This is a genomic window from Agrobacterium tumefaciens, from assembly GCF_005221325.1.
Lineage (GTDB): Bacteria > Pseudomonadota > Alphaproteobacteria > Rhizobiales > Rhizobiaceae > Agrobacterium.
Map to the genome: position 1 here is coordinate 2,307,501 of NZ_CP039888.1, position 57,671 is coordinate 2,365,171.

48 protein-coding genes and 1 riboswitch (1 of these 49 only partly in view) are annotated in these 57,671 nt (G+C 59.3%); of the genes, 29 read left to right on the forward strand and 19 right to left on the reverse strand.

Going from position 1 to position 57,671, the window contains the following annotated elements:
• Window positions 1-121: 121 nt before the first annotated feature.
• The 3 genes from CFBP5499_RS11950 to CFBP5499_RS11960 all read left to right on the forward strand — a co-directional run bounded on the left by CFBP5499_RS11950 (window position 122) and on the right by CFBP5499_RS11960 (window position 6,062).
• Window positions 122-1,324 carry an efflux RND transporter periplasmic adaptor subunit gene (locus CFBP5499_RS11950; protein WP_080827206.1) on the forward strand — a complete coding sequence of 401 codons (1,203 nt, stop codon included), beginning with the start codon at window positions 122-124 and terminating at the stop codon, window positions 1,322-1,324.
• Between the two features lie 53 nt (window positions 1,325-1,377).
• On the forward strand, window positions 1,378-4,467 hold the full coding sequence (locus tag CFBP5499_RS11955) for an efflux RND transporter permease subunit (RefSeq protein WP_080827205.1): 3,090 nt from the start codon (window positions 1,378-1,380) through the stop codon (window positions 4,465-4,467).
• Window positions 4,468-4,616: 149 nt separating this feature from the next.
• Window positions 4,617-6,062: an efflux transporter outer membrane subunit gene (locus CFBP5499_RS11960; RefSeq protein ID WP_080827204.1), complete on the forward strand. Its 1,446-nt coding sequence runs from the start codon at window positions 4,617-4,619 to the stop codon at window positions 6,060-6,062.
• A 121-nt stretch (window positions 6,063-6,183) separates the two neighbouring features.
• Here CFBP5499_RS11960 and efp read toward each other — a convergent pair whose 3' ends face one another.
• Window positions 6,184-6,753 carry an elongation factor P gene (gene efp, locus CFBP5499_RS11965; protein WP_080827203.1) on the reverse strand — a complete coding sequence of 190 codons (570 nt, stop codon included), beginning with the start codon at window positions 6,751-6,753 and terminating at the stop codon, window positions 6,184-6,186.
• Window positions 6,754-7,003: 250 nt separating this feature from the next.
• Here efp and epmA point away from each other — a divergent pair, with 250 nt between their 5' ends.
• The 3 genes from epmA (at window position 7,004) to CFBP5499_RS11980 (ending at window position 9,696) form a co-directional block, all read left to right on the forward strand.
• Window positions 7,004-8,068, forward strand: coding sequence for an EF-P lysine aminoacylase EpmA (gene epmA / locus CFBP5499_RS11970; protein ID WP_080827202.1), 1,065 nt, complete (start codon window positions 7,004-7,006; stop codon window positions 8,066-8,068).
• Window positions 8,065-9,129, forward strand: a complete 1,065-nt coding sequence (locus CFBP5499_RS11975; protein ID WP_080827201.1) for a lysine-2,3-aminomutase-like protein — start codon at window positions 8,065-8,067, stop codon at window positions 9,127-9,129. Before epmA ends, CFBP5499_RS11975 begins: the two co-directional genes overlap by 4 nt.
• Before the next feature lie 378 nt (window positions 9,130-9,507).
• Window positions 9,508-9,696 (forward strand): hypothetical protein, encoded by a 189-nt coding sequence (locus tag CFBP5499_RS11980; protein WP_080827200.1) that lies wholly within the window; start codon window positions 9,508-9,510, stop codon window positions 9,694-9,696.
• Window positions 9,697-10,051: 355 nt separating this feature from the next.
• On the opposite strand, the gene CFBP5499_RS11985 is transcribed toward CFBP5499_RS11980, so the two are convergent.
• A complete protein-coding gene (locus CFBP5499_RS11985) occupies window positions 10,052-10,288 on the reverse strand; it encodes an Lrp/AsnC ligand binding domain-containing protein (protein ID WP_080827578.1) in 237 nt (78 codons plus the stop codon).
• A gap of 103 nt (window positions 10,289-10,391) precedes the next feature.
• Window positions 10,392-11,318 carry a LysR family transcriptional regulator gene (locus CFBP5499_RS11990; protein WP_080827199.1) on the reverse strand — a complete coding sequence of 309 codons (927 nt, stop codon included), beginning with the start codon at window positions 11,316-11,318 and terminating at the stop codon, window positions 10,392-10,394.
• A gap of 130 nt (window positions 11,319-11,448) precedes the next feature.
• On the opposite strand from CFBP5499_RS11990, the gene CFBP5499_RS11995 reads away from it, so the two are divergent.
• From CFBP5499_RS11995 to modC, 4 genes are all read left to right on the forward strand, one after another.
• Entirely contained in the window at window positions 11,449-12,732 is a 1,284-nt protein-coding gene (locus tag CFBP5499_RS11995; protein WP_080827198.1) for an NAD(P)/FAD-dependent oxidoreductase, read from the forward strand.
• Window positions 12,733-12,985: 253 nt separating this feature from the next.
• The gene (gene modA, locus CFBP5499_RS12000; protein ID WP_080827197.1) at window positions 12,986-13,777 is read left to right on the forward strand and encodes a molybdate ABC transporter substrate-binding protein; all 792 of its coding nucleotides are present in this window, start codon (window positions 12,986-12,988) and stop codon (window positions 13,775-13,777) included.
• A 53-nt stretch (window positions 13,778-13,830) separates the two neighbouring features.
• Window positions 13,831-14,538 (forward strand): molybdate ABC transporter permease subunit, encoded by a 708-nt coding sequence (gene modB, locus CFBP5499_RS12005; RefSeq protein WP_080827196.1) that lies wholly within the window; start codon window positions 13,831-13,833, stop codon window positions 14,536-14,538.
• Entirely contained in the window at window positions 14,535-15,611 is a 1,077-nt protein-coding gene (modC, locus tag CFBP5499_RS12010) for a molybdenum ABC transporter ATP-binding protein (RefSeq protein WP_080827195.1), read from the forward strand. Before modB ends, modC begins: the two co-directional genes overlap by 4 nt.
• Here the strand turns inward: modC and CFBP5499_RS12015 are convergent.
• From CFBP5499_RS12015 to thiC, 6 genes are all read right to left on the reverse strand, one after another.
• Window positions 15,580-15,975: a winged helix-turn-helix domain-containing protein gene (locus CFBP5499_RS12015; RefSeq protein ID WP_080827577.1), complete on the reverse strand. Its 396-nt coding sequence runs from the start codon at window positions 15,973-15,975 to the stop codon at window positions 15,580-15,582. The two genes, modC and CFBP5499_RS12015, sit on opposite strands and share 32 nt — an antisense overlap.
• 4 nt (window positions 15,976-15,979) lie before the next feature.
• A complete protein-coding gene (locus CFBP5499_RS12020) occupies window positions 15,980-16,984 on the reverse strand; it encodes a P1 family peptidase (RefSeq protein WP_080827194.1) in 1,005 nt (334 codons plus the stop codon).
• 88 nt (window positions 16,985-17,072) lie between these two features.
• A complete protein-coding gene (locus CFBP5499_RS12025; RefSeq protein WP_080827193.1) occupies window positions 17,073-17,846 on the reverse strand; it encodes a thiazole synthase in 774 nt (257 codons plus the stop codon).
• 4 nt (window positions 17,847-17,850) lie between these two features.
• Window positions 17,851-18,048 (reverse strand): sulfur carrier protein ThiS, encoded by a 198-nt coding sequence (gene thiS, locus CFBP5499_RS12030; RefSeq protein WP_080827192.1) that lies wholly within the window; start codon window positions 18,046-18,048, stop codon window positions 17,851-17,853.
• Window positions 18,026-19,021, reverse strand: a complete 996-nt coding sequence (thiO, locus tag CFBP5499_RS12035; RefSeq protein WP_130932501.1) for a glycine oxidase ThiO — start codon at window positions 19,019-19,021, stop codon at window positions 18,026-18,028. Before thiO ends, thiS begins: the two co-directional genes overlap by 23 nt.
• 1 nt (window position 19,022) lies before the next feature.
• The gene (gene thiC, locus CFBP5499_RS12040; RefSeq protein ID WP_080827191.1) at window positions 19,023-20,846 is read right to left on the reverse strand and encodes a phosphomethylpyrimidine synthase ThiC; all 1,824 of its coding nucleotides are present in this window, start codon (window positions 20,844-20,846) and stop codon (window positions 19,023-19,025) included.
• Window positions 20,847-20,941: 95 nt separating this feature from the next.
• Window positions 20,942-21,053: riboswitch (TPP riboswitch) on the reverse strand.
• 182 nt (window positions 21,054-21,235) lie between these two features.
• Here thiC and CFBP5499_RS12045 point away from each other — a divergent pair.
• From CFBP5499_RS12045 to CFBP5499_RS12065, 5 genes are read left to right on the forward strand one after another with little or no spacing between them, the layout of a single operon-like run.
• A complete protein-coding gene (locus CFBP5499_RS12045; RefSeq protein WP_080827190.1) occupies window positions 21,236-21,487 on the forward strand; it encodes an acyl carrier protein in 252 nt (83 codons plus the stop codon).
• On the forward strand, window positions 21,487-22,668 hold the full coding sequence (locus CFBP5499_RS12050) for an acyl-CoA dehydrogenase family protein (protein WP_080827189.1): 1,182 nt from the start codon (window positions 21,487-21,489) through the stop codon (window positions 22,666-22,668). Before CFBP5499_RS12045 ends, CFBP5499_RS12050 begins: the two co-directional genes overlap by 1 nt.
• A 4-nt stretch (window positions 22,669-22,672) precedes the next feature.
• Complete coding sequence (locus tag CFBP5499_RS12055) at window positions 22,673-23,581, forward strand: amino acid--[acyl-carrier-protein] ligase (RefSeq protein ID WP_080827188.1); 909 nt, start codon at window positions 22,673-22,675, stop codon at window positions 23,579-23,581.
• A gap of 6 nt (window positions 23,582-23,587) precedes the next feature.
• Entirely contained in the window at window positions 23,588-24,571 is a 984-nt protein-coding gene (locus tag CFBP5499_RS12060; protein WP_080827187.1) for a DUF1839 family protein, read from the forward strand.
• A complete protein-coding gene (locus tag CFBP5499_RS12065; RefSeq protein WP_137081339.1) occupies window positions 24,568-27,024 on the forward strand; it encodes a glycoside hydrolase family 2 protein in 2,457 nt (818 codons plus the stop codon). Before CFBP5499_RS12060 ends, CFBP5499_RS12065 begins: the two co-directional genes overlap by 4 nt.
• Here CFBP5499_RS12065 and CFBP5499_RS12070 read toward each other — a convergent pair.
• Window positions 26,992-28,812: an alpha/beta hydrolase family protein gene (locus CFBP5499_RS12070; RefSeq protein WP_175416702.1), complete on the reverse strand. Its 1,821-nt coding sequence runs from the start codon at window positions 28,810-28,812 to the stop codon at window positions 26,992-26,994. The two genes, CFBP5499_RS12065 and CFBP5499_RS12070, sit on opposite strands and share 33 nt — an antisense overlap.
• Before the next feature lie 344 nt (window positions 28,813-29,156).
• On the opposite strand from CFBP5499_RS12070, the gene CFBP5499_RS12075 reads away from it, so the two are divergent.
• The 4 genes from CFBP5499_RS12075 (at window position 29,157) to CFBP5499_RS12090 (ending at window position 35,393) form a co-directional block, all read left to right on the forward strand.
• Window positions 29,157-31,874: an ABC transporter ATP-binding protein gene (locus CFBP5499_RS12075; protein WP_080827184.1), complete on the forward strand. Its 2,718-nt coding sequence runs from the start codon at window positions 29,157-29,159 to the stop codon at window positions 31,872-31,874.
• Window positions 31,875-31,917: 43 nt separating this feature from the next.
• Window positions 31,918-32,373 carry a cyclic nucleotide-binding domain-containing protein gene (locus tag CFBP5499_RS12080; RefSeq protein ID WP_080827183.1) on the forward strand — a complete coding sequence of 152 codons (456 nt, stop codon included), beginning with the start codon at window positions 31,918-31,920 and terminating at the stop codon, window positions 32,371-32,373.
• A 350-nt stretch (window positions 32,374-32,723) separates the two neighbouring features.
• Complete coding sequence (locus CFBP5499_RS12085; protein ID WP_175416703.1) at window positions 32,724-33,425, forward strand: MBL fold metallo-hydrolase; 702 nt, start codon at window positions 32,724-32,726, stop codon at window positions 33,423-33,425.
• 273 nt (window positions 33,426-33,698) lie between these two features.
• On the forward strand, window positions 33,699-35,393 hold the full coding sequence (locus CFBP5499_RS12090) for an adenylate/guanylate cyclase domain-containing protein (protein ID WP_080827181.1): 1,695 nt from the start codon (window positions 33,699-33,701) through the stop codon (window positions 35,391-35,393).
• Between the two features lie 37 nt (window positions 35,394-35,430).
• Here CFBP5499_RS12090 and CFBP5499_RS12095 read toward each other — a convergent pair whose 3' ends face one another.
• Entirely contained in the window at window positions 35,431-35,913 is a 483-nt protein-coding gene (locus tag CFBP5499_RS12095) for a class I SAM-dependent methyltransferase (RefSeq protein ID WP_080827180.1), read from the reverse strand.
• Between the two features lie 4 nt (window positions 35,914-35,917).
• Window positions 35,918-37,258, reverse strand: coding sequence for a nucleotide sugar dehydrogenase (locus CFBP5499_RS12100; protein ID WP_175416704.1), 1,341 nt, complete (start codon window positions 37,256-37,258; stop codon window positions 35,918-35,920).
• Between the two features lie 127 nt (window positions 37,259-37,385).
• Here CFBP5499_RS12100 and CFBP5499_RS12105 point away from each other — a divergent pair, with 127 nt between their 5' ends.
• Together CFBP5499_RS12105 and CFBP5499_RS12110 are read left to right on the forward strand one after the other, a co-directional pair.
• Window positions 37,386-38,483: a glycosyltransferase family 4 protein gene (locus CFBP5499_RS12105; RefSeq protein WP_080827179.1), complete on the forward strand. Its 1,098-nt coding sequence runs from the start codon at window positions 37,386-37,388 to the stop codon at window positions 38,481-38,483.
• The gene (locus CFBP5499_RS12110) at window positions 38,480-39,223 is read left to right on the forward strand and encodes a polysaccharide deacetylase family protein (protein ID WP_080827178.1); all 744 of its coding nucleotides are present in this window, start codon (window positions 38,480-38,482) and stop codon (window positions 39,221-39,223) included. The genes CFBP5499_RS12105 and CFBP5499_RS12110 overlap by 4 nt, the downstream gene beginning before the upstream one ends.
• On the opposite strand, the gene CFBP5499_RS12115 is transcribed toward CFBP5499_RS12110, so the two are convergent.
• Window positions 39,215-40,177, reverse strand: a complete 963-nt coding sequence (locus CFBP5499_RS12115) for a glycosyltransferase family 32 protein (RefSeq protein ID WP_175416705.1) — start codon at window positions 40,175-40,177, stop codon at window positions 39,215-39,217. The genes CFBP5499_RS12110 and CFBP5499_RS12115 overlap by 9 nt on opposite strands.
• A gap of 210 nt (window positions 40,178-40,387) precedes the next feature.
• On the opposite strand from CFBP5499_RS12115, the gene CFBP5499_RS12120 reads away from it, so the two are divergent.
• The 7 genes from CFBP5499_RS12120 to CFBP5499_RS12150 all read left to right on the forward strand — a co-directional run bounded on the left by CFBP5499_RS12120 (window position 40,388) and on the right by CFBP5499_RS12150 (window position 50,070).
• Window positions 40,388-42,280 (forward strand): ABC transporter ATP-binding protein, encoded by a 1,893-nt coding sequence (locus tag CFBP5499_RS12120; protein WP_080827177.1) that lies wholly within the window; start codon window positions 40,388-40,390, stop codon window positions 42,278-42,280.
• The gene (locus CFBP5499_RS12125; protein WP_080827176.1) at window positions 42,277-44,178 is read left to right on the forward strand and encodes an ABC transporter substrate-binding protein; all 1,902 of its coding nucleotides are present in this window, start codon (window positions 42,277-42,279) and stop codon (window positions 44,176-44,178) included. The genes CFBP5499_RS12120 and CFBP5499_RS12125 overlap by 4 nt, the downstream gene beginning before the upstream one ends.
• A 1-nt stretch (window position 44,179) precedes the next feature.
• Window positions 44,180-45,178 carry an ABC transporter permease gene (locus CFBP5499_RS12130; RefSeq protein WP_010972421.1) on the forward strand — a complete coding sequence of 333 codons (999 nt, stop codon included), beginning with the start codon at window positions 44,180-44,182 and terminating at the stop codon, window positions 45,176-45,178.
• Entirely contained in the window at window positions 45,175-46,350 is a 1,176-nt protein-coding gene (locus CFBP5499_RS12135) for an ABC transporter permease (RefSeq protein ID WP_080827175.1), read from the forward strand. The genes CFBP5499_RS12130 and CFBP5499_RS12135 overlap by 4 nt, the downstream gene beginning before the upstream one ends.
• Window positions 46,351-46,422: 72 nt before the next feature.
• Window positions 46,423-47,631 (forward strand): glycosyltransferase family protein, encoded by a 1,209-nt coding sequence (locus tag CFBP5499_RS12140; RefSeq protein WP_137066287.1) that lies wholly within the window; start codon window positions 46,423-46,425, stop codon window positions 47,629-47,631.
• Window positions 47,632-47,674: 43 nt separating this feature from the next.
• Entirely contained in the window at window positions 47,675-48,922 is a 1,248-nt protein-coding gene (locus tag CFBP5499_RS12145) for a glycosyltransferase family 4 protein (protein ID WP_175416706.1), read from the forward strand.
• Entirely contained in the window at window positions 48,919-50,070 is a 1,152-nt protein-coding gene (locus CFBP5499_RS12150; protein WP_080827174.1) for a glycosyltransferase family protein, read from the forward strand. The genes CFBP5499_RS12145 and CFBP5499_RS12150 overlap by 4 nt, the downstream gene beginning before the upstream one ends.
• On the opposite strand, the gene CFBP5499_RS12155 is transcribed toward CFBP5499_RS12150, so the two are convergent.
• From CFBP5499_RS12155 to CFBP5499_RS12180, 6 genes are all read right to left on the reverse strand, one after another.
• On the reverse strand, window positions 50,036-50,776 hold the full coding sequence (locus tag CFBP5499_RS12155) for a copper homeostasis protein CutC (RefSeq protein WP_080827173.1): 741 nt from the start codon (window positions 50,774-50,776) through the stop codon (window positions 50,036-50,038). The two genes, CFBP5499_RS12150 and CFBP5499_RS12155, sit on opposite strands and share 35 nt — an antisense overlap.
• A 76-nt stretch (window positions 50,777-50,852) precedes the next feature.
• Window positions 50,853-52,058 (reverse strand): MFS transporter, encoded by a 1,206-nt coding sequence (locus CFBP5499_RS12160; RefSeq protein WP_080827172.1) that lies wholly within the window; start codon window positions 52,056-52,058, stop codon window positions 50,853-50,855.
• Window positions 52,059-52,121: 63 nt separating this feature from the next.
• Window positions 52,122-53,555, reverse strand: a complete 1,434-nt coding sequence (locus CFBP5499_RS12165) for a M81 family metallopeptidase (RefSeq protein ID WP_080827171.1) — start codon at window positions 53,553-53,555, stop codon at window positions 52,122-52,124.
• Between the two features lie 12 nt (window positions 53,556-53,567).
• A complete protein-coding gene (locus tag CFBP5499_RS12170; RefSeq protein ID WP_080827170.1) occupies window positions 53,568-55,487 on the reverse strand; it encodes a beta-N-acetylhexosaminidase in 1,920 nt (639 codons plus the stop codon).
• A gap of 43 nt (window positions 55,488-55,530) precedes the next feature.
• The gene (locus tag CFBP5499_RS12175) at window positions 55,531-56,313 is read right to left on the reverse strand and encodes an SDR family oxidoreductase (protein WP_080827169.1); all 783 of its coding nucleotides are present in this window, start codon (window positions 56,311-56,313) and stop codon (window positions 55,531-55,533) included.
• A gap of 78 nt (window positions 56,314-56,391) precedes the next feature.
• Window positions 56,392-57,255: a MurR/RpiR family transcriptional regulator gene (locus tag CFBP5499_RS12180; protein WP_080827168.1), complete on the reverse strand. Its 864-nt coding sequence runs from the start codon at window positions 57,253-57,255 to the stop codon at window positions 56,392-56,394.
• A gap of 243 nt (window positions 57,256-57,498) precedes the next feature.
• On the opposite strand from CFBP5499_RS12180, the gene CFBP5499_RS12185 reads away from it, so the two are divergent.
• Window positions 57,499-57,671 carry the beginning of a hypothetical protein gene (locus CFBP5499_RS12185; protein ID WP_080827167.1) on the forward strand. 313 nt of this gene lie beyond the right edge of the window, so 173 of the gene's 486 nt are visible here — the first part of the coding sequence; it begins with the start codon at window positions 57,499-57,501; its stop codon lies off the right edge, out of view.

A 57,671-nucleotide genomic window follows, 5' to 3' on the forward strand; every position in this document is an offset into this window, starting at 1 on the left:
ACAGAATGAGCGAATCGGGTCCCTTCCAACGGCCTTCGCCTGTCGTGTCTGTTTCCGGACGCGCATCCGCCGAGCGACATTGCGCTTATAGTTGAATGCGATCAATACGCAGGGAAGAACGATGAGCCGACGTATTTTAACCCTATTTGCTTCTCTGTGTGTGACCGCAGCTCTGGCGGGATGCAGCGATGGCGGCGAAAGCAGCAAGACCGCCGGCCAGGGTGCCGAGCGTCCGCCGTCTCCGGTCAGCATCATCGTTATGAAGAACAGCGAATATCCCCTGACCACGCTTCTTCCTGGCCGCGCCAGCGCGTTCCAGACGGCGGAAATCCGCCCGCGGGTGACCGGCATCATCCGCGAAATTCCCTTCAAGGAAGGCAGCGAAGTCAAGCAGGGCGACGTTCTCTACCAGATCGAGGACAACACCTATCTGGCGGAAGTGGCACAGGCCAAGGCAAGCGTCGCGAAGGCGGAAGCCAGCGTTCCGAGCGCCCAGGCGAACCTTGCCCGCTACGAGCGGCTGGTCAACAGCGGCGCGACGCAGATCGAATATGAAAACGCCAAGGTGACGCTGCTTCAGGCCGAAGCTGATGTGGCCCAGACCAAGGCGGCGCTGGAAACGGCGGAAATCAACCTCGATCTCACCAAGGTCCGCGCGCCTTTCGACGGCATTACCAGCGCAACCGCTTTCAGCATCGGCAACGTGGTGACGGCGAACCAGACCACGGCCTTGACGACGCTGCGCCGCATCGATCCGATCTATATCGACCTGATGGAATCCAGCATCAATCTTCTGCGTCTGAAGAAGGCGATCTCCTCCGGTCAGCTCGGTGGCGACACGAAGGAAACCGGCATTCACCTGACGCTGGAAGACGGAACCGAATACAAGCACGACGGCAAGATCGACATGTCAGACATGGCGGTGAGCGAAACCACCGGCACCTTCTCCATCCGCGCCCTCTTCGACAATCCGGACGATCTTCTGCTTCCCGGCACCTATGTCCGCGCCACGCTGACCATCGGCAAGGAAAAGGGCTTCCGCATTCCGCAGCGCGCGGCAAGCCGGAACGCCAATGGCGAGCTGACCGCAAAGTTCGTCTCGGCGGAAAACAAGGTGGAAACCCGCACCTTCCCATCCAGCCAGCAGTCAGGAAACGCCTGGCTGGTGACGGAAAACGTCAAGGATGGCGACAAGCTCATCGTCGACGGCTTCCAGTGGATTGCCGAAGGTGCGACGGTCGCACCGGTTGAAGTGACCATCGATGATCGCGGTATCGTCGTTCTGCCGCAGCAAGCTCCGCCTGCCGCCGCCCCCACGAAATAAGCATGAGCACGAAACCCTCGGTCGAAGCTCGTAAAAGGTAAGGCAGGACTGCCATGGCCCATTTCTTCATCCGGCGCCCCGTTTTTGCATGGGTTATCGCCATCGTCATCATGCTAGGCGGCGCATTGGCAATCGCGACGCTCTCCATCTCGCAATATCCCGATATTGCGCCGACGACGGTGCGTGTCAGCGCAACCTATAACGGCGCGAGCGCGGAGACCGTCGAAAAATCGGTGACAACCATCATCGAGGACGGCATGACCGGTCTCGACGACCTCACCTATATGACCTCGTCATCCTCTACGGGCAGCGCCGAAGTGACGCTGACCTTCGGCAACAGCATTCTGCCTGACATCGCGCAGGTCCAGGTTCAGAACAAGCTGCAGCTCGTCCAGTCGCAATTGCCCGACACCGTGCAGCAGCGCGGTATCCAGGTCAGCCGCTCCACATCGAGCATTCTGATGGTGGGCGCGTTGATCTCCACCGACGGCAAACGCAATTCGGCCGACCTTGGCGACGTGTTCTCTTCGCGTGTCGAAGACCAGATCAAGCGCCTCGAAGGCGTGGGCAGCATCAATGTCTTCGGTTCCGAATATGCGATGCGCATCTGGCTGGATCCATTCAAGCTCAATAAATACCAGCTGACCACGGCCGACGTTACCGGCGCCATCGAAAGCCAGAATACCCAGGTTTCGGTCGGCTCGCTCGGCGCAGTACCGGCCGTCAAGGGCCAGCAGCTGAACGTGACGGTGACGGCGCAGAGCCAGCTCACCACCGTCGCCGATTTCGAATCGGTCATCCTGAAAGTCGAAAAGGACGGCGCAACCGTCCGTCTCAGCGACGTCGCCCGCATCGAGATCGGCCAGGAAACCTATGGCGGCGATTCGCGTTCCAACGGCCGCCCTTCGGCCGGTTTCGCGGTCAACCTCGCCACGGGTGCAAACGCGCTCGACACGGCGGCACGCGTGAAAGCCGCCCTGACCAATGTCGAGGGCTCGCTGCCTGAGGGCGTTTCGATCGAATATCCCTATGACACGACGCCCTTCGTAAAGCTGTCGATCGAGAAAGTGGTGCATACGCTGATCGAGGCGATCATCCTCGTCTTCGTCGTGCTTCTGGTGTTCCTGCAAAACCTCAGGGCCACATTCATTCCGATGATCGCCGTGCCGGTCGTGCTTCTCGGCACCTTCGGCATCCTGGCGCTTACGGGCTATTCCATCAATACACTCACCATGTTCGCCATGGTTCTGGCCATCGGCCTTCTCGTCGACGATGCCATTGTCGTTGTCGAAAACGTCGAGCGTATCATGTCGGAAGAAGGCCTTTCACCGGTTGAAGCCACCGAGAAGTCGATGGGCGAGATCACCGGTGCAATCATCGGTATCGCGCTTGTCCTGACCGCCGTGTTCATCCCGATGGCCTTCTTCGGTGGATCGACCGGCATCATCTATCGCCAGTTCTCGATCACCATCGTTTCGGCCATGCTGCTTTCAGCAGTGGTCGCCATCGTTCTGACGCCGGCGCTTTGCGCTACGATGCTGAAGCCGATCGACCATAACAAAAAGCAGCGTGGTCCGGGTGCGTGGTTCAACCGCGGTTTCGGCAAGACGACGAACGGCTATGTTTCCTCCATCGGTTACCTGTTGAAGCGGCCCATGCGTGTCACGATCCTGTTCCTGATCGTCGTCGGCGGCTGCGCCTGGTTCTTTTCAAAACTGCCAAGCTCGTTCCTGCCGCAGGAAGACCAGGGCGTGCTGCTGACGATCATTCAGACACCGACCGGTTCGAACATCGAGCGCACCAACGAGGTGGTCAAGCAGGTCGAAAGCTACTTCCGCGAAAAAGAAGCTGCCAATGTCGAATCGGTTTTCGGCGTGCTGGGCTTCAGCTTCAGCGGTTCGGGCCAGAACAACGCCATCGTCTTCACCAAGCTCAAGGATTTCGCCGAACGAACCGCACCCGATCAACACGCCGGCGCCATCGTGCAGCGTGCCATGGGCACCTTCTTCGGTTTCCGTGATGCGCAGGTGTTCCCGCTTTTGCCGCCGGCAATTCAGGGCATGGGCACATCGAGCGGTTTCTCGATGTATCTCGTGGATAGCGGCCGCAATGGCACCGATGCTTTGACCGCCTCATCGAAGGAACTGATAGCGCTTGCGACGGGCAATCCTAAGATCAGCTCGCTCAGAAGCGACAGTCAGGACAATGAAACCCAGATGAAGATCGTTCTCGATCAGGAAAAGATGGGAGCCATGGGGGTCGATCTGTCCTCCGTGAACCTCATGCTGTCGACGATCTTTGCTGGCCGTGATGTCAATGACTTCACCCTGAACGGTGAACTCAAGCCTGTCTATGTGCAGGGTGATGCGCCCTATCGCATGCAGCCGGACGACCTGAAATATTGGTATGCCCGCAATACCACTGGCGAGATGGTGCCATTCTCCTCCTTCAGCGAGGTGAAGTGGATCAACGCGCCGCCGTCTCTTGCCCGCTTCAACGGTACAGGCGCGATCTCGCTTGAAGGCACCGCCGGCGCAGGCGTGGCCTCCGGTGAAGCCATGGACGAGATGGAACGCCTGACGGCAAGCATGCCTGGCGGTTACACCGTGGCATGGCAGGGCATTTCCTATCAGGAACGCCTTTCCGGCTCACAGGCGCCGATGCTTTACGCGCTGTCGGTTCTGATCGTGTTCCTTTGCCTTGCTGCCCTTTATGAAAGCTGGTCGATCCCGTTCTCGGTCATCCTGGCCGTGCCGGTCGGGGTCCTCGGTGCCTTGACGGCGGCCCATTTCTTCGGCCAGACGAACGACGTCTACTTCAAGGTGGGCCTGTTGACGACCATTGGCCTTGCCGCGAAAAACGCGATCCTGATCGTTGAGTTCGCCAAGGAGAGGCAGGAGCACGGGTTAGGTCTGGTGGAAGCGGCGCTGGAGGCGGCGAAGCTGCGCCTGCGTCCGATTATCATGACATCGCTCGCCTTCATCCTCGGCGTCGTGCCTCTCGCAATCGCAACCGGAGCGGGTTCCGCCGCGCAAAACGCAATCGGAATCGGGGTGCTGGGTGGTATGCTTTCTGCAACACTGCTCGGAATTTTCTTCGTTCCGTCCTTTTTCGTCATCATTCGTCGCCTTTCAAGGCGTTAACAAAACAAAAATGGGCTGTGCCAACCGTTAATACGCTGCTAGAAATATTGCCGATTTGGCAAATGCACGTTTCTACGGCATATCGACCGCGCAGCCCATTTGTCAGCAAGCCGCGCTCGGTAAGCCAACCAGAGAATTGGGAAAATTACATGCTGTCTATTCGCGCTACCCTTCCCCTGACAATGCTGCTGCTTTCAGGCTGCGTTGTCGGACCCGACCACAAGACGCCGGAAATTCAATTGCCGGGAAAGTTTGCGGAAGCCGGAAAAACCAGTAATGGCGACATTAGCACCGTTGCTTGGTGGACAGCCTTCAACGACAGCCGCCTGAACGGTTATGTTTCCACCGGCCTCAGCCAGAACCTGACGGTGATGCAGGCCATCGAACGCATCAACCAGGCGGAAGCCCAGGTGATCTCGGCCGGTGCGGGCGGTCTGCCCAGCCTGACGGCGCAGGGACAGCATACGACCAGCCAGACCAAGGGCAGCTATCGTGACGTCCCCGTCACCAATGCATCTTCCGGCAGCCTCAGCGTTTCCTGGCTGCTCGACCTCTTCGGCCGTTACCGCCGCGCCACGGAAAGCGCCAATGCATCGCTTGATGCCGCTTACTCCACCGTTGACGTTCAGCGCCTGACGCTGATTTCCTCGGTCGCCGCCGCCTATATCGACGTGCGCTATTATCAGGAACGTCTGGCGATTGCCCGACAGAACCTTTCTTCCCGTCGCGAAACGCTTGACCTGACCAAGCTGCAGCTTGAAGCAGGTGCGGCCTCGCGTCTCGATGTTGTTCAGTCCGAAGGTCTGGTCAATTCGACGCTATCCGAACTACCGGGCCTTGAAACCAACTTCCGCAAGGCGGCGCATCGCATCGCCACGCTGCTTGGTATGCCGGCTTCGTCGCTCATTGACGAACTGCAGAAGGGCGCACGCCAGCCTGTTGCCCGTAGCATTCCGCGCACCGGCATTCCGGCCGACCTCATTCGCAACCGTCCGGACATCCGTGTTGCCGAGCGTGAACTTGCGGCAGCAGTGGCAAAGATCGGCGTTGCTGAATCCCAGCTTTATCCGAGCATCGAACTCGGTGGCGCCATCACGCCAAGCTACAACTTCGTCAGCGGCGGCAGCAGGGGCTCGGCAAACGGCTGGTCCTTCGGCCCCAGCCTTGTTCTTCCGATCCTGGATGGCGGCAGCATCCGCGCCAATATCGATCTGGCCAATTCGCAGGCGCGTGAAGAATACCTTGTCTGGAAGCAGACGGTTCTGACTGCCGTGGAAGAAGTCGAAAACGCTCTGGCCGCCGTTAACCGCGACCAGCGTACGGCCGATGCGCTGCGCAGGACGGTGGCTTCCTACCAGGAAGCGCTGCAGCTCTCGACCGCCAGCTACCGCGACGGCGCGTCTTCGCTGCTCGACGTTCTCGATGCGCAGCGTCAGGTTTCCACGGCACAGGCAAATCTTGCCCAGGCCGTGCAGCAGACGGCGCAGGACTATGTGTCGCTGAACGTGGCGCTCGGCGGCGGTTATGCCGTTGGCCAGACCGCCGCGCCGAAGAAGCCGGCAGGCCCTACCGTTGCCGCCGCCAAGGGCATGTAACAGCGGCCCAAAAAGACAAACAAAAAAGCCCGCGTCTCGACGCGGGCTTTTTTGTTATTCAGGGCATAAAATAAAAAAAGCACCGGTCGCCCGGTGCTTTTTGTTTAACCTGCCGTCAGGCTCAGTTCTTGGCGCGCTCGACGTAGGAATTGTCTTCCGTGGCGATGACCACGCGGATACCGGCATCGATATGCGGCGGCACCATGGTGCGGATGCCGTTGGAGAGAATTGCCGGCTTGTAGGAAGAAGACGCCGTCTGGCCTTTCACAACCGGTTCGGTCTCCACGATTTCCAGCGTGACGTGGCGCGGCAGTTCGACCGCCAGCGGGTTGCCTTCGTGGATGGAAAGAACGCAGGTCATGCCTTCCTGAAGATAGGCCTTCTGATCGCCCATCGTATCGACATCGACAACCACCTGGTCGTAATTTTCCGGGTTCATGAAGTGGAAGCCTTCGCCGTCTTCATAAAGAAACTGGAAGTTCAGGTCTTCAACGAATGCCCGCTCGACCTGCTCGGTGGTGCGCCAGCGCTCGGATACCTTCGTGCCGTCAACGATGCGGCGCATATCCACCTGCGTGACCGGCGTGCCCTTGCCGGGGTGGAAGTTCTGCGCGGTAAGAACGACGTAAAGCTTGCCGTCCACGTCGAGAACATTGCCCTTGCGGACGGATGAGGCGATAACCTTGACCATATGACTTCCTTGTAACTCGATGAAATGCGTCGTAAAGGACTGCGCGGCAGCACAGGCCCCGGCAGACGTTTTGTCTTTTTTCTGGGGCGCAACTACCTTAAATCCGCGCGAATTGCCAGCCTTCTACAGCAATTCGCGGAAGAGTGCCTAGCGGTTTTCCGCCCGGAATTGCTTTAAATGATGCGATCAGGCGTTTTGCGAGGCGTTTCCCGCAGTCGGGCGCCGCAGAGAAGACGGAAAAGAAGAGACGATGCGCGCAAGCAACGAGACAATGTCGCCATGGTGGACACCGGATGTCCACGCCGACCGCCGCGCTTTTCTCCTTGGCCGCAACGCGATCCAGTCAGCATTTCGCGGCTATTTCGCCCGTGCCGATTTTCTCGAAGTCGACACCGCCACCCTGCAGGTTTCCCCCGGCAATGAAGCGCATCTGCACGCCTTTGCCACCGAGGGCCTGACGCCGGGCGGCGAGGCCGTGCCGCTTTATCTCCACACCTCGCCGGAATTTGCCTGCAAGAAACTGCTCGCCGCTGGTGAAAAACGTATTTCCTGTTTCGCCCATGTCTATCGGAACCGGGAAAGGGGCCCGCTGCACCACCCTGAATTTACCATGCTGGAATGGTATAGGGTCGGCGAAACCTATGAGAGCCTGATGAAGGACAGCGCCCATCTTCTGGCGCTGGCGGCCGAAACCACCAGGACAAAACATTTCACCTATCGCGGCCGCAGCGTCGATCCCTTCCTCGAACCGGAACGTCTGAGCGTTGCCGAGGCCTTCGAGCGTTATGCCGGAATTGATCTGCTGGCAACCATCAGCCGCAATGGTGAAACGGATGAGCGCCACCTGGCCGCGAGCCTCACCAATGCCGGCATCCGCGTGGCCGATGACGATACCTGGGCAGATATGTTCAGCCGCGTCATCGTCGAGCGCGTGGAGCCCGAACTCGGTTTCGGCCGCGCCACCATTCTTGATGAATATCCCACCAGCGAAGCGGCCCTTGCCCGTAAGTCTCCTGGGGATGCGCGGGTGGCGGAACGGTTCGAGCTTTATGCCTGCGGCGTGGAACTTGCCAATGCCTTCGGCGAATTGACCGATGCTGCCGAGCAACGGCGGCGTTTCGAGATGGAGATGGCCGAGAAACAGAGGGTCTATGGCGAAACCTATCCGCTGGATGAGGATTTCCTGGCGGCACTTGCAATCATGCCGCCGGCAAGCGGCATAGCACTCGGTTTCGACCGGCTGGTAATGCTGGCAACCGGTGCGCCCCGTATCGATCTCGTCATGTGGGCGCCCGTCGCGGAATATGGACGATGACAAGGCTTGAAACCATCAAGACACCGGAAGCGCTTCTCGAAGCGGGGCTGATCGAAGCCGAAGCGCTCGAGGGCCTGCGCGCGGTGACGCAGCGTTATGCGCTCGCCATCACACCAACGGTTGCCGGGCTGATGGACAGTCGCGATCCGCAGGATCCGATCGCCCGGCAATTCGTGCCTGATCTGGCCGAACTCGTTCATCTTCCCGAAGAACGCGACGACCCGATCGGCGATGACGCCCATAGCCCTGTCCACGGCATCGTTCACCGTTATCCCGACCGCGTGCTTTTAAAGGCAGTGCATGTCTGCCCGGTCTATTGCCGTTTCTGTTTCCGCCGCGAAATGGTCGGCCCGCAGGGCAACGGCATGATGAGCCCGGAAGAGCTGGATGCCGCATTCGCCTACATAAAGGCCAACCCGGCCATCTGGGAGGTCATCCTCACCGGCGGCGATCCTCTGGTTCTCTCACCGCGACGATTGTCGGACCTGATGAAACGCCTGCGGGACATCCCGCACGTCAAGATCGTCCGTTTCCATACCCGCGTGCCGGTTGTCGATCCCGATCGCATCGACGCGCCACTGATCGAGGCACTGAAGGCAAGCGGCAAGACCACCTATGTCGCCCTGCACGCCAATCACGCTCGCGAACTCGGCGACGCGGCCAGAGGCGCCTGCGCACGGTTGATCGATGCCGGCATCGCCATGGTCAGCCAGACCGTGCTTTTGAAGGGCATCAACGATGATCCGGCGGTTCTCACCGAATTGATGCGCAGCTTCGTCGAAAACCGCATCAAGCCCTATTATCTGCACCACCCCGATCTTGCTCCAGGCACAAGCCATTTCCGGCTGACGATCGAAGAGGGTCAGCGAATCGTTTCCGCCTTGCGGGGGCATGTCTCCGGTCTTTGTCAGCCGACCTACGTCCTCGACATTCCCGGCGGTCACGGCAAGGCAACGATCGGCCGAAATGCGGCCGAAAAAACGCGCGACGGCTGTTACTCTGTCTCAGACTTCAACGGAAACGATCATATTTACCCGCCGGCGGCATCCGGCAGCGATTAAAAAAAGCATAAAAAGCCCGCCACGCCGGGCTTTTCGCGGCGGCTTCCCACAAAAACAAAAATTTCACATTTCCGCCCCTCTCCTGTCATCATAAAGAAAAATATTCTACCTATAACAATCAGCATTGATTTTAGTGCTGGTCTGGATTATCAGTGTGGAACTGGAGAGCGAGTCTCCTGATTCCGGGCCAACACCAATACAGGGAGTGTATCATGTCAAAACATATCAACATTAACGCAATCCTTGGTCTTGAGTCCTGGAATGCTGGATTTAAATCCACGTGTTCCCGCTGCTGTCGAATGTGACCTGACGGTCTCAATTTCCTGAAAATCAGTTCGACAACATGCTGTGTTAATGAGCCACAGCGGGAGTATATTTATGCAAAAGCAAGTTATTGAATTCGCTGGCGAACCCGTCGGCATCGTCATACCGGACAACGACCGGCTGAAGTTCATCGCGGTGAAGTTCCACGTTCACGACCTGGACGAACAGAATTTCGACAGCGCCGATGACGTGCGGATCGCCATCCGCGATCTCGTGCGCAACCGGAATCTGGCCGCGGCCTGATGCGGGAAACCCGTCACTCGATCGCTGCCTCGTCCCCGTCAAAACCAAAGCGCGCCCAATATCGTATCCCGAACACCGGGTCGATGGCGCGCTTTTAGTATATCAATTCGTCCGCCTAGCTGGCCGTAAGCCATTCAGGGCGTATTAAAAGTTCTGATGCAGTGAGCTTAAAAAAGCGCCTCCGAATCGCGATTGGCCTCTAATCAGGATTCGTATACGGCCTTCCTGGCGCTGCAAACTCTTCCCTCATTCCTTTTGCCCGCAGCAAGCCTTAAGGCTGCTGCTCGCCGCCAAGTCCTTGAACTGAAAAGACCTTCTCTCCGCACGGATGCACGGTCGAAGGCCGGACATACAGTCAGAACGCGGTGAAGGTCAGCGTCGTCAGCGAGCGGACGATACCTGGAATATTGACGATGTTCTCGTTGATGAATTTGCCGATATCCTCTTCCTGCGGAAGATAGATTTTCAGCATCAGATCATATTCGCCGCTGGTGGAATAAAGCTCCGAAACCAGTTCGGTTTTATAAATGGCGTCGGCGACATCATAGGTCTTGCCGGGCACGCATTGAAGCTGAACAAAAATGGGCTTCACGGACATCTCCCGTATTGGAACTTGCGGTGCGTGGCGCCGTCCGCCACACGTCATGGCGCACTATTGGCTTAGCCGCGCCGCTCTTGCAAGACCGAGCCCCGGTTTACGCCGAAAAGTCTTCGCCGCCGCCATCTCTGCCGATTGCAGCCTGAGAAACGATCCAGCGTCGGAAACTTTCGAGTGGCGGATAGCTGGCGCGATCCGGCATGCAGGCAAGATAATAGGCCTCGTCGCTTTCCACTTCCCCCGGAACGGCCGCGACCAGACGGCCGCTTCGCAATTCCTCCTCGATCATGAAGGAAGGCACAAGCGAAGCCCCGACGCCAGCGCTCGCCGCCTCGGCAATCGTCGTGAACTGATCGAACAGCATGCCATGCACATTGTCGAAACGCACATCATGGCTGCGAAACCATTGTTCCCAGGCGTCCGGCCGGGTTGTCATGTGCAGCAGCGGCACATGCAGCAGATCATCCGGCCGAGAAAGCCCGTGACGTTCCTTGAAAGCCGGGCTGCACACCGGAATGACTTTTTCATGCATCAGGAAAACCAGCTCGGTGCCCGGCCAATGCGGCAATCCGAAATGGATCGCCGCATCGACGGTATCGGTGCGGAAGTCGAACAGCGACGACCGCGTCAGAAGATTAACGGAAACGCCGGGATGCCGGGCGATGAAATCCGGAAGGCGCGGCACCAGCCAGCGCGTGCCGAAGCTGGGCAGGACACCGAGATTGAGCGTGCCGCCATCCGGATTGGCGCGCAGGTTGAGCGACGCCGTCGAAATACGCCGCAAAGCCTCGCGGATTTCCCGCGCATAACCTTCCCCCGCCCGGGTCAACCGGATGGTCTGCCGTTCACGCAGAAACAGCGCCACGCCAAGCTGCTCTTCAAGCGCCAGAATCTGCCGGCTGACCGCACCCTGTGTCAGGCCCAGCTCCCTTGCCGCAGCCGTAACGCTACCGGTGCGCGAGGCGGCCTCGAAGGCTGCCAGCAGCGAAAGCGACGGCAGAAAACGGCGCGGCGGCAGGACCATATTCCCTCACGGAATGAACTCTTGACGATATGTCGATATTCAACAGACGGAGTGGTTTGTAAAGTCTCATAAACAAGGGCTTGTCACTCATACGCAAATCAAATGAACTCGCCCGCAATATGGTGGAACGATGTACAACGACCCCCGCTCGCATGGCCTCTGGGAAAAGACCGCGCCGCAGCCGCCCGTGACGCCTGCACTGCAAGGGGATGCGGTTGCCGACGTCGTGGTTGTCGGCGGTGGTTTCACCGGACAATCCGCCGCGCTGCATCTTGCCGAACGCGGTCTGGACGTCGTTCTGCTGGAAGCGAAAGAGATCGGTTTCGGCGGCGCGGGGCGCAATGTCGGCCTCATCAATGGCGGCATGTGGGTCATGCCCAAAGAGCTTCCCGATGTGCTGGGTGAAACTTACGGCGAACGGCTTCTCGATCTTCTGGGCGATGCCCCGCTTCTGGTGCGTGAGCTGGTGGAAAAACACGGCATCCCCTGCGAGATCGAGAAAAACGGTACGCTGCATTGCGCCGTCGGCGAAAAAGGGCTCGCCGAAATCCGCGAGCGCTGCGCGCAATGGTCGGCAAGGGGCGCGCCCGTTCGTGTTCTCGACGCCGAGGAAACGGCGAGGCATATCGGCAGCAACGCCTATTCCGGTGCGCTTCTCGACAGCCGCGCCGGCACGATCCAGCCGCTGGCCTATGTTCGTGGCCTTGCTGGCGCGGCACAGAAGGCCGGCGTCCGGCTGCATACGGCAAGCCCGGTCATCGACACCGGCCGCAACGGCGCAAAATGGGTGGTGAAAACCGCTGAAGGATCGGTGACGGCAAAATGGATTGTCGTCGCAACCGAGGCCTACAGCACCGGCCCCTGGCGGATCATCCGCGAGGAACAGGTTTACCTGCCCTATTTCAATTTCGCGACAAGGCCGCTCAGCGACAATCTGCAGAAAAGCATCCTGCCCGGCCGGCAAGGCTGCTGGGATACGAAGGAAATCCTTTCATCCTTCCGCATGGACAAGGCCGGTCGGCTCGTCTTCGGCAGTGTCGGTGCGCTGCGTGGCACCGGCGCCGCCATCCATCGTGCCTGGGCGAAACGCTCGCTGAAGCGGCTTTTCCCGCAGCTGGGCGATGCGGAATTCGAATGTGAGTGGTACGGCCAGATCGGCATGACGGACAATGCCGTGCCGCGCTTCCACAAATTTGCGGATAATGTCGTCGGCTTCTCGGGTTACAACGGCCGCGGCATCGCGCCGGGCACGGCCTTCGGCAAAGTGATTGCGCAGCATATTCTCGGCGAAATCGCCGAAGCCGATCTGCCCTTGCCGGTAACGGAGCCGAAAGCACAGGCTTTTCGCGCGGTGAAGGAAGCCTATTACGAGGCGGGCGCGCAGATCGCCCATTTCGCCGGCGAGCGATTTTGACTCAAGCTGCCGACTCGACGACATCCTTGGGCTTGTCCCAAGGATCCAATCACGTCGCATTAAAATGACACGTCACAGATGCTCGGGACAAGCCCGAGCATGACGAAGCCAGAATTTTCAGCTTAACCATCTCCTCACAAAGACATCCGCAGCCGCGCTTTCCCCACCTCATCGATATATCCTTGAAAATATAATGATTGCCCTATAGGCCTATCGTTATATTCATCAGAATATATCTAACCGGGGACAAACCATGAGACTTATGCGCCGCAGCTTCTTCAAAACCATTGCCGCCGCCACATCCTTCTGGGTGGTGGCCTCCTTCATGGCTGCTCCGGCCCATGCCGCCGAAAAGGTTACAGTTTTTGCCGCCGCGAGCATGAAAAACGCGCTCGACGCCATCAATGCCGAATGGGCGAAGGAAAGCGGCAACGAGGCGACGGCTTCTTATGCCGCAAGCTCGGCGCTCGCCAAGCAGATCGAGCAGGGCGCACCGGCGGATATTTTCATCTCTGCCGACCTCGCATGGATGGACTATGTCGCCGACAAGAAGCTGATCAATGCCGACAGCCGCTCCAACCTTCTCGGCAACCGCATCGTTCTCGTGGCGCCTGCCGACAAGGCAAAGCCGGTCGAGATCAAGCAGGGCTTCGATCTTGCGGCTCTCGTGGGCGATGGCCGCCTCGCCATGGGCGCGGTCGATTCCGTTCCCGCAGGCAAATACGGCAAGGCCGCACTGGAAAAGCTCGGCGTCTGGTCTTCGGTCGAAAAGAAAGTCGCCGGCGCGGAAAGCGTTCGCGCCGCCCTGCTGCTCGTCTCGCGCGGCGAAGCGCCCTACGGCATAGTTTACCAGACCGACGCCGCCGCTGATCCCGGCGTGAAGATCGTCGGCGCCTTCCCGGAAGACAGCCACCCGCCGATCATCTATCCGGTCGCCATTCTCTCGGAAGCAAAATCGCCGGCAGCGAAGTCCTATCTGGATTTCCTGAAGTCCGCGAAAGCGACGCCTTTCTTCGAAAAGCAAGGCTTTACCGTTTTGAAATAAGCTTGCTCCAGGCCCGCTTCCCGGCGGGGCATGAAACATGATGATTGCAGGATATGGCATTGCATTGGTGGACACTCAGCGCTGAAGAATGGACGGCAATCAGGCTCAGCCTGTGGGTGTCCTCCATCGCCATGTTTGCCAGCCTGCCCTTCGGCATAGCGGTGGCCGTGGCGCTGGCGCGCGGCCGCTTCTGGGGCAAATCGCTGCTCAACGACATTGTCCACCTGCCCCTCATTCTGCCACCAGTCGTCACCGGCTTTCTGCTACTCGTTCTCTTCGGCCGCAGAGGTGCGATCGGTCAATTTCTCGATAGTTGGTTCGGCATCGTCTTTTCCTTTCGCTGGACAGGGGCGGCACTTGCCTGCGCCGTCATGGCCTTTCCGCTGATGGTCCGCTCCATTCGTCTCTCCATCGAAGCGGTGGACCGTAAGCTGGAAGAGGCGGCGGGGACATTGGGGGCAAGCCCGCTCTGGGTGTTCCTCACCGTCACCCTGCCCCTGACCCTGCCCGGCATCATCGCCGGCATGATCCTCGCTTTCGCCAAGGCCATGGGCGAATTCGGCGCGACCATCACCTTCGTTTCAAACATTCCGGGCGAGACCCAGACGCTGTCCGCCGCCATCTACACCTTCACACAGGTCCCGGGCGGTGATGCCGGCGCATTGCGCCTCACCATCGTTTCGGTCGTGATTTCCATGCTTGCCCTGCTCGTCTCGGAGTTTCTGGCCCGCATCATCGGGAAAAGGGTGAGCATGGAATGACACTTTCAGTCTCCACCCGTCACCGCCTCGGCACCTTCGAACTCGACGCATCCTTCACCTCCGAAGGCGGCGTCACTGCGCTGTTCGGACGTTCCGGCTCCGGCAAGACATCGATGATCCGCATCATTGCCGGCCTGCTGCGGCCGGATGAAGGACAGGTTTCACTCGATGGCGAATTGCTGGCCGATAGTGGGAAGCGCCTGTTTCTGCCGGCCCATAAGCGTCGCTTCGGTTATGTCTTTCAGGAGGCACGGCTCTTCCCGCATCTCAGCGTCGCGCAGAACCTGCGATACGGCAGATGGTTCGCCGCAGGCAAAGGCACAAATACGAATGACGACCGCATCATCGACATGCTCGGCATCGGCCATCTTCTGCAGCGCCACCCGAACAGGCTGTCGGGCGGGGAAAAACAGCGTGTCGCCATTGGCCGCGCGCTGCTTTCCTCCCCAAGACTGCTGCTGATGGACGAACCGCTCGCCTCGCTGGATGAGCAGCGGAAGGCCGAGATCATTCCCTATCTCGAGCGGCTGCGCGACGAGACGAAAATTCCGATCGTTTATGTCAGCCATTCCATCCAGGAAGTCGCCCGCCTTGCAGACCGCATCGTGGTGATGAAAGACGGCAAGGTGGAGGCGGAAGGAAAAGCGGCCGAGGTGCTGTCGAGACCCGATTTCAGCACCCATCTCGAGTGGCGGGAAGCGGGCAGCATCCTTTCAGGAAACATCGAAAGCTTCGATGAACGGCATGGCCTTGCCGCCGTCCGGCTCAGCACGGCGTTACTGCAGGTTCCAGCAAAGAAGGCAACGCCGGACAGCCCCGCGCGGGTGCTGATACCGGCCCGCGATGTCATGCTGGCTCTGGTAAAACCCGAGGGCCTCAGCGCGCTCAACATTCTCGAAGGCCATGTCGCCAATGTCTCGGAGAGCGAGGACGGAATGGTGACGATCCTGGTGGATTGCAGCGGCGATATCATCCAGTCGCGCATCACCGACCTGTCGCGCGAACGGCTGCATCTGGAGCCCGGAAAACCGGTGCATGCGATCATAAAGTCGGCGGCTCTCGATCCCTATTGAGCGCATCATCAGGGTTACGGTTGGCCTCCAGCCAGTCGATATCCCCGCGCAGAGCCTCGTTCATCCGCTCCTCCATGCCACGATAACGCTCCAGCAATTCGGCGCCAAAAGCGGTGAGCGCAGCGCCTCCCCCCTGCTTGCCGCCGCGCTGTGATTCGATTACCGGGTGCCTGAACATGTGGTTCAGCGCATCCACCAGCAGCCATGCGCGGCGATAGGACATATCCATCGCCCGACCGGCGGCGGAGATCGATCCGGTCTCGGCAATCAATTCCATCAACTCGACCTTGCCGTGGCCCAGACGCTCCCCCGGCGGAAAATCGATGCGGAGAACGGATTTCAGCAGCGGGCGTGTCTCGCTCATGAGTTCAAACACCCCGGCCATGAATGTCACGATAGGCCCTCTGCGCCCCATCCACCGGCAGCACCGTCGCCTCATAGACGCCCCGCGCCACCGCCCGCGCCATCACTATTGTCGCGAGATAACAAAGCTCGGCAAAATGAACGCCGCCCTCAAGCGGTTTGTCGCCGGTCGCAGCCGCGAACATGGTATCGCCGTCGCTCGGCAGATGAGCGGGCAGAACCGCACGCACCAGCCCGTCATGCGCCATGATGGAGAGCCGATGGACCTGCGCCTTGGTCAATGCAGCGTCGGTCACCACCGCGCCGATGGTCGTCGCGGTAAGATTGACGCCCTTGAGGCGAAGCGCCGTATCGTCAGCTGTAAAGCGCGCAGGAAAACCGCGATCGCCGAATTCGCCATGCACTTCAAAAGGTGCTGACCAGAAATGGCGGCTCATGCCGACGGTTGCGGAACCAAGCGCATTGACGGCAACGATGGCCGCAACCTTGTATCCGCCAGAACTGATGGCGCTTGCCGAACCGAGCCCGCCCTTGAAGGTCGCGGTCGTCGCACCCGTTCCTGCACCCGCCGTTCCAAGTTCGAAAGGGTCGCGGCCTGCCGCCTTGAAAGCCGCATATCCCATCTCGCGATAGGGCGAATGCAGCCTCCAGTCCTTATTCCCGCCATTCAACAGATCCATGAGGATCGCCTGCGGGACGATGGGCACGCGGGTGGAGCCCACCTGCAAGCCACGGCCGATCTCCCGCAGCCCGGCCTGAACCCCGCCCGCCGCATCCAGCCCGAAGGCCGAACCGCCGGAAAGCACCAGCGCATCCACCGTTTCCACCGTCATCGCGGGGTCCAGCAGACCGGTATCACGCCCACCGGGCGCACCGCCGAGAACCGAGCCGGAGGCGATGGCGGGCTTTTCGAAAACAATCGCTGTGACACCGGAGCCGAGGGAGAGATCGGTGACGTTGCCGACCAGAACACCGTCGATATCCGTGAGAAGATTGTTGCGTGCCGCCATGCCGTTCCCCTTTCCTCCCGGTATCCCGCCGCCGCGGGGCACTGTCAACGCAAAAGGTGGCGTGCCAGACCTTGGCGGAAAGCCTCGATCAGGAGAAAACCGCCGTCCCGATCACGGGTGTCGAAGGAACGGCCATATCCCGTGGCTCCAGTGGTCCCGAAAGATACGCCCGATGGCCAGCCTCTATGGCGCGGGCAAAAGCCTCCGCCATGCCGACAGGATCACACGCACCGGCAACCGCCGTGTTAAGGAGGACGGCATCGTAACCAAGCTCCATCACGGTCACCGCATGGGAGGGCCGGCCGATCCCTGCGTCAACGATCAACGGCACGTCGGGAAACCGCGCCCGCATCGATTTCAGTGCCGTCAGGTTGAGCGGCCCCATGGCGCTGCCGATCGGCGCGCACCAGGGCATCAGTAACCTGCAGCCGGCCTCCAGCAGTTTCTCGGCCACGACCAAATCGTCCGTCGTATAGGGAAAGACTTCGAAACCCTCATCGCAGAGGATTTTTGCCGCTTCGACGAGCGCGAAGACATCGGGCTGCAACGTATCGTGATGGCCAATGACCTCCAGCTTGATCCAGTCCGTACGGAACACCTCGCGGGCCATCTTCGCCGTCAGCACCGCTTCCTTGGCGGTGTGGCAACCGGCCGTATTGGGTAGGATATGGCGGTCCAGTTCGCGGATCAGCTCGAAAAACTGACCGCCCTTCTTGGCCCCCGCCATTTCCCGTCGCAGCGAAATCGTCAGAATATCCGTATTGCTGGCCCGCACCGCATCCGCGAGCACGGCGGGGGACGGATAACGCGCCGTGCCGAGCAGAAGACGGGAAGAGACCTCGCGGCCATAAAGCGTCAGCATGGCCTCAACCTCCCTGCATTGGTGAGAGGATTTCGACACGATCGAAAGCCTTCAGCACGTAACCGGCGCGTTCCTCCGAATGCACCAGATCGCCATTGACCGCCGTCGCCAGCCACTCGCCTTCATAGTCGAGGCTGGCGAGCAGACCGCCCAGCGTCTCGGCAGCGAGATCAAGCTCGTCACCATTCACCAAGAGTTTCATGATCCTGTTCCTTTTGAATAAGAGTTTCACACACGATCCGGGCCGCCTGCCGCGCCATTGCCGGCGAGAGCAGAAAGCCGTGCCGGTACGCGCCGTTGATGAAGATGGTTCGGCCATCCTCGGTGACTTTTGGCAGATTGTCGGGATAGGCCGGACGCACACCCGTGCCGGTCTCGATGATTTCCGCTTCCGCAAAGGCCGGGTGCACGGCATAGGCGGCATTCAGGAATTCCATCATCGAACGGGCGGAAATGGCGCCGGCATCCTCCGTCTCGATCATCGTCGCGCCCACCATGAAGCGGCCGGGCTCTCGCGGCACGATGTAGAGCGGAATGCGCGGATGCAGCAGCCGGACGGGACGGGAGAGAGAAACCTCCCGCGTGGCGAGATAGAGCATCTCTCCCCGCACACCGCGAAGGCGGGAAATCTTGCCCACCGCCGCACGCCCGGTGCAATCCACCACCCGGTCGAACGGCCGCTCATTCACCGGGACGCCCATGTGAAACCGCACACCCATGCTGCAAAGCCGCCGATACAGCGATGCAAGTGCGAGGCGCGGATCGAGATGCCCTTCGTTGGCGAAATAGAGCCCGGACCGGAAGCGCCCGGCAAGATCGGGCTCCAGATCGGCGATTTCGGCCTCGTCCACCCAGCGATAGCCGCTGGTCAGCGATGCGAAACGCGACAGCTCCGCCTTGTCACGGGCGGGCGCGACCACCAGCGTGCCGTTGCGGACCACAAGGCCGGGTGTCGCTTCATCCCACCAGTCAAGCGCGGCCTGGCCGAGCGTCAGAACCGCCTCTTCCCCGCTTTCACGCTCACACCAGGGCGCCAGCATGCCGCCCGCATAAAAGGATGCGCCGCGCGACGGTTCGGCATTGCGCTCGCAAACCTCCACGGTGACGCCACTACGTGCCAGCTCGAAGGCCGCCGTCAGTCCGGCGACCCCCGTTCCCTTGACGAGAACACGCATTTTATTCGGCGCTCGCTGGCGTCGGCAGCGGCATGTAAAGCTCGCCACCCTCCTTGAAGCGCGCAGCCATGGCCTCCAGCCCCTCCTTCTGGGCCTCGGCGCGGATATCGTGGGAAATCCGCATCGAGCAGAATTTCGGCCCGCACATGGAGCAGAAATGCGCGACCTTGTGCGCCTCCTTCGGAAGCGTCTCATCATGGAAGGAGCGCGCGGTATCCGGGTCGAGCGACAGGTTGAACTGGTCTTCCCAGCGGAACTCGAACCTTGCGCGCGACAGCGCATCGTCCCGCACCTGCGCGGCCGGATGGCCCTTGGCAAGATCGGCGGCGTGGGCGGCGATCTTGTAGGTGATAACACCGACCTTTACGTCGTTCCGGTCAGGCAAACCGAGATGTTCCTTTGGCGTGACGTAGCAGAGCATGGCCGTACCGAACCAGCCGATCATCGCCGCCCCGATGCCTGAGGTGATGTGGTCGTAACCGGGCGCGATATCTGTCGTGAGCGGCCCAAGCGTGTAGAAGGGCGCCTCGCCGCAGGTCTTCAGCTGCTTGTCCATATTTTCCTTGATCTTGTGCATCGGCACATGGCCGGGGCCTTCGATCATCACCTGGCAATCTTTTGCCCAGGCGATTTGCGTCAACTCGCCCAGCGTCTCCAGCTCGGCGAACTGCGCCGCATCATTGGCGTCCGCAATTGAGCCGGGACGCAAACCATCGCCCAGCGAGAAGGAGACGTCATAAGCGCGGCAGATGTCGCAAATCTCCTCGAAATGCTCATAGAGGAAGCTTTCGCGATGATGATGCAGACACCACTTGGCCATGATCGACCCGCCGCGCGAGACGATGCCGGTGACACGATTGACGGTGAGCGGGATGTAATGCAACCGCACCCCGGCATGGATGGTGAAGTAGTCGACGCCCTGCTCCGCTTGCTCGATCAGCGTATCGCGGAACACGTCCCAGTTGAGGTCCTCGGCAATGCCGTTGACCTTCTCCAGCGCCTGATAAAGCGGCACCGTGCCGATCGGCACCGGCGAATTGCGGATGATCCATTCGCGGATATTGTGGATGTTGCGCCCGGTCGAAAGGTCCATGACGGTATCCGCACCCCAGCGGATGGCCCAGACCGTCTTTTCCACCTCTTCCGCCATGGAGGAGGTGACGGCGGAATTGCCGATATTGGCGTTGATCTTCACCAGAAAATTGCGGCCGATGATCATCGGCTCAAGTTCCGGGTGGTTGATGTTGGCGGGAATGATAGCGCGACCCGATGCCACTTCCTGACGCACGAATTCCGCCGTGACATAATCAGGAATATGCGCGCCGAAACTCTCGCCGTCGCGTGCAAGCTTTTCCTTCGCGGCCTCGCGCCCGAGATTTTCGCGGATGGCGATGAATTCCATTTCCGGCGTGATGATGCCGGCACGCGCATAGGCAAGCTGCGTCACCGCCGTGCCCGCCGTCGCTTTCAACGGCTGGTGGCGCACGGAAAATTCCGGCGTCAGCCGTTCGCCGGTGGCAAAGCCGTTATCCTCCGGTTTGACGTGCCGACCCTCGTAAGTCTCGACATCACCACGTGCCACAACCCAGTCGTGACGCAGTCGCGGCAAACCCTTTTCGATCAGAACGGGATGTGTGGGATCGGTATAGGGGCCGGAGGAATCATAAACCGTCACCGGCGGTTCGCCCGCCGTCGGATGGACGGCGATCTCGCGCATCGGCACGCGGATATGCGGATGTAAAATTCCTGGCTTGTGGATTTTCGTGGAGGCGGCATGCGGCCCGGTGGTGACCGACAGCGGGATATTCTTGGCAGCGATATTCATCTTGAGGCTCCAAAGTTTGACAGTGGAGACCCAGTTCGAGCCGGAATGATGGAAAATACCGCAGCGCCGACAGCGCAATGCACACGCCAGCCGACATCAAGGTCTTTGCACCGTCCCTACGCCAGTATGAACTGGATCAGGTTCAACGGGTCACTGCGCATGAAAGCAGAATCTCAGCCCCTTGACGGGACACCCCTGGTGAATGGCCACAGAAAAAGACACCGCCCGGCTTTTGTCAAGGCCGCTCATCAACGCTTGGCAAAGGTGCGGGAATGGCGCATGCTGCCGTTAGTTGTAATTAACCTAACGGTTTAGGTGAATATTATCGTTTGCGGCATAACGATAAGCACAAACCTTCCTAATGTTGATTTCATTGGAGATACGTCGGAATGAATGCGACTATTCGTGAAATACTGGCAAAATTCGGCCAGCTTCCTACCCCCATCGATACGATTGCAGATGAAGCCGATCTTTATGCGGCAGGCCTTTCTTCCTTTGCGTCGGTACAACTGATGCTGGGAATTGAAGAAGCTTTCGACATCGAATTCCCTGACAACCTGCTGAACCGCAAGTCCTTCGCCAGCATCAAGGCCATTGAAGACACCGTTAAGATCATTCTGGATGGTAAAGAGGCTGCCTGATGAACGTGACCGTAGCGCCGCAGGATGAAACTCTGTCCGCGCGCGCGGGCCGTGTCGCGACCATTGCCGCAAAGCATGCGGACGAGGTGGATGTCACCGGCCGCTTCCCGCAGGAAGCCGTCGATGCCTTGCGGCAGGAACGCCTGCTGGGCATTCAGGTGCCCTCCTCGCTCGGCGGCGAAGGCGCGTCCGTTCAGGAGATCGCCGATATCTGCGCCCGGCTTGGCCAGGCCTGTTCGGCAACCGCGATGATTTTCGCCATGCACCACATCAAGCTCTCCAGCCTTGTGGAACACGGCGTGGAGAGCACCTGGCATCCGGGCTTCATGCGCCGCGTTGCCGGCGAACAGCTTCTGCTTGGCTCCGCCACCACGGAAGGCGGCATTGGCGGCAATCTGCGCAACTCCATCTGCGCGATCGAAGTCGAAGGCGATAGCTGCCGGCTGGAAAAGGATGCCACCGTCATTTCTTATGGTAGCAATGCCGATGCGATCCTCATCACCTCGCGCGCCCACAAGGATGCCGCGCCCGCCGATCAGGTGATGACCGTATTCCTGAAAAATCAGTACACGCTCGAAAAGACCCATGTCTGGGATACGCTCGGCATGCGTGGCACCTGTTCGGATGGCTTCCTGTTCCGCGGCGAAGCGCCGGCGGCGCAGATTTTCCCGAAGCCTTTCGCGGAAATCGCTGCACAATCCATGCTTGCAAGCTCGCATCTCCTGTGGAGCGCCGTCTGGTATGGCATCGCCTCCGACGCAGTGCTGCGCGCCCAATCCTTCATCAGAGCCGCGGCGCGCAAATCGCCCGGCACCGCCCCTCCGGGCGCTATCCGCCTTGCAGAGGTTTCCACCAAGCTACAGGTGGTCAAATCCAACATCATCGCCGGCATCAAGGCTTACGAGGACACCAAGAGCGATCCCGAAAAGCTGATGTCGATGGCGTTTGCGGTGGCCATGAACAATGTAAAAATCTGCTCTTCGGAAACCATTCTTGAGATCATCGACCATGCCATGCTGGTCTGCGGCATCATGGGCTACAAGAACGGCACGCCCTATAGTCTTGGCCGGCACCTGCGCGACGCGCACTCTGCCCGGCTGATGATTTCCAACGACCGCATTCTCGGCAATTCCGCCAATCTCCTGCTGGTTCACAAGCAGGACACCAGCCTCTTGGGATAAGACCATGGACATGCAAACATCGTTCCTCGATCGACTGTTCGAAGAAGGCCTGCTGATTGAAACGGGTGTGGACGGTCTTTATGGCCGCAGTGGCCAATTCGAGGACGTGATTGCCGCATTCGAGCGGCTGATCGACCGCACGGGCGCCGCCGATGACGCCGAAGCGATCCGTTTTCCGCCCGGCATCAACCGCGCCCATTTTGAAAAAAGCGGCTACATGAAGAGCTTCCCGCAGTTGGCCGGCACGGTCCATTCCTTCTGCGGCTGCGAGCTCGACCATGTCAGCCTGCTGAAAACCATGGATGAGGGCGGCGACTGGACGAAAGACCAGAAAGCCACCGACATCGTGCTGACGCCGGCAGCCTGTTACCCGCTTTACCCGACCATCGCCAAGCGCGGCGCGCTGCCTGCCGGCGGCGGTCTCTATGACATCCAGTCCTATTGCTTCCGTCATGAACCCTCCAAGGATCCCGCCCGCCAGCAGCTTTTCCGCATGCGCGAATATGTTTGCATGGGCACCGAGTCCGACGTCACCGAATTCCGCCAGACCTGGATGGATCGCGGCGTGGAGATGATGAAAGCAGTCGGGCTCGACGTCACCATCGATATCGCCAACGATCCCTTCTTCGGCCGCGCCGGCAAGATGCTGGCCAACAACCAGCGCGACCAGAACCTGAAATTCGAGCTCTTGATTCCGGTCACGTCAGCGACCAGCCCGACGGCCTGCATGAGCTTCAATTACCACCAGGATGCCTTCGGTCAGAAATGGGGTCTGAACCTCGAGAATGGCGATGTCGCCCACACCGCCTGCGTCGGTTTCGGCCTTGAGCGCATCGCGCTGGCGCTGTTTGCGCATCACGGTCTCGACGTGAAGAAATGGCCTGCAAAGGTCGTGGAAACACTCTGGGGCTGATCCTTCATGCGGCAGATTTTTCCCGGTCTCGATCCCAAAAACTATATGCAGCATCCGCTTCATTCCTCCGAAAGAATGTGGCCGGAAACCAATTGCTACATCGATTTATGGATTGAGGTACTGGCCTCGAAAGGCTTAGCCCCGGAAGCCATGTTCGGTTTCACCCTGACGCAGGATTTCGAAGGTGACCAGTTCACCTTTTTCAAGGTGCCGCTGGAAGACCTCGAAGCACTTTATGGCGTTCGCGCCACCGAACTTGCGATCTTCGACAAGGTGGAAGACCATATCGGGGCGCAGCTGGAGCGCGGCCGCATCTGCCTGATCGAGATGGACAGCTTCTATATGCCCGACACCCATGGGGTGGGCTACCGGAAGGAACACGGCAAGACCACCGTCGCCATCAACCGGCTCGATCTCGAAAAGCGGGAACTGGACTATTTCCACAATGCCGGCTTCTTCCATCTCTCCGGCGAGGACTTTGACGGGCTGTTCCAGCATCATCTCACCGAGACCGACCCGCCTTTCCTGCCCTATACCGAATTTGCGAAATTCGCGGACGGCAATCCTTCACCGGCGCATAGTCGCAAAACGGCCGAACGGCTCTTGAAGTTTCATTTTTCCAGACGCCCCTCCGCCAACCCGGTCCGGGCTTTTGCAAACGTATTTCCGGCGCAGGTCGAAAAGGTCGCCGACAGGCCCTTCGGCTTCTTCCACAAATACGCCTTCAACACGCTGCGCCAGCTCGGCGCCAATTTCGAACTGGCGGCAAGCCACCTCGAATGGCTGGATGCGGACGGTTTTTCGAAAGCAAGAGACCACGCGCTCAAAATCTCCGAGGTTGCCAAGACCGTGCAGTTCCAGCTTGCCCGCGCCGTCACCCGCCGTAAATTCGATGCGCTGGCGACCGTTCTCGATCCGGCCGCGGATGCATGGGATGGTTTGATGGAAAGCCTTGGCGAAAAACTGTCTGATGCCAGCGAGGCCGCGTGAGGACTTACCTTCCGGGAGAAAGCGAGGAGTTGCTGAGTGAAGGCTGGACGCTGACACTGACGCCCGCCGATGCCTTTGAGACCCCGTCTGATATTCCCGCATCGCTTGAAAGCCTTCATGTCTCCGTTCCCGGCACCGTGGCGCAGGCTCTGGAAGCGGCCGGAAAATTCGATCGCCTTGCTCCCGTCGCCCTCAATGACAGGGATGCCTGGTATCGCCTGACGATGATTTCAGACGCCCGTGAACGGGCCACCCTGCGCTTCGATGGTCTTTCCACCATTGCCGAAATATTCTTCAACGGCGAGCTGATTGCCGCGAGCCAGAGCATGTTCGAAAGGCTCGAAGTGCCCGTCAAACTGACGGGCGCGGATGAGCTTTCGATCTGCTTCCGGGCGCTGGCGCCCCGGCTTGAAAAACCCGGTCCCCGCGCACGCTGGCGGCCGCAGATGATGAATACGCAGGGGCTGCGGCTGATCCGCACCACGGCGCTGGGTTACATGCCCGGCTGGTGCCCGGAAATCCACGCCGCCGGCCCATGGCGACCCATCAGCCTCATCAGACAGGACGGGGTGCTCTGCACGCTCCGGTCTTCGCTGGACGAGGATGGAACGGGAACTGTCAACATCGTGCTGGAAACCAGCCGGCCCATAAAATCGGCAAGGCTTGGCTGCGCCGGTTACAACGTCGATCGGTCTCCGGGCGAAAACGGCAAGCTGTCCGGTGAACTGCGCATATCCGATGTCGAGCAGTGGTGGCCGCACACACATGGCAGGCCGGCTCTGCACGAGGTCGTTCTCGAACTGGACAGTACCCGACATCACCTTGGGTGCACCGGCTTCCGGCAGATCGAGATCGACCGTGGCGACGACGGAAACGGTTTCGGCCTCAAAGTGAACGGTCATCCGGTCTTTTGCCGCGGTGCGGTCTGGACGACAGCCGACATTTTGCGCCTGCCGGGAACAAGGCCGGATTATGAGCCCTGGCTGCGAAAAGCCGCGGAAGCCGGCATGAACATGATCCGCGTCGGCGGCACCATGGCTTATGAGACGCCGGAATTCTTCGCGCTTTGCGACGAACTCGGCATCATGGTCTGGCAGGATGCCATGCTCGCCAATTTCGATTACCCGGCGAAAGATGACGGCCTGCGCCAGCATATCGTCACGGAAATCTCGCAGTTCTTCGAAGCCACCGCGCTTTCTCCATCGCTCGTCGTCTTCTGCGGCGGCAGTGAAATGTACCAGCAGGGCGCAATGCTCGGCCTGCCAGAACAGATATGGAAGGGAACGCTGACCGAGGAGGTCCTGCCGGAACTGGTCGCCGAAAAACGACCGGATGCGGCCTATGTCGCCAATTCCCCTTCCGGCGGTGCTTTGCCCTTCTTCCCCAACGCCGGCATCGGCCATTATTACGGCGTGGGCGCCTATTGCCGGCCGCTGGAAGATGCCCGCCGCGCCGATCTGCGCTTTGCCGCCGAATGTCTCGCCTTTGCCAATATTCCCGAACAGGAGACGCTGGACAGATATCTTCCCGGCGTGGCCGTTCACGATCCACGCTGGAAAGCCAGAACACCGCGTGACCGCGGCGCCTCCTGGGATTTCGAGGATGTCCGCGATCATTATCTGAAGCTGCTTTACGAGATCGAACCGGATGTGCTGCGGCGGGAAGATGGCGCCCTTTATCTCGACATGTCGCGTGCCGCGACGGCCGAGGTGATGGAGGCGACTTTCGCGGAATGGCGGCGCAGTGGCTCCTCCCGTCAGGGCGCTTTGGTCTGGACGCTGCAGGACCTCGTTCCCGGCGCGGGCTGGGGTATCATCGATGCCGCCGGCAGGCCCAAATCCGTCTGGCATGCGCTGAAAAGAGCGTTCCGCCCCGTTCAGGTCAGCCTTTCCGACGAAGGCACTAACGGGCTCGACATTCACATCCTCAACGAGACCGGCGACAGCCTGGACGCCATGCTGGAGCTGACTTGCCTGCGCGAAGGTGTGCAGCCCGTTGTTCATGCCAAACGGCCACTCACGCTGTTGCCCCGGCAAAGCCAGACGATTGCCGCAACGGACCTGTTCGGCGCTTTTTTCGATACGACCTATGCCTACCGCTTCGGCCCGCCATCCCACGATGTGACGATCGCCCGTCTTCGGAATGTTACGACCGGACATGTCATCGCCGACGCCTTCCATTTTCCGCTCGGCCGGAAAAAGGCGCTGCATGTCGCAAACCTTCAGGTCGCAATCAGCGAAACAAACGGCAACTGGTCCCTCGAAATCGGCACGGACCGGCTGGCGCAATCGGTCCACATCGCGGCGGAGGGCTACCGCGCCTCAGAAAGCTGGTTCCATCTCGGCCCCGGCGAAACCAGAAAAATCAGCCTTCTAGCGGAGACCGCCACAACCGAAGCCCCTCCCTCCGGAGAGGTCGTGTCACTGGGCTCCAGCCGGCGGTTTTCCTTCTAAAGCCAGCCGTTTCACCGTTTCGATATAGATTGTCTTCGCTTCCGGCGTTGAGAGATTGTGATCGGCGTCGGGAATGATGGTCAGCGACACGTTGCGATAGGCCGCCAGCCCGTCGCCGTCGGCATCGAAATAATACTGGAAATGCTGCAGGCCATCGTCATTGTCGCTATAAAGCAGATGGACGGTGGTATTCTTTGCCTTCAGCCTGTCGAAAGCGCCGAAGATGGCCCGCCCTTCCTCGCTACCCCTGCGAAACAGCTTTGCCGTTTTTGTCGAAAGCCGCTTCATCGTCGCCTTGAGGATGTTCAGCCCAGCGCTTGCTACGTCGACATCACCGCTGATGAGGCGCTTGAACGTCGCACCCTGGCGGAAACGCTGGCTGTATTCCCCGAAGGAACGTGGCCGTTTATGCAGCGCCTCGTCCACCGAGCGACCCTTGCGCCAATGGAAAACAACTGGATTGACCGCAACCACGGCACCGATCCGATCATCGGCAAGCGCGCCGTTAAAGGCGAGATAGGCGCCGCTGCACCGGCCCGCCGCAATGAAAGGCCCCTTTCCGCGCGTGCCGAGAAAATCGAGCGCAGCGGCCACGTCGTCATTCTGCGCGGCATCGTAAAGAACCTGATCGGGCACATTTTTGACGGGTGGACTATCGGCAATATTGGCCGCGTCAAAGCGCAGCGACATAACGCCTTCGCGCGCCAGGGCGCGGGCCATCTGCACGGAAAGCCTGCCCCAGCCCGCATGCCGGTCGTAAGCGGCGCCAAGCAGGAGGACGGAAGACACCGCCTCCCGGTCATCCGGCCCGCAAAACACACCGAAGAGCCGCCCGCCTTCGCCAAACTGCACCGGCTGCTCGATGAAACCACGGCCGCACTGCGGAGCATTGAGGATGATATCCTCCCCGCTATTGGCAGAGCTCTCGGCATGGGTCCGAGAGAGAACCCAATCCATCAGCCGGTTCACCACATCACCTGAAATCTTCGAGAGCGTGGGGCTGGACACGAGATCGTCATAGCCGGAAAACTCCGCCTCCTCCACCTCACCGCCGATTGCAGCAAGATGTTTGGCGAAATCGGCATCGGTCACACGGCCGGGTCGCGACAGAACCAGAATGGTGCGCGCCGGAGGGGCAGCGAGATTAGCAAGATTGGTCTTCTTGATCGCATCCGCAACACCTTCAGGCATGGTCATGCCCGCAATCGCGCCCGCTTCCCCGAGGCGTTGACCGGGCCGAAGACCAAGGCCGTCATCGATCATGGATGACCACATCGCCAGCTCGCGCAGATAGGCGCGGCCGGAAACGACAGGTGCCAGAAACGCCATGGAACCAGCGCCCGCCACATCGGCAAGCGCCTGCGTCGAGATCAGGCAACCAAGCCCCTGCCCGACGACCACCACGTCCGCGCATCCGGAAAGACGCTTCAGATAAGCGAAAGCCGCACGCGTGTCGGAAAGCCAATCCGCCGCACGGCCCGCATCCTCAGGGTCGAAGGCATCACCAGCGCCAAGATAGTCAAATCGCAGGCTCGCAACGCCACGAGCCGCCAGCCTCTCTGCCAGAACCCGCTGAAACTTGCGGCTGCACAGCTCCTCCATGCCCCAGGGGCTGACGAAAAGAACGGCGTGGGCCTGCCTCACATCCTTGCGTGCCGGATGGAAAATCCCCGTCAGCCCGTCGAAAGAAACCGGATGTGCAACCGCCCCATCCAGGCCAATGCCGGAAAGCGACAATGCATCAAGACACGGATCGCTGCCTGTACGCTCTGAAATATCTATCGCCATCGACCTTGCCATCATTGCGCCAGTGTCTGGCTCAACCATTACGGGATCATTATATCGAAGCGTCTTAACGCCTGTTCTACAATAAAAACAACAATATTAGAGAAGTCTAAAAATATAGTCCTATTTATATCGCTCGCCACCTGCACGTTGCAAAAACAATCGCCGGGGTGACGGACAAGTCTCGACAGGCCCGCTATTTTGCTCGAAACCGCTTGAATATACTGATAAATAGCGAGTCCCACACCTATCTGCAGGAGGAGGTTGCGCCACCCGCCCACCGGATCGTCTAGACACCGCGCAAACCAACACGCCGGGCCTCGCCCGCCAGGTCATAGAAGTTTTATATGGAACAAAGCCTTACGCGTTATATCTGGTCGCACACGAGGCGGCAGCAGCTTTTCATTCTGCTGATCGTGGCCCTGTCCATGATTCCCTATTTCCTTGCTTTCGATCTGCCCAAACAGATCGTCAACGGGCCTATTCAGGGGGATGGCTTCGAAGGGGCGAACGCGACGCAGCTCTTCATGCATCTCACGGTCGATATTCCCTATTGGGGCACCGTGACGTTGTTCCCCGGGCTCGAACTCAATCGCATGTCGATGCTGATGGGGCTCAGCCTGACGTTCCTTGCGCTCGTCATCATCAACGGGCTCTTCAAATATTACATCAATACCTACAAGGGCCGCCTCGGCGAGCGGCTTCTGCGGCGTATCCGTTTCGAACTGATCGACAAAATCCTGCGGTTCCCGCCTTCGCATTTCAAGCGGGTCAAAGGCGCTGAAATCTCCAGCATGGTGAAGGACGAGGTGGAACCGCTCGGTGGATTTACCGGCGATGCCTTCGTGCAGCCGGCGCTTCTCGGCGGCCAGGCGCTCTCCGCGCTCTTCTTCATTCTCGTGCAGAATTTATGGCTCGGTCTGATCGCGGCTTTCATGGCCGCCATACAGGTCGGCATCATCCCCAAAATGCGCCGCCGCCTCATCGAACTCGGCCGCCAGCGGCAGCTGAGCGCGCGCCAGCTGGCTGGACGCATCGGCGAAATGGTCGATGGCATCGGCACGATCCATGCCTATGACACGTCCAATTATGAGCGTGCCGACGCCTCGCACCGGCTCGGCGATATCTTCAAGATCCGTTACGATCTCTACCAGTGGAAGTTTCTCGTCAAATTCATCAATAACTTCCTGGCACAGCTCACACCCTTCTTCTTTTATGCGCTCGGCGGTTATCTCACCTTGAAAGGCAGCCTCGATGTCGGCCAGCTGGTCGCCGTCATCAACGCCTATAAGGAACTGCCTGGACCGCTGAAGGAACTGATCGACTGGGATCAGGCACGACAGGATGTCCAGGTAAAATACGAGCAGGTCTTCGAACAGTTCAATACGCCGAACATGATAGACGACAAGGTGCAGAAGCTGTCCCCGGGAACCGTCGCGGCGATCACCACGCCGCTCGTCATCGCCAATCTGACGCTTGAGGATGATAGCGGCAGCCGGCTTCTGGAGCAGGCATCGCTGAAGATCGAGCCGGGCGAGGTGATCGCCGTCGTCGGCGGCTCGGGAGCCGAGGCGCTGGCGGATGCGATCGGCCGCACGATCTGGCCAACCTCGGGCAAGGTCAGCATCAACGATATCGACATATTGGAACTGCCGGAATCGCTGACCGGGCGGCGCATTTCCTATGTTTCCTCGGACAGTTATTTTTTCCACGCCAGCCTGAAGGACAATCTGCTTTACGGCCTCAAGCACGCACCACTCGCAGACAAGAACTACGAGGGTGCTGCGCTGGAGCATCGCAAGTGGGAAATCCGCGAAGCCAAGATGGCAGGCAATCCGCTGATCGACATCAACAGCGAGTGGATCGATTACGCCTCAAGCCCGGCCGGCGACGGCAAGCCGGAAAATCTGATTCGGGCCATTCTGGCCGTGCTCGATAGCGTGGAGTTGTCACAGGATATTCTGGAGTTTGCCCTGCGCTCGTCGATCGATCCTCTGACCGACCTGCATCTTGCCGCCCGCATCGTGGAACTGCGTCATGTGCTGCGCGCCGAGCTGGAAAAGGAAAATCTGAGCGGCCTCATCGCGCCTTTCGAGCTGGAGAGCTACAATAGCGAGGCGACGGTTGGCGAAAACCTGTTGTTCGGCACCATGCGGGACTCTACACAGACGATCAGGACCATCATCGAAAGCGACTATTTCCGGTCGCTGATGCGCGAAACCGGCCTCGTCAAAACCCTGTTCGAAATGGGCTACACGATTGCCGAAAACATCGTGGAAATCTTCGCCGACCTGCCGGGAGACCATCCTTTCTTCCAACAGCTCACCTTCATGACGCCCGATGACATTCCGGTCTACCAGCAGATGCTGCAGCGGCTTCAGGGAAAGAGTTTCGACGAGGCCAATGAAAGCGAAAAACGCGCGATGCTGCGGCTGAGCTTCTTCTACATCGAACCTCGCCAGCGTTTCGGTCTGTTGTCGCCGGAAATCATGAACCGGATCGTCGAAGTCCGGCACATGTTCCACGAAAACCTGCCCGATAGTCTGAAAAACGTGATCGAAATCTACGATCCCACCAAATATATGAGCGCCACCAGCCTTCTGGACAATATTCTCTTCGGCAAGGTGAGCCATCGCTATACCGACGCCTCGCGGCGTATCACCCGCATCGTCGCGGATGTCATGCGCAAGCAGGGCGTCTATGAGCGCGTGCTGGCGGTGGGGCTGGATTTCAACCTGGGTGCCGGCGGCAAGCGGCTTGGCCCGCTTCAGCGCCAGAAACTCAATCTCGCGCGGGCGCTGATCCGCAAATCCGATTATTACGTCTTCAACCGCCCCCTTCCCGGTCTCGACCCCCGACAGCAGGAGGAAATTGTCGAACGGGTCATCACACTCCTGAAACAGAACAACAATAACCCCTCGATCGTCTGGGTTCTGTCGAATGCACACCTATCACGTATGTTCGAGCGGGTGATCGTCGTTCATCAGGGCCTGATCACGGCTGACGGAAGTTACGAGACTCTCGCCGAGGAAAACGGTACATTCAAGGACATGGTCGCGACATAAATCCAAGAATGTGACCGAGGTGGAACAGGAACAGGGTAAGGCAATGCTGTTTAAAGACGAAATTCAGATGTTGAAAAGGGTTCCGTTTTTCTCGGAAATGGAACCGTCCAAACTTAAGCTGCTCGCATTCGCATCCGACCGGGTGTCCTATCACGCCGGGGATATACTGTTCCGGCAGGGAGATGTCGGCGATGCAGCCTATGTTCTCCTGACCGGAAAAGTGGATGTTCTGGTCGATTCCCCATCGGGAACGCTGAAAGTGGCGGAAATGACCGGCAACGCCATCGTCGGTGAAATCGCCATTCTCTGTGACAGTGTCAGAACCGCGACCATCCGCGCCTCCACCAATGTGGAAGCCCTGCGCATCGGCAAGGAACAGTTCTTCAAGCTCATGTCCGATTTCCCCGACATCACCATCAAGGTCATGCGCGTTCTCGCCGAACGCCTTACCCAGACGACGGCTGAGCTGAGCAAAGCACGCGCAGGCGCCAAGACATAAACGACAATTCCTTGCTACCTTGAATGGCGATATTGGAAAAATAAATGTCGTACTATTGCAATATAAATGAAATGCTGACTGAATAAGGGGTAAAGGGGCCCGCCAGAAATGTGCGGATATAAGAATCGATAGAAACAACGGGCTTTCATGGGAGGAAAGCGTGCAAGATTCCGTTGTTATTGGGGTGTGCCATGGCGTTCGGTTCCGACACAAGAAGTCGGGAAAGTAATAGAAATTTTCGGGTAAAGATCTGGGGTGCGCGGGGAACGCTTCCCGTTTCAGGTGAAAACTTCCGAAAATACGGCGGAAATACCATCTGCATCGAGGTAAGATGCGGTGATCACGTCCTTTTGTTCGATGCCGGTTCCGGCCTGCATCCCGCTGGTCTTGCGCTGCGGGCGGAAGGCATTACCGACGTCAACCTGTTCTTCTCGCACTGTCACTACGACCACATTGTCGGCTTTCCCTATTTCAAGCCCTTTTATAACAGCTCCAACGATGTCGCCATCTGGTCAGGCCACCTCGCCGGAAGCATGACCACCCGGGAAATGCTCAAGGATTTCATGAGCCCTCCCTGGTTCCCCGTGCCACTGGAGATTTGCTGCGCAAAGATCGCCACCCGGGATTTCAAGGCAGGCGACATGCTGGACGTGCATCCCGGCCTATCGATCAGAACCGGAATGCTCAACCATCCCGGCAATGCCATCGGATATCGCCTGGACTGGGAAGGAAAGTCGCTGGCCATCATCACCGATACCGAACATGAGCCCGGCAGTATCGACGAAACCGTTCTTGATCTCATCAGGGATGTCGATCTTTTCCTCTATGACGCCATGTTCACCGATGAGGAAATGGGCCTTTACCGCGGTTATGGCCATTCCTCCTGGCAACAGGCAATCCGCCTTGCCAAGCTTGCCGACGCGAAAAGTGTGGGCTTCATCCACCACGCCCCAAGCCGCAGCGACGAGGAGCTGGATAATATCGAAAAACAGGCGAAAGCCGAGTTCAACGGCGCATTTGCGGCGATGGACGGACAGATCATCGAACTTTGATCGCAATCCGGCTTCCGCCAGGATTCGACGTTCAACCGTTTTTCGACATCCTCATGGAACACCCTTCACGATGCGTGCATTTTCGAACACGCACAATTGACCACTTCCGAACAATTGCTCCACGATATTGCCACGAGGCCGCCTGCATTTAGGGTATTTCCAGGAAAAGCGAACCCCGGTTTTCCGTCGGGAAATGCGACAAAGCGGTCTAAGAGATCGCCACCACATATTGCATGATGATTCTATGCCGAACGGCCATTTGATGGGATTTGCATGATCCGTTTCTTTTCGGAGACCAATTTAAGACGTGCCCGGATTTCATCCGGCCTCATCATATTTGCTTTCGTTTTTTTCCATCTCTCCAATCATTCCCTTGCACTCATTTCCATCGACACGGCTGAACGGGCGCGAAAATGGTTCAGCCTGATCTGGCTCAATCCCGTCAGCAGCCTGCTTTTTTACGGTTCGGTCGTGGTGCATGTCTGCCTCGTCCTGCGTTCGCTTTATCTGCGCAGGACGCTCCGCATGCCGCTGCGTGAGGCGCTTCAGGTCATATTCGGCCTGTCGATCCCGTTTCTGATCATCGGCCACGCCGTCAATATCCGAGTCTCGCATATGCTTTATGGCATCGACGTCGGTTATTATTCGGTCATCCGACGGCTCTGGATCAACAATCCCGTCGGAGGCGCGTGGCAAAGCCTCGCATTGATTGTCATCTGGACCCATGGATGCATCGGCCTCTATTTCTGGCTGCGGTATCGCGAGTGGTATCCGAAAATCGCCGGGCTCTTCATGACGGTGGCTGTCATGCTGCCGCTCCTGGCGTTGCTGGGCTTCAGCGATGCAGGCCGCTGGCTGGAAGAGGTGGATCGGAAATATGCGCTTCCTCCGGGGCTGACGGATAGCGCCATTCAGAGAGACGAACTCCCGCTGCAAAGGGAGATGGAAACGCAAATCCGGTTCATCACCGGCGCAACCGAGGCGATTTTTGCCGGCGCGGTGATGCTGGTCTTCGTGTTGCGCGGTGTGCGAAGCTTCCGGCAACGGCTGACCGCGATTGAAATCCACTATGAACAGGGCGCACAGGCGCGGATCCCGGCCGGGTTCAGCATTCTCGAAGCCAGCAGGCTTGCGGGCATTCCCCATTACTCCGTCTGCGGCGGCAAGGGGCGCTGCTCAACCTGTCGCGTCAAGGTTCTGAACAGCAAAGGGCCCCTTCCGCCGCCCGGAGACATCGAGCAGACGACGCTAAGGCGCATCCATGCCGATTCGGATGTGCGGCTCGGCTGTCAGCTGCGCCCCACCAGCGATCTCGACATCGCGCTTCTCGTTTCACCACCCCGAGAGAGCGATCTGCCCGCGGATGCGCAGCAGGCCCGCCCCGGTCGAGAAGAGGAAATCGCCATCCTCTTCTGCGATCTGCGCAATTTCACCACGCTGTCCGAAGCGAGGCTGCCCTATGATGTGGTCTTCCTTCTCAACCGCTATTTCACCATCGTCGGCCAGGCCGTCGAACAGGCCGGTGGCCATCTCGACAAATTCATCGGTGACGGCGCCATGGCCCTTTTTGGACTTGGCGAGGATACGGACAGGGCCTGTCGCAACGCCATGAAGGCAGCCGCAACCATATTGCGGGATATCGCAATCCTGAACGAGGGGCTGGAAAAACAATTCGCCGTCCGCCTCGAAGTGGTGGTCGGCATTCACTCCGGTCCGAGCATCGTCGGCGTGATGGGATATGGCGCGGCAAAAACCCTGACAGCCATAGGCGATACCGTGAATGTGGCAAGCCGGCTCGAATCCAAGGCCAAGGAATTCGGCGCCGCCATCGTCGTTTCCGAACCGGCCATCATTCAGGCTGGGCAGGAAATTGACGATCTCAGAAGCGAAGAAATCGCCATTCGCGGACGAAACTCGCAGATGAAGGTGTATCTGCTCTCAAGAGAAGAGAGCGAGCGTTATCTGTAAGGCAACCACGGCGCTTCCGTCGCAGGGCGGTCCACCGTCAAATCTTGCGATAAAGAAAATATCGATCCGTCGGCACGCTTTCCGGCACCGGCAGCGGTTTCAGCATGGCATGATCGAGTGGCAGGCCACTGATGGCGATGCCGCCTTTCGCCAGCATGCCCGCGGCAAGATCGGGCAGCCACGTCAAAGTAACCGCATCCTTTTCCGGATAACCCGTGCCGATATCGGCATGTATCATCGCCGCATCCGTTCCGATGAAGGCCGGAGCGGTTTGCGAGATTTCACCGATCACGAGATCCTCTGCCGCCGGAACGGAAGAGGCATGCGCGCCCATGGCCCTGTCGAAAGCGATGATACGGCGGTTCGGAAACAGTTCCCGCAGGTGATTGAAAGTGCGCCCGTTTCCAAGCCCGATTTCCATGAGCGCGCCCTGATCGGGCAGATCGAGATCGGCCTCGACATGGTTGAGGATATCGCGCTGCGCGGTCAACCGGCGAATAAAACTGTCCAGTCTGCTCATATTATCAGGCCTTGATGATGTGTTTTGCGGCGATATCCCGGCGCGCGAAGACATTTCGTGTATCGACGATCAGCGGCGCCCAGTCGCTGAGCGCAGCATAGTCGACATTGTCGTGATCCGTCGCGACAAGAACGGCATCGAAGCCGCCGATGGTATTACTGTCCCAAGATACGGATTTCATGCCCATAAGGTGGCTATATTCCCGGGTTTTCGGAATTTCCGCCACATATGGATCGAAATAGGCCGCTTCGCCACCGCGCTCCTGAATAAGCTCCATGAGCTTCAGCGACGGGCTTTCGCGAATATCGGGCACGTTTTTCTTGTAGGCGAGACCGACGACCAGAACCTTGGAGCGGCTGAGCGCCTTGCCGGAATGGATATCGAGCGCTTCGGCAACCCGCCCGACGACATGGCGCGGCATGCCGGTATTGATTTCGCCGGCAAGCTCGATGAACCGCGTCGGCAATTCATATTCGCGTGATTTCCAGGTGAGGTAGAACGGGTCGATCGGTATGCAATGGCCGCCGAGACCCGGACCGGGATAAAACGGCATGAAACCGAACGGCTTGGTTTTCGCCGCGTCGATCACTTCCCAAATGTCGATACCCATCGCCTCGTAGACGACCTTGAGTTCGTTAACGAGGGCGATATTGACGGCGCGGAAGACATTTTCGGTGATTTTCACCGCCTCGGCCGTGGCATTGGTCGAAACCGGAACGATCTTCTTCACCACGGAGCCGTAGAAGGCGGCCATCAATTTTCCGGCAGCCTCGCCGTCACCGGCGACGACCTTCGGGATAGTAGAGGTTTCGAAGTCGCTATTGCCGGGGTCTTCCCGCTCGGGCGAAAAGCCGATGAAGAAATCAACGCCGGAGACCAGGCCAGTGCTCTCCAGAATGGTCTTCACCACCCCGTCGGTCGTGCCGGGATAGGTGGTCGATTCCAGCACCACGAGCTGCCCCTTGCGCAGATGGGTGGCAATCTCCCGGCAGGTTTTTTCAACATAGGAAAGGTCCGGCTCGCGATATTTCGTCAGCGGCGTCGGCACACAGATGGCGATTACATCGCATTCGGCCAGCCTGGAGAAATCGCTGCTGGCAACGAAACCGTCATCCTGCCGCACACTTGCCAGCACCTCATCGGAAACTGCCTCGATATAGCTGCGGCCCGCTTCGATCGCAGTAATTTTACCGGGGTCGATGTCGAAACCGACAACCTTGAAACCAGCCTTGGCGACCGTCATGGCAAGCGGCAGGCCAACATAGCCGAGGCCGATCACCCCCGCTTTTGCGCTTCTGTTTTCGATGCTGGAAAGCAAGGTCTGGGAAATGTCTGGAGAAGTCAAAGCGTGTCACGCTCCGCGCATGTGCAAAAGATGCCTTTCAGTTGGGCAAGAATGACCGACCTGTCAAGGCTCGACCCTTTCAAATTCCGGTTGACGCCCCAGCCGCCGGCGACGCACAACCATCCGCATGAAGATCGCCTTTTATTCGCCGCTCAAATCGCCCAACCATCCCGTTCCCTCCGGCGACCGGCTGATGGCCCGACTGTTGATGAAAGCGATGACGATGGGCGGCCACGACGTTTTCGTCGCCTCCGAACTACGCAGCTTCCTGAAACAGCCGGACGATCCGGCGCGGCCATCGCTCGCCGATGAGGCCGGGCGCGAAATCGAAACGATCGCGGAGCGCTGGCGGCGGGAGGGCGCGCCGGACCTCTGGTTTTGTTATCACCCCTATTACAAGGCCCCTGACCTGCTCGGCCCGGAACTGGTGCAGCGTTTTGGCCTTTCCTATGTCACCGCCGAGGCATCCTATTCACCGAAACGCAACGGCATGGGCTGGCAGGCGGTTCAGGACGGGTTGCTCGCCGCATTGAACGGGGCCGCGGTCAATATCTGCTTCACCGCGCGGGATCGTGAAGGGCTTGTGCGCGCTTCCTCCACCCTGCAATGGGCGATGTTGCCGCCCTTCATCGATGCCGGGGCATTTCTCAGCAACACACCCCGGCCGGAGCCAGCAAGGCTCATCACCGTCGCCATGATGCGGGCGGGCGACAAGCTCTCGAGCTATCGTACCCTATCCGAAGCGCTGGCCTTGTTGCCTGGGAATCTCGACTGGACGCTGGACATCGTCGGCGACGGCCCGGAACGCGCGGCCGTAGAGGCGATGTTCAGCGCTTTTCCCGATCACCGCCTCGTCTGGCACGGGGAAAAAAGCCCAACGGAGATCGCGGCACTTCTTTCAAAAGCTGCCTTCTATGTCTGGCCGGGCCATGGCGAGGCCTATGGTCTCGCCTATCTTGAAGCACAGGCCGCCGGCCTGCCCGTCGTGGCCGAAAAAGTCGCCGGCGTTCCCGAAGTGGTAAAATCCGGCACGACAGGATTACTGACACCGGAAAATGATACAGCCGCTTATGCCGAGACGATCAAGACCCTGCTCGGTGATGACAGGCAGCGTGAGGAACTGGCAAAAGCGGCCCGCCAGTTCGTCATCAATGAACGATCTCTGGAAAACGCCGCAGCAAAGCTGAACCAAATTCTTTTGCAGGCAAAGGCACAAAGATCATGAGTCTGGAAAAACTCAAAGCGGCACTGGATGAATGCAGCCGACGCGGCATAAAGGCCGATCTCTGGCTGCGGGACGACGATGCCGTGGAACCGACACCGGCTCTCGACCTATTGCTTGATCTTTGCGGCAGCTTTTCCGTTCCGGTCACTCTCGCGGTCATTCCCGAGATGACGACGGATAAGCTCGCAACACATCTGGATGCCTCAGATATCGCTGAGGTCGCCGTCCATGGCTGGTCCCATGTGAATTACGCCGGGGCCGAAGAAAAGAAACAGGAACTCGGGTCGCATCGCGACCCGGCCATCGTGCTTGATGAATTGCAATCGGGACTGGATAAGCTCCACGACCTGCATGGCGGTCGTCTGGTGCCAATGCTGGTGCCGCCGTGGAACCGAATCGACGCCGGTATCGTGAAGAGTTTGGCGGATATCGGATATCGCGCCTTATCCGTTTTCGGCCCTGAGAAAAACACCGTGCCGCCTTGTCTGAACACCCATGTCGATGTCATCGACTGGCATGGCAGCCGCGGCGGCCGTGACGACGATATCCTGTTTTCCGAGACCGCCGCCCGCATTCTGCGCACCGCCGAAGAGGGCGGCACGACCGGCATCCTCACCCATCATCTCGTGCATGACGACACTGTGTGGCGCTTCCTGCGGCGGCTTTTCGAAGTGACCACCGGGCATCCTGCCGCCCGCTGGCGTTCCTCGAAGGACCTCGTCAACGGGATATCACCATGACTTCCAGGCGATCAGCATCCCGCTTTCCTGCGCGGCGAGTTCCCGCCTGATCGCTTCCACCGCCTCAAGCGGCGCACGGTCGGCAAGGGACGCGGCGACAAACGACGCCGGCGCAAGGCTGATGCTTCCCGCCCGGGCGATGACAGTGAAGATCAAAGGACCGGTCGACCACCAGGCCGGCGCACGCGGCATTTCCTCGATGATCCCGGGAAAGGCCTCAAGCATCTTGCGGAAGACCGGATGTCCGGCGGGGGCAGCGATGAAGGAATTGGCAAGCAGCATGCTGCCCTGCCCCGTATCGCGCGGCGTTTTTTCGTCAAACGCCGTCAGCCCCATCAAAGGCAGGGAAGCATCGAAACTCCTGTCATCGCGCGCCGGATACCAGTCGCAGTCGAGATAGATGCCGCCAAAACGCTCCAGCAGGATGTAACGGGCCACATCCACCGCGCCGGGATAATCGCCCTCGGCGAGCATCCTGTTAAAGATACTATTCGAAAACACGCCCTCCCGCTCAAGATCGGCCTCCCGCCAGAGGCGATAGTCATAACCATGCCGTGCGGCATGGGCGGCCCAGGCCTTGACCGATACCGGCGGAGCTTTTTCCCCGATCCATATCTGGTGAATGAGCCGCGGCACATCCTCCCGGCTTTTGAGATTGATCATGCGCCGTTCTTCCGTGGAAAACCGGGCATATTTTGCCAGCGTCTGCGGCGGCGGAACCAGCGTGTATTGATAACCGATCCGGGCGACGAGATCGCCTTCGGCCTTGGCGAGACGCAGCCGCGCGGCATGCAGCCGGCGTGGCAGGCCGAGCACGGTTCGCTCGCCCATCACATGCGCGTCTTTTGCTGCAACCAGCGATAAGAGAAGCGCATTGGCTTCGGCATATCGGCCGTCATTTTGCAACTGCCGGGCTTTATCGAGCTCAGCGTCATAATATTTCTTGTCGGACATGGATCCTCATTCAAAAGCGCCCGTTAACATATCACGAAACACGCGCGGTCAGGCAAGCCGCCACATTTCCGAAGCCGGCTTTGAATTTGCTAAACAATTCGATGTTTCAGAGGCATAGACAGACAACAAACCCTGCGATAACGTGAATTTAAGCCCTCCTGAACAATTGTCACAAGGCAACGATAAAGAGACGGCAAGGAACCTTTTGGCATGAGCGCAGGCGCAGATTTGCTCCGTATTGAAAATCTGCGGGTCTCTTTTTCTCTCATGGGCGGCACCATCGATGCCGTCAGGGGCGCGAGCCTTCGTATTCTTCCGGGAAAAGTCACTGCCCTCGTCGGCGAGTCCGGCTCCGGAAAATCCGTCATCGGCCAGACCATCATGGGCATCCATCCCAAAACGGCGCGCGTGAACGGCCGCGTGCTGTTCACCGATCCGGAAAATGCCGCAGCCGGCCCCATCGATCTGCTGCAATTGCCGAAGGACGGCCGGGAAATCCGTTCGATACGCGGCAATCGCATCGGTCTGATTTTTCAGGAGCCCATGACCTCCTTTTCGCCGCTGCACACCATCGGCAACCAGATCGATGAAGCGCTCAGGATCCACAGCATCCTGTCGCCGGCCGAGCGCGCGGAAAAAATGTATGAAACGCTCGATCTCGTGGGGTTTTCCAAACCCAAGAAGGTCGTGAACATGTATCCCTTCGAACTGTCGGGCGGCATGCGTCAGCGCGCCATGATCGCCATGGCGCTCATCTGTCGGCCTGCACTTTTGATTGCGGATGAGCCGACGACGGCGCTGGATGTGACGATACAGGCGCAAATCCTCAAGCTGCTGCGCGATCTTCAGAGCCGGTTGAATATGAGCATGCTGCTCATCACCCACGATCTTGGTGTGGTCGCCAATATCGCCGACGAAGTGGCCGTGATCTATCAGGGAGAGATCATGGAAGCCGGTACGGTCGATGACATTTTCAAGGCGCCGGGCCACCCCTATCTCAAGGGCCTGATGGCCGCCGTACCGCATTTCGACATGAAGCCCGGCGAAAGGCTGAAGGCGCTGCGCGAAATCAAGGTGGACCACGAAAGCCTTGTCGGAAAAAAGACCGCCGCGGTCAACAAAACCCCCGGCCCGCTTCTGACCGTCGATAACATCAGCAAGACCTTCACGAGCCGCAAATCCAGCTGGTTCCGCAAAAGCGACGCCAATGCCACGAAGGCGGTCAACAGCGTCAGTTTTGAAATCCGTCGCGGCGAGTGCCTCGGGCTGGTCGGCGAAAGTGGCAGCGGCAAGACCACCGTCAGTAAAATCCTCATGCGCGCCGTCCGCCCGGATGAGGGTTCGATAACCTTTCACCGGCCGGAAGGTGATATCGATGTCCTCAATGCGAAGGACGGTGATCTCAAGGAGCTGCGCTCGAAGATACAAATGGTCTTTCAGGACCCGATTTCATCGCTGTCCCCCCGCATGACGGTGGGCAATATCCTGAGCGAGCCGCTCGAAATCCACGGACGGGGAGATGCGAAATACCGCGCGGAAAAAGTCCGGGGTCTCGTCAGGGCCATCGGCCTTGGAGAAAGCGCGCTGAACCGCTATCCCCATAGCTTCTCCGGCGGCCAGAGGCAGCGTATCGGCATTGCCCGCGCCTTGGCACTCGGCCCCGAACTGCTGATCTGCGATGAGCCCGTCTCCGCTCTCGATGTCTCGGTGCAGGCGCAAATCCTCAATCTGCTGAAGGATTTGCAGCAGGACCTCGGGCTCACCTATCTCTTCATCTCGCATAATCTCGCGGTGGTGGATTATATGGCCGACCGCGTGGCCGTGATGTGCGAGGGCCGTATCGTGGAACTGGCGCCGCGGGAAATCCTGATGCGCTCTCCGGTTCACCCCTATACGAAATCCCTGCTGGCCGCCGTGCCTTTTCCCGATCTCGATCGTCCGCTCGATTTCCGCACCATCGGCAAGATCAGCGCGACGGGCAAATTCGACTGGGGCAGGCAGTTCCGGGACGAGGGTGATGGCGAGATGATATCAGCCGATCTCGGCGAAGGCCATTTCGTCCTTGCCAACGGCAATGTCGATATCCGGGAGCTTCGCCCTTGATCACGCGCCGCACCACGCTCGCCTTGCTGGCCTCCGTCTTCCTGCCGGCCTATGCGCGCGCCGCCTATATCGACCCAGCCTATTTCAAGGAAAAACGCGAAAAGGGCGAATTGCCCGGCGTGGCCGAACGCCTGCCGAAAAACCCGCGCGTCATCGACATGAAAGCGCTTGGCCGCGAGCCGGGAAAACACGGCGGCTCGGTGCGTATGCTGATTGGCGGCCAGCGCGATATCAGGTTGATGCCGATCAGCAGCTATGCCCGCCTTGTCGGTTATGACGAAAAATTTGAGCTTCATCCGGACATTCTGGAAAGCTATGACGTTCAGGAAGAACGCATCTTCACCTTCAAGCTGCGCGAGGGCCACAAATGGTCCGATGGCAGCGACTTTACTTCAGAGGATTTCCGCTATTTCTGGGAGGATGTCGCTCTCAATAAGGAAATTCACAAGGGCGGTCCGCCGATCGAACTTCTGGTCAACAATAATCCGCCGCTGATCGAAGTCGTCGACCGGCTGACGGTGCGTTACACCTGGGAAGGCCCGAACCCGGATTTCCTGGCGAAGCTCGCGGCGGCCTCGCCTGCGCGACTGTTCCTTCCCGCCGCTTACATGAAACAGTTCCACGTCAAATATCAGACAGCGGAAAATCTCGCCAAGCTCATCAAGAAGAACAAGGCGGACGACTGGAGCGGGCTGCATATCAAGATGTCACGGCAGGTCCGGCCGGAGAACCCCGCTTTGCCGACGCTCGACGCATGGCGAAACACGACCTCGCCGCCGGCGGAGCAGTTCGTGTTCGAGCGCAATCCCTATTATCACCGCGTCGACGAAAATGGCCTGCAGCTGCCCTATCTCGACCGTTTCCTGCTCAACGTCACCTCCTCCGATATCATCTCCGCCAAGACGGCATCGGGTGACAGCGATCTGCAATATTTCGGCCTCGACTTTGCCGATTACACCTTCCTGAAGGATGCCGAAAAGCGTTTCCCCCTGAAGGTCAATCTCTACAAGCGCTCCCAGGGCTCACGCATCGCGCTGCTGCCCAATCTCAATTGCGCCGACCCGGTCTGGCGCAGCGCGTTCCAGGACGTGCGCGTGCGCCGTGCCCTGTCGCTCGCGATCAACCGGCATGAAATCAACATGGTCTGCTTCTACGGGCTGGCAAAAGAAAGCGCCGACACCGTCCTGCCGGAAAGCCCGCTTTACCGGCAGGAATTTGCCGACGCCTGGAGCGCCTTTGACCGGGCAGCGGCCAACAGGCTGCTCGATGAAGCGGGTTTCGACAAACGCGACAATGCCGGCCTTCGGCTCCTGCCGGATGGTCGACCCGCCTATATCATCGTCGAGACGACAGGCGAAAGCACGCTCGAAACCGATGTCATGGAACTGGTAACGGATCACTGGCGGCATATCGGCATTGCGGTTTCGGTGCGCCCCACCCAGCGCGACGTCTTCCGCAAGCGCGCCATGGGCGGCGAGGTGCTGATGTCGGTGTGGATGGGCATGGACAATGGCGTGCCCACACCTGACATGCTGCCTTCCGGCCTCGCCCCCACCGGCGACGATCAGCTGCAATGGCCGGTCTGGGGCGTGCACTATCTTTCTGGCGGCCGCGAGGGCAAGGAGCCCGACCTGCCGGAGGCGGCGCATCTTCTCGATCTCCTCAAAAAATGGCGCAGAAGCGTTACCGAGGAAGAACGCGAGGCGATCTGGCTGGAAATGCTCGGGATTTATACGCAGCAGGTATTTTCGATCGGCATCGTCAACGGCGCGCTGCAACCCGTCGTCCATGTCAAACGCATGCGAAACGTGCCGGACAAGGCGCTTTTCGGTTACGAACCCACATCCTATCTCGGCGTCTATATGCCGGATGCCTTCTGGTATGACGGAGACGCCTGATATGCTGCGGTATATAATCAAGCGCATCCTCGTCATGATCCCCACACTGATCCTGATCTCGATGCTGGTCTTCACCATCATCGAACTGCCGCCGGGCGATTATTTCGAAAGCTACGTCGCCGAGCTGCGCGCCATGGGTGAGACGGCAAACCTTGCCGAAATCGAGGAATTGCGCACCCGCTACGGTTTCGATCAGCCGGCCCCGATCCGCTATTTCCGCTGGGCGACCGGCATGCTGGTCGGCGATTTCGGTTATTCCTTTGAATATCAGCTGCCGGTCAGCGATGTGGTGGGAGACCGCCTCTGGCTGACGGTTCTGGTCTCCTTCGTCACCATCATCGTCACCTGGATCCTTGCCTTTCCGATCGGCATCTACTCTGCCACGCATAAATACAGCTGGGGCGATTATGGGCTCACCTTCCTCGGCCTGCTCGGCATCGCCATCCCCAACTTCATGCTGGCGCTGATCCTGATGTATTTTGCCAATATCTGGTTCGGTATTTCGATCGGTCATCTGATGGACCGGGAATATCTGAATCAGGCGATGAGCTGGGCAAAGTTCAAATCGATCCTCGAACATATCTGGATCCCCGTCCTCATCATCGGAACGGCAGGCACAGCCGGCATGATCCGCCGCCTGCGGGCCAATCTGCTGGACGAGTTGCAGAAACAATATGTGGTGACAGCCCGCGCCAAGGGGCTGCATCCCTTCAAGGTGCTGATCAAGTATCCGCTGCGCATGGCGCTGAATTTCTTCATCTCGGATATCGGCTCGATCCTGCCCGCCATCATATCAGGCGCGGAAATCACCGCCGTCGTCCTGTCGCTCGAAACCACAGGCCCCATGCTCATCCGGGCTTTGCAAAGCCAGGATATGTATCTGGCCGGCTCGTTCCTGATGTTCCTGGCTTTCCTGACTGTCATCGGCGTTCTTGTGTCGGATATCGCCCTTGCCATACTCGACCCGCGAATCCGCTTCGGAGGTGGTAACGTCAAATGACTTCATCCATTCCGAAATCAGGCGAAGCGCTCCCCCATTACGTCTCGACGGCACCCTTCGACCCGTCGCTCATCGAACCCAACACTTCTGGAATGGCGGCCTTCAGCAAGGCATCACAACTGAAGCTGATGTGGTGGCAATTCCGCCAGCACAAGATCGCTGTGTGGTCCGGCGCGTTTCTGGCGGTGATCTATCTTTCGATCCTGATCAGCGAGTTCCTCGCCCCTTACAATCTCCATACCCGCAATATCGAGCATATCTACGCACCGCCGCAGTCCATTCATCTTTTCAACGACGGAAAATTTGTCGGCCCCTTCGTTTATGGCCGGGAAATGACACTCGATATGGACAATCTGCGGCGCGTCTACCGAGATGTGCCGACGGATATCCAGCCGCTGCGTTTCTTCTGCAAGGGCGATACCTATCGCTTCTGGGGCATGTTCGAGGGCAGAACCCACTTCGTATGCCCGGCCGAAGGCGGCGAAATGTTCCTGCTCGGCACCGACAGGCTGGGGCGCGATGTGCTGTCGAGGATCATCTATGGTGCGCGCATTTCGCTGACCATCGGCCTTCTCGGCGTCGCCATGAGCTTCGTTCTCGGCATTGTGATCGGTGGTCTGGCGGGTTATCGCGGTGGCACCTTCGACCTGATTGTCCAACGCATCATCGAGGTGCTGCAATCCATCCCCAGCATTCCGCTATGGCTGGCGCTCGCGGCAATCATGCCGGTGACCTGGAGCCCGATCCTCGTCTATCTCGGCATCACCATCATTCTCGGCATGCTGGACTGGACCGGCCTTGCGCGCGCCGTGCGCTCGAAGCTTCTGGCGCTTCGCGAGGAAGACTATGTTTTGTCTGCACAATTAATGGGTGCCGGCACGCCGCGCATCATCGGCAGACACCTTATTCCCGGCTTCATGTCGCACTTGATCGCATCGGCCACCCTTACGATACCGGGCATGATTCTCGGCGAAACCGCACTGAGCTTCCTCGGCCTCGGTCTCAGGCCACCGATCACAAGTTGGGGAATTCTGCTCACGGAGGCGCGCAGCGTCAGCGTCATTGCGCTATATCCGTGGCTTCTCATCCCGACGATCCCGGTCGTTCTCGTCATTCTGGCCTTTAATTTCTTCGGCGACGGACTACGTGATGCTGCGGACCCCTTCAGATAAAATGGAATACGCCTTGATTAACTGCCCTTCCGAAGCCGCCTTCATCGTGAAAGGCAAAAAGAGGTGTGGCCCATGAGCTCCCGTTTGAACGACGCGCGTATTCTCATGTACAGCCATGATTCCTTCGGCCTCGGCCATCTGCGACGGTGTCGCACCATCGCGCATGCCCTGGTGGAGGATTATCGCGGCCTCAACGTTCTCATCATATCGGGAGCGACCATTGCCGGCGCCTTCGATTATCGCGCCCGCGTCGATTTCGTGAAAATCCCGAGCGTCATCAAGCTGCGCAATGGCGAATACACTTCGATGGACAGGCATATCGATCTTCAGGAAACGCTGAAGATGCGCCGCTCGATCATCTATCATACCGCCGAGAGCTTCCAGCCTGATATCTTCATCGTCGACAAGGAGCCGATGGGCCTGCGAGGCGAGGTAGAGGAAACGCTTGCCTATCTCAAGGGACAGGGCACCAAGCTCGTCATCGGGCTGCGTGACGTCATGGATGCGCCGCAGTTGCTCGAGGCCGAGTGGAAGCGCAACAACGTCATGACCAAGATCGGCCAGTTCTATGACCATGTCTGGGTCTATGGCCCGCCGGATTTCCACGACCCGCTGACGGGGCTCGATGTTCCTGAGACCGTGCGCGACAAAATGGATTTCGTCGGATTCCTGCAGCGATCCAAGACGCAGGCCGAAACCGTGGCGCACCGGCCGGAAGGCGATTATCTTCTCATCACCACCGGCGGTGGCGGCGATGGCAGTGAACTGATCGATGACGTCATCAACGCCTATCGCCATGACCCGGAACTGACGCACAAGGCGCTTGTCGTGCTCGGCCCCTATATGCCGGCGGATCAGCGCCAGCGCTTCATGAGCAGCGTTGCCGATATTCCGCATATCGAGATCATCGAATTCGACAACCGCATGGAAGACCTCGTCGCCGGAGCCCAGGCCGTTGTCTCCATGGGCGGCTATAATACCGTCTGCGAAATATTGTCCTTCGATAAGCCCGCCCTCGTCGTGCCGCGCACGGTGCCACGGGAAGAGCAGCTTATCCGCGCCACCCGCGCATCTGAGCTCGGTCTGTTCGACATGCTTCTGCCGGAAGACGCAGAGAACCCCGCAAAAATGGCAGAGGCTCTCAAAGCCCTGCCAAACCGCGCACCACCTTCCGTCAACTCGCAGAATCTGAAGCTCGACGGTCTGGAAAACATCTCGCGCCGGATCGCCGAATGGCTGCCGCCCGAGAGCGAAAAGGCGCCGATTACGCTCACCGCGTGATCGGCTTCCCGACGAACACAGCTTCAAAAGAGACACGCGCAACGTGACTGATACAAAAAAAATCGTGGTGCTCCTCAAGGGCTATCCGCGCCTGTCCGAGACTTTCATCGCCCAGGAGCTTCTAGGGCTCGAAAAGGCCGGGCTGGAACTCGAACTCATGTCCATGCGCCGTCCGACGGACAAGAAGCGACACCCCGTTCATGATGAAATCCGCGCGCCCGTCACATACCTGCCGGAATATCTGCATGAAGAGCCGCTGCGGGTTCTGAAAGCGCTATGGGCCTGCCGTAAAAAGCCTGGCTTCGGAAGCGCGCTTCGCCGGTTTTTCAGCGACCTGCCGCATGATCTCAGCCGCAACCGATTTCGCCGTTTCGGGCAGGCCGCTGTGCTGGCCCATGAATGGCCTGTGGATGCCGAATGGCTGCACGTTCACTTCATCCACACGCCCGCCTCCGTCGCCGCCTATACCCATCTCATAACAGGCACGCCCTGGACGATTTCCGCCCATGCCAAGGACATCTGGACCTCTAGCGACCACGACCTTGCAACTAAGCTGCAAAGCGCCCGCTGGACCGTGACCTGCACCGCCGGCGGTTTTCAGCATCTGCAAGCGCTCTCCGGGCCAAAGCAGAATGTGCATCTGAGCTATCACGGGCTCGATCTCACCCGTTTCCCGCATTTTGAGGGACCGCGCCCTGCAAGGGACGGATCGAATGCCGCCGATCCGGTCAGAATTTTAAGCGTCGGCCGAGCGGTCAAGAAAAAGGGCATCGATATTCTGCTGCGGGCGCTCGCCTCGCTTCCTGAGACCGTCCATTGGCGCTTCACCCATATTGGCGGTGGCGACGAACTGACCGCGCTGAAAAAACTGGCCGACGAACTTGGCATTGCCGAGAGAATTGTCTGGACCGGCGCCATGGACCAGAAGCAGGTGCTGGAGAACTACCGCGAGGCGGATCTCTTCGCGCTTGCCTGCCGCATCACCAGCGATGGCGACCGCGACGGTCTTCCCAATGTACTAGTCGAGGCCGCAAGCCAGGCGCTGACCTGCATTTCCACCAATATATCAGGCATCCCGGAATTCTTCGTGAATGGCGAAAACGGCCTGCTGACGGAGCCGGAAAATCGGGCAGCCTTCGCAGAAGCGCTGCGCACCGCAATCACCGATCCGCAATTGCGCCAGCGTCTCGGCGCTGCCGCTGAGGACCGCGTTCGAACAGCTTTCGACCATCGCACCAGCATCGCCGAATTGAAGTCTCTGTTCGAGACCGAGTGGGAAAAGACACCATGACCGAGATGGAAAAGCGTCCTTCCGTTTTCTTTTACGTGCAGCATCTTCTCGGCATCGGCCATATTGCCCGCGCCAGCCGCGTTGCCAATGCCCTGCAGGCGGATGGTTTCGATGTCGTTCTGGTCACCGGCGGCACCCCGGTTCCGGGCTTTCCCGGTGAAGGCATCCGCCATGTCGAACTGCCGCCGATCGCTGTCAGCGACGGCAACTTTTCAGGACTTATCGACAGTTCCGGCAAGCCGGTGGACGAGACCTTCAAGAACCTCAGAACCGACATGCTGATCGGCGCCTATCACGGCGCAAAGCCCGATATCGTCATCATCGAGGCTTTTCCATTCGGCCGCAGACAGGTGCGCTTCGAATTGCTGCCCTTGCTGGACGAGATCGAGGACAGCGAACCACGCCCGCTCGTGATGACCTCGCTGCGCGATATCCTCCAGGAAAAAACCAAGCCCGGCCGGGACGAAGAGACCGTTTCCCTGGTGAAGAAACATTTCGACGCGGTGCTCGTGCACGGCGATCCCGATTTCGCCCGGCTGGAAGATACGTTCCCCCTCGCCAGTGAAATCAGCCAGCGCATTATCTATACCGGGCTCGTCGCCCCGCAACCACCGCCGGAACCGGCGGAAAAATTCGATATCGTCGTCTCCGCAGGGGGCGGCGCCGTCGGCGCAGCCCTCATCCGGGCAGCCCTTGAGGCAGCCCCGCTGCTGCCTGACATCAAGAGCTGGTGCCTCGTCACCGGTCCCAACATGCCGCAGGCGGATTTCGATGCGATTTCCGCCGAAGCGCCGGACAATGTTTCCGTCTTCCGCTTCCGCAAGGATTTCGCCAGCCTGCTTGCCGGCGCGCGGCTTTCGGTATCACAGGCCGGTTACAACACCGTCTGTGATATTCTTCAGGCGAAATGCCGTTCGCTGCTGATCCCCTTCGCGGCCGGTGGCGAAACGGAACAGAGCGCCCGGGCCGAACGGCTGGCGCGGCTGGGCTTGGCGCAGGTGCTGGAGGAAAAACACATCTCCGCGCAGTCCATGGCCGAGGCCATCAACGCGGCATTGGCGCTGCCGGAACCGGGCAAGGTCCACCTCGATCTCGATGGCGCGGCAGGCACCGCTAGAGCACTGCGCCGCCTTTATGATGAGCGCTGAGGATCGTCTTTAATTCGCGCACGGCGGCCTCATCCGTCGCCTTGCGCCCCGCGCCGGTAAAGCCGAGCTTCGCCACCCTGCTTTCCGGATCATAAAACGGTACGGCGGAACAGGAAGCGTGGATTTCCGTAATCGGAAAACGATCCAGCAATGTCTGAACGCTTTGCGGGCGCACGCCGGCTCCGGGCATGATGACGATCCGGCCTTTGGCAAGCTCCGATAGACGCGCCAAAGTCTCGACGCCCTCAAGCGCCGAACGCGCGCCGCCGGAGGTCAGGATGCGTGGAAAACCAAGCGAAATGGCAGCCTCCAAGGCCTCCTCCATATCCGGCACGATATCGAACGCCCGGTGCAACGTCGCATCCATTCCGTCAGCGTGACGGCGCAATTCTTCGAGCAAAGCCATATCAAGCGAGCCATCGCCACGCGATGCGCCGAGCACCACGCCGGAAAGCCCTGCCGCGCGCGCGGCATCGATATCGCGTTTCATCACATCGGCCTCGTCGCGCGTGAACACGAAATCCCCGGCGCGCGGCCTGATCATGACGCTCACCGGCAACCCATAGGCCGCCGCCCGCTGCATGAACCCCGCCGATGGCGTCACTCCACCGCCGGACAGCGCCGCGCAAAGCTCGATCCGGTCGGCCCCGCCCCTGACCGCCGCTTCCAGACCGGCCACATCGTCCACGCAAATTTCGAGAATCATTCTAACCTCTTTTGTCTGGCCGCGGTCTGTTCACGCGCCGGATCATCCGAAACCGCCCACACTTTTGGTCGACGCTCTACCTGCGGCGACCCGTCCCATCAAGCGCATAGAGCATATAAACCCCGCCAAGACCCACGATCGCCCCCAATATGGAGGTTCCCGAATAACTGGAGACCAGGGTTCCAACGGCAAAAATCAACGCACCGAGACCGGCGCCGAGGAAGATATTGACCGCGATCAGCGAGCTTCCGAGCCCCGGCCGGTCGGCGATCAACTCCTGCAGATAGGTGATGGGAATGCTGATGATGGCGGCGGCACCGAGCGCGCTGATGACGGTCTGCGCATAGATGTGCCAAGGCGCGGAAGCGAGCCCCTGGAGGATGAGATAGATGGCGTAAAGCACCGCACCCGCCGCCAGCGTCAGCGTTTGCGGCACCTTCTTTTCGATCCAGCCCCAGAGGAGAATGAAAACGATTTCCAGCGCGGCGACGATGCCCGCAACGATACCGATATCCGCGACCGTACCCTTTGCCTGTCCGGTTATGATGAGCGAGCGGATGGAATCATTCAGGTGCAGCATGGAGCAGATCAGGGCGATGGCGATGATCCGCAAAAGCACCCGCCGCGATCCGATTTCCGCAAGGGAGGCCATGAGGCCGAAGCGTGCTTCGTTACTGACGACTGCCGGCGTGGCCGCGCGCGGCAGGCAGAAAGCGACCAGCAGAAAACAGATAAGCGCGCAGATGCCCGAGAACAAGAATGCCAGAAGCATATTGCCGGAATTCACCAGAAAAATGCCGACAATGCCGGGCACCAGCACCCAGGACAGCGAGATGGTGGCCCGCATGATCGAATTCACGGCGATCATGTCGCCAGTCGAAAGATTGCGGGCATCGGCGCGCACATGCGCGAAGATCAGCGAGTTCATCGCCCCGAAAATCGGCAGCAGAAGGAGTTTGGCGCTGACGAAAGCCGTGGCGTTGCCGACCAGATAAACCAGCAGATAACCGCTGACCCCGAAGAGTGCGATAAGCAGCATGGGTTTGCGATATTCACCCAGCCTGTCGGCGACGATGCCCATCAGCACGCTGGCACTTACATTGATGACGGCGGCAAACAGCATCAGCAGGGAATAGACGCTGTTGCTCAGCCCGATTTCACGAATGCCGATGACCGCCTGATAGGGCGCTGTCGCCGCATTGGAAAACCCGAAAAACAGGATGGCGAGCGCCCCGATGCGGATCGACGGATTGTTGATGACGATGGAAAGAGCCGACGGCATGGATATTCGCCTGAGATGATCCGGCAAGGCCGGATCGCTGGGGTAAAAGCTACCGAACCGCTGTCATTGCCAGCGGGCCGAAAGGATGGGTTTGGGGATATAGTCGAAATCCGGCTTCCACGGATAAAAATCGCCGGACCGGCGGTGATTGGGAAGGTTTTCGATATCCTGATTGATCACCCCTTCCGTCAGCGCCATGAGATTGGGATTGGCGATCGGCGCAAGCTCCGGAGAAAGATAACCTGACTTGACGACCAGCAGCCTGACCTCTTTCGGATCGAAACCCAGACGGGTGAAATCCGAAATCATGTGATAGGGCCTGCGTCGTGCCGCCAGAATGACCGTGATGGCACCGATGGCGACCACCGCCTGCCGGTGATCGGCAGCACCGGGATCGTCCAGTTTCAGAACCCTGGCTTCGACGGTGACAGAAGGACTTTGCGGATCGAGACTGCCGCCGATCTTTATGGAAAGACGCGCGCCCTCACCTGCCGCAAAACAGGCTTCGACCGCCGGCCGGTCGGTGATGCCGCCCAGAAGAGCACCCTGCCAGTTGCGCGCAATCAGCGCCGAAAGAACATCGGCGCGATCGCCCACCCCGCCGCCGGTCGGGTTGTCACCGGAGTCAGCGAGAATAATCGGCCGTGTCGTCGTCTTTTCCGCAATATCCATGATGGCGTCGAGCGGCTCCGTCACAGGCCCGAAACGAAAATCCTGCCGGGCATTCCAGTAGCATTGCGCGATCTCGGTGGCGACGGCCTTTGCTGCCGCTTTGTCGGTTCCCGTCACCACCGCACAGGCCGTCGCCCGGGGTTCATCGGCCCAGACGTAACCGATCATGAAATTTGCATCCCATATGCCGGGCCGCGCATCGTAATCCGGCAGAACGGCATAGAGGCTTTTGGCGGGCTCATCTTCCGTGGAGGTCTTTTCGCCTGGCAGCAGAACGGGGATTTTCGCCCAGGCCACGCCGGGCTTTTCTCCCGTCTTCAGAGCCTTCAGCAACATCGTCCAAGCCCGCACCATCGTCTCGCGCACATCGATATGCGGCGCAGTTCGGTAGCCGGCAAATATATCCAGCTGATCGATGATCGTCTGGCTGACATTGCCATGCAAATCATAGCTCGCGGCGACAACAACATCCGGTCCGACCACGGCGCGGGCGCTGGAAATCCAGTCACCTTCCGCATCGTCCATGCCTTCGACATTCATCGCACCATGCATGGCGAGATAAAGCCCGTCCAGCGGCAACGAGGCCTTCAGGCGTTCGAGGAACTCGTGCTTGAATGCGTCATAGGCCCCGCGTGACACCGGGCCACCCGGCACGGCGCGGGCGTGCAGAAGCGGCAATACGTCCGCTCCACCTTCGCCGAGGAAATTGAAATACTCGGCCTCCAGAAGCTCCGCGCCACGAAAGACGCGAAAATCCTCCTGCCCCATCAGCACGGGGGAATAGGTGCTGCATTCGGTATGAATTCCACCAACGGCAATACGCATCTCGCCTTCCCCTCAATAAACCGGGCTCAAGGGGACGATGGCGGAAAAGCGCAGCCAATCTTTCTGCGCCTTTGGCGTCCATGCCGCCTCGGCAATGGCCGGCAGCCTCGGGAAGACCAGATGGTTGAAATAGGCACGGTTGAGGAAATGTTCGGACCAGATGCAGGCCTGCACGCCTTTCATCCGCTCCTTCAATTCCTCCGGGAAATCGCCGACAGCCTCATAAGCATAAGTGTGCGAAGGCGGAACCGTGCCGGCCCAGCTTGCGCCGGGCTCCTGCCATGCTTCGTCCTGCACCATGTCGAGATAATAGGCCTGACCCGGCGTCATCACCACGTCATAACCCTGCTTTGCAAGCTCAAGCCCGACTTCCGGCTTCTGCCACGCCATCAGCAATGTTCCGGCCGGATCGACGCCGCCGCCATGGGAAACCTCATCCCACCCCGCAAGCTGGCGGCCCCGCTCATGCAGCATCCCCTGAATACGCTTCATGAAATAGGACTGAATGCCGAAGGTGCCGTCCAGCCCCTCCTTTTCCATCAGCGCCTTGGCGAGCGGCGAAGCGAGCCACGACCCATCCGCAACCTCGTCGCCGCCGATATGGATCAGCCGCGACGGGAAGAGCTCCACCATCTCGTCGAATATCTTGCCGAGGAATTCATAGGTCGGCTCGATGGCCGGGTTGAGCGCATTATTGGGATATCCCTGCACCGAGCGATAGCTGTCCGGCGCTTCCTGCCCGTCCGTCAGTTCGGGATAGGCAACAAGAGCCGCGGTGCTGTGACCGGGAATATCCACCTCCGGCACGATTTCGACATTCAACGCCGCCGCATGCGCCACGACCAGACGCACATCATCCTGCGTATAATAGCCGGAAACCGGTTCCGCCCCATTGCCGAGCTGCGGCAGAAGCGGCGCATCCGGACCGCGCGTCGCGCCAACGGTGGTCAGCAATGGATAAGCCTTGATTTCGAGACGCCACGCCTCGTCATCCGTCAGGTGCCAATGGAAGCGGTTCATGCGCAGCCATGCGAGAATATCGATCAGCCGCAGCACATCATCGGTCGGATAAAATTGCCGCGAAACATCCAGATGGCAGCCACGCCAGCTATAGCGCGGCGCATCGCTGATGGTGCCGGAGGCCGGAAAACGGAACTTCGGGTCGATACGCGCGCCGTGCAGCAGCTGCGCCAGAACCGTCAGGCCATATTGCAGGCCGGCAGCGGCCGAATATTCCACGGTAACGGCTTCGTTGGAGAAAGTGATGTGGTAACCTTCCGCCTCGAGCCCGCTATGCTGCTTGAAATGCAGCGGTTTTCCCTCATGCACCGGCGCAAGGCTGAAAGGCACATGCCCGACGGCAAAGAGCCTGCGGAACAGCGACAGCACGGTTTCCACCGCAAGCACTTCTTCCGCCCTGGCGTCTTCCATCGGGAAAAGTGCGACGGGAAAACCCTCGCCCGGTTCGGCATCGATTTCAGCGGGCCAGGGCTGGACGGCGAAGGGCAGATCGAGCTTTCCTTCGGGAAGCAGCACCGGCGCCGGCTCGCTGTGGCGCCCATCCAGCATCAGGTCACCCACATCCACGGCGCGATGTGTGCCATCGGCAAGGCTGACATAGGCGGATTTTGCGCCGTCCGTGCGATGCCGGGCTGGTCTCAGCAGGCCATCGACGGTGAAGCGCCAGGATTTGCCCGTCTCCAGCACGAAACCGGATGGAGGTGCAAATTCATGGAAATTGGCGTTGCGGCGCAGGTAAACGGCGTTGCCACACACCGGCTTGTCCACCGTCCGCGTCAGCGACGTATAGACGATGCGAAAATCCTTCAGCGGTTCGCGGGAAAGATTGACGAGCGTGAAGGTGAAGCCGCCGGATGCGGAGTCTGCGAGCGGATGCCATGAATTTTCAAGACGATAGTGTGCGAGCGCCATGATGCTCCCCTTTATTGCGCATTGAACCCGTCAGAGGGCTCGGTCAGTAGTGTTCGGATTGCGAAAAAGTTCGGGCCAGCGGCGCCTGCCCCGCCGTCAGCCCGCAATCAACCGGCAGACACACGCCGCTGACAGCAGCGGCCTGCGGGCCGGCCAGAAAGGCAACCGCATTCGCCACATCCTCGGGTCTGACGATACGCTGCAGCGGATACCAGTGCTTGGCTTCCTCGAAGACCTGGGGATTGGCGGCGGCGCGCGCCTCCCATGCCTGCGTGCGCACGGTGCCTGGCGCAACCGCGTTGGAACGGATGCCGAATTTGCCGTATTCGACGGCGATCAGCCTAGTCAGATGGATCAGCCCCGCCTTTGCCGCGCTATAGGCCGGATGACCGAACACCGCCATGCCGTTGACGGAGGTGATATTGACCACGGAACCCTGGGTACGCTTCAACGCCTCCTCGAAAGCCCTGAAGCAGAGAAACGGCGCTTCCAGATTGAGAGCATTGTCCTTACGCCATATCTCAGCGGTCGTGTCATGCAGGCTGACAGCCCGTGCCGCACCGGCATTATTGACGAGGGTGGCGACATCGCCCAGTTTCGCGACCTCGGCGGCCAGCCGCGCAAGATCCTGCGGATCGGTGACATCACAGGTTTTCGCAGCGAAGCCCGGACCGGAAAGCTTGGAAAGCGCATCGGACAGGGCGTCGGCATCGATATCAACCAACACCACCTTCGCATGGCTTTCAGAAAGTGCCGCAGCAATCGCCCGGCCAATATCCCCCGCCGCACCGGTTACGACGGCGAGCTGGTCTTTCCTGTCCTTCATCACCTTTACAACTCCCGTGAAATTTTCCGACCCACCGCAGGGGTCCGAGGCAAAACTGCCCTTATTTTTTCCTCGCCCTCAGTCACCGAGCAATTGCTTGTCATCGGGATCGCGATGCTCCACGAGCTGCTGCTTGATGTGGCGCAACGTCACCATCGATCTCTGCCGCTGTTGATAGGCGGCAAGCGTCGCAAGAATATCGACGGCGGCGAGATAAGCGTAACGTGACGAAGTCGGCCGGAAGATATTGTTTCCTTCGGGCACATTCACGGCCACCACCATATCGGCTGCGGCAGCAACCGGCGTGTCGCTCTGGGTGAGCGCGATGGTGGTGACCCCCATTTCCCGCGCCAGCCTGAAACACTTCACCAGTTCCATGTTGCGACCGGAAAAGGACGAACCGATAATCACGTCTTCCTTTCGCGCCGCAGCCGTCATCATCAGCTGCATGCTGTGATCGGCGCTGGTCGAAACACGCAAACCCAGCCGGAACAGCCGGTTCTGGATTTCCGAAGCGATCATCGAGGAATTGCCGCCCGCACCGAAGGCGTAGATCATGCCGCTATTGGCAATCTTGACTGCCGCTTCATCGGCGAGCGCTGGATCGAGCGTTTTGTGCAACAGGAACAGCGCTTCCTGCGCCTTTGCCAACACCTCTTCTGCGACATCGGAAGGGCCGGTGCTGGAAGGTTCCGACGTGAGATACCGGACACCCACATAGGCCGTCTTGGCAAGGCTGACCTTGAAATCCGAAAAGCTCTGGCAACCGAGACGACGGCAGAACCGCGTCACCGTCGGCGGAGAGACTTCCGCGCGGGCCGCAAGCTCGATGATCGACGCATTGACGGCGAATTCGAAGTCCGAAACCAGAATATCGGCAATCCGCCGTTCCGATTGCGAGAACTGCCCCCTGTCTTCCTGTATCCTTGCGAAAATATCCATGCTCACCGGTCTCCGTTCCGCCAAAACTTAACGCTTGGCCCCGTTGCCGATGCACCCTAATAAAGCGCGCCCGTCAACTGCATAGACCCATGAATCGACCATGTTTCGCCCCCTTGACGACACGACGGACACCTTTGATTTGAAAATAATTTTCTCTGTTGATTGAGAGATGAGCATATGCCAACAATATTCACCAGAGAAATCTCCAAATCTTGAAAATAATTTCAACAACGGACCCAAGCCATGCGCGATCCCTTCAAAAACCCCTTTGCCGAAACCGACACTGCCCGCCACTCCATCTGGGAGATGCTGGTGACGCGCGATATCGATGCCTTCCTCACCGCCGACTGGTCGAAGGTCGCGGATGATTTCGTTGAGGACGGTTTCCTCGGCATCAACGCCAATCGCGATGCGAA

Bases quoted from the DNA above. Each gene is read 5' to 3' on its own strand.
- CFBP5499_RS11950 (WP_080827206.1), top strand. From the start codon at position 122: ATGAGCCGACGTATTTTAACCCTATTTGCTTCTCTGTGTGTGACCGCA.
- CFBP5499_RS11955 (WP_080827205.1), top strand. From the start codon at position 1,378: ATGGCCCATTTCTTCATCCGGCGCCCCGTTTTTGCATGGGTTATCGCC.
- CFBP5499_RS11960 (WP_080827204.1), top strand. From the start codon at position 4,617: ATGCTGTCTATTCGCGCTACCCTTCCCCTGACAATGCTGCTGCTTTCA.
- efp (WP_080827203.1), bottom strand. From the start codon at position 6,753: ATGGTCAAGGTTATCGCCTCATCCGTCCGCAAGGGCAATGTTCTCGAC.
- epmA (WP_080827202.1), top strand. From the start codon at position 7,004: ATGCGCGCAAGCAACGAGACAATGTCGCCATGGTGGACACCGGATGTC.
- CFBP5499_RS11975 (WP_080827201.1), top strand. From the start codon at position 8,065: ATGACAAGGCTTGAAACCATCAAGACACCGGAAGCGCTTCTCGAAGCG.
- CFBP5499_RS11980 (WP_080827200.1), top strand. From the start codon at position 9,508: ATGCAAAAGCAAGTTATTGAATTCGCTGGCGAACCCGTCGGCATCGTC.
- CFBP5499_RS11990 (WP_080827199.1), bottom strand. From the start codon at position 11,318: ATGGTCCTGCCGCCGCGCCGTTTTCTGCCGTCGCTTTCGCTGCTGGCA.
- CFBP5499_RS11995 (WP_080827198.1), top strand. From the start codon at position 11,449: ATGTACAACGACCCCCGCTCGCATGGCCTCTGGGAAAAGACCGCGCCG.
- modA (WP_080827197.1), top strand. From the start codon at position 12,986: ATGAGACTTATGCGCCGCAGCTTCTTCAAAACCATTGCCGCCGCCACA.
- modB (WP_080827196.1), top strand. From the start codon at position 13,831: ATGGCATTGCATTGGTGGACACTCAGCGCTGAAGAATGGACGGCAATC.
- modC (WP_080827195.1), top strand. From the start codon at position 14,535: ATGACACTTTCAGTCTCCACCCGTCACCGCCTCGGCACCTTCGAACTC.
- CFBP5499_RS12015 (WP_080827577.1), bottom strand. From the start codon at position 15,975: ATGAGCGAGACACGCCCGCTGCTGAAATCCGTTCTCCGCATCGATTTT.
- CFBP5499_RS12020 (WP_080827194.1), bottom strand. From the start codon at position 16,984: ATGGCGGCACGCAACAATCTTCTCACGGATATCGACGGTGTTCTGGTC.
- CFBP5499_RS12025 (WP_080827193.1), bottom strand. From the start codon at position 17,846: ATGCTGACGCTTTATGGCCGCGAGGTCTCTTCCCGTCTTCTGCTCGGC.
- thiS (WP_080827192.1), bottom strand. From the start codon at position 18,048: ATGAAACTCTTGGTGAATGGTGACGAGCTTGATCTCGCTGCCGAGACG.
- thiO (WP_130932501.1), bottom strand. From the start codon at position 19,021: ATGCGTGTTCTCGTCAAGGGAACGGGGGTCGCCGGACTGACGGCGGCC.
- thiC (WP_080827191.1), bottom strand. From the start codon at position 20,846: ATGAATATCGCTGCCAAGAATATCCCGCTGTCGGTCACCACCGGGCCG.
- CFBP5499_RS12045 (WP_080827190.1), top strand. From the start codon at position 21,236: ATGAATGCGACTATTCGTGAAATACTGGCAAAATTCGGCCAGCTTCCT.
- CFBP5499_RS12050 (WP_080827189.1), top strand. From the start codon at position 21,487: ATGAACGTGACCGTAGCGCCGCAGGATGAAACTCTGTCCGCGCGCGCG.
- CFBP5499_RS12055 (WP_080827188.1), top strand. From the start codon at position 22,673: ATGGACATGCAAACATCGTTCCTCGATCGACTGTTCGAAGAAGGCCTG.
- CFBP5499_RS12060 (WP_080827187.1), top strand. From the start codon at position 23,588: ATGCGGCAGATTTTTCCCGGTCTCGATCCCAAAAACTATATGCAGCAT.
- CFBP5499_RS12070 (WP_175416702.1), bottom strand. From the start codon at position 28,812: ATGGCGATAGATATTTCAGAGCGTACAGGCAGCGATCCGTGTCTTGAT.
- CFBP5499_RS12075 (WP_080827184.1), top strand. From the start codon at position 29,157: ATGGAACAAAGCCTTACGCGTTATATCTGGTCGCACACGAGGCGGCAG.
- CFBP5499_RS12080 (WP_080827183.1), top strand. From the start codon at position 31,918: ATGCTGTTTAAAGACGAAATTCAGATGTTGAAAAGGGTTCCGTTTTTC.
- CFBP5499_RS12090 (WP_080827181.1), top strand. From the start codon at position 33,699: ATGATCCGTTTCTTTTCGGAGACCAATTTAAGACGTGCCCGGATTTCA.
- CFBP5499_RS12095 (WP_080827180.1), bottom strand. From the start codon at position 35,913: ATGAGCAGACTGGACAGTTTTATTCGCCGGTTGACCGCGCAGCGCGAT.
- CFBP5499_RS12105 (WP_080827179.1), top strand. From the start codon at position 37,386: ATGAAGATCGCCTTTTATTCGCCGCTCAAATCGCCCAACCATCCCGTT.
- CFBP5499_RS12110 (WP_080827178.1), top strand. From the start codon at position 38,480: ATGAGTCTGGAAAAACTCAAAGCGGCACTGGATGAATGCAGCCGACGC.
- CFBP5499_RS12115 (WP_175416705.1), bottom strand. From the start codon at position 40,177: ATGTCCGACAAGAAATATTATGACGCTGAGCTCGATAAAGCCCGGCAG.
- CFBP5499_RS12120 (WP_080827177.1), top strand. From the start codon at position 40,388: ATGAGCGCAGGCGCAGATTTGCTCCGTATTGAAAATCTGCGGGTCTCT.
- CFBP5499_RS12130 (WP_010972421.1), top strand. From the start codon at position 44,180: ATGCTGCGGTATATAATCAAGCGCATCCTCGTCATGATCCCCACACTG.
- CFBP5499_RS12135 (WP_080827175.1), top strand. From the start codon at position 45,175: ATGACTTCATCCATTCCGAAATCAGGCGAAGCGCTCCCCCATTACGTC.
- CFBP5499_RS12140 (WP_137066287.1), top strand. From the start codon at position 46,423: ATGAGCTCCCGTTTGAACGACGCGCGTATTCTCATGTACAGCCATGAT.
- CFBP5499_RS12150 (WP_080827174.1), top strand. From the start codon at position 48,919: ATGACCGAGATGGAAAAGCGTCCTTCCGTTTTCTTTTACGTGCAGCAT.
- CFBP5499_RS12155 (WP_080827173.1), bottom strand. From the start codon at position 50,776: ATGATTCTCGAAATTTGCGTGGACGATGTGGCCGGTCTGGAAGCGGCG.
- CFBP5499_RS12160 (WP_080827172.1), bottom strand. From the start codon at position 52,058: ATGCCGTCGGCTCTTTCCATCGTCATCAACAATCCGTCGATCCGCATC.
- CFBP5499_RS12165 (WP_080827171.1), bottom strand. From the start codon at position 53,555: ATGCGTATTGCCGTTGGTGGAATTCATACCGAATGCAGCACCTATTCC.
- CFBP5499_RS12170 (WP_080827170.1), bottom strand. From the start codon at position 55,487: ATGGCGCTCGCACACTATCGTCTTGAAAATTCATGGCATCCGCTCGCA.
- CFBP5499_RS12175 (WP_080827169.1), bottom strand. From the start codon at position 56,313: ATGAAGGACAGGAAAGACCAGCTCGCCGTCGTAACCGGTGCGGCGGGG.
- CFBP5499_RS12180 (WP_080827168.1), bottom strand. From the start codon at position 57,255: ATGGATATTTTCGCAAGGATACAGGAAGACAGGGGGCAGTTCTCGCAA.